General features: G+C 73.6%; 48 protein-coding genes (2 of these 48 only partly in view). 32 read left to right on the top strand and 16 right to left on the bottom strand.

Going from position 1 to position 57,671, the window contains the following annotated elements; genetic code table 11:
- Window positions 1-1,524: the 3' portion of an ABC-F family ATP-binding cassette domain-containing protein gene (locus BLT72_RS17290; protein WP_091414397.1), read on the top strand. It extends 177 nt beyond the left edge of the window; only the last 1,524 of its 1,701 coding nucleotides appear in the window; its start codon lies beyond the left edge, outside the window; its stop codon occupies window positions 1,522-1,524.
- Window positions 1,525-1,651: 127 nt separating this feature from the next.
- Here BLT72_RS17290 and BLT72_RS17285 read toward each other — a convergent pair whose 3' ends face one another.
- Window positions 1,652-2,749 (bottom strand): CDP-glycerol glycerophosphotransferase family protein, encoded by a 1,098-nt coding sequence (locus tag BLT72_RS17285; protein WP_091414395.1) that lies wholly within the window; start codon window positions 2,747-2,749, stop codon window positions 1,652-1,654.
- A 152-nt stretch (window positions 2,750-2,901) separates the two neighbouring features.
- Window positions 2,902-4,182: a citrate synthase gene (locus BLT72_RS17280; RefSeq protein WP_091414394.1), complete on the bottom strand. Its 1,281-nt coding sequence runs from the start codon at window positions 4,180-4,182 to the stop codon at window positions 2,902-2,904.
- A 242-nt stretch (window positions 4,183-4,424) separates the two neighbouring features.
- Between BLT72_RS17280 and rplM the strand changes: the two genes are divergently transcribed.
- From rplM to glmM, 3 genes are read left to right on the top strand one after another with little or no spacing between them, the layout of a single operon-like run.
- The gene (gene rplM, locus BLT72_RS17275) at window positions 4,425-4,868 is read left to right on the top strand and encodes a 50S ribosomal protein L13 (protein WP_091414393.1); all 444 of its coding nucleotides are present in this window, start codon (window positions 4,425-4,427) and stop codon (window positions 4,866-4,868) included.
- Window positions 4,869-4,900: 32 nt separating this feature from the next.
- On the top strand, window positions 4,901-5,419 hold the full coding sequence (gene rpsI / locus BLT72_RS17270; RefSeq protein ID WP_091414392.1) for a 30S ribosomal protein S9: 519 nt from the start codon (window positions 4,901-4,903) through the stop codon (window positions 5,417-5,419).
- 15 nt (window positions 5,420-5,434) lie between these two features.
- On the top strand, window positions 5,435-6,787 hold the full coding sequence (glmM, locus tag BLT72_RS17265) for a phosphoglucosamine mutase (RefSeq protein WP_091414391.1): 1,353 nt from the start codon (window positions 5,435-5,437) through the stop codon (window positions 6,785-6,787).
- 308 nt (window positions 6,788-7,095) lie between these two features.
- Here the strand turns inward: glmM and coaA are convergent, their stop codons facing one another.
- Complete coding sequence (gene coaA, locus BLT72_RS17260) at window positions 7,096-8,046, bottom strand: type I pantothenate kinase (RefSeq protein WP_091414390.1); 951 nt, start codon at window positions 8,044-8,046, stop codon at window positions 7,096-7,098.
- An 87-nt stretch (window positions 8,047-8,133) separates the two neighbouring features.
- On the opposite strand from coaA, the gene glmS reads away from it, so the two are divergent.
- From glmS to BLT72_RS17175, 17 genes are all read left to right on the top strand, one after another.
- Window positions 8,134-9,978 carry a glutamine--fructose-6-phosphate transaminase (isomerizing) gene (gene glmS / locus BLT72_RS17255; protein WP_091414389.1) on the top strand — a complete coding sequence of 615 codons (1,845 nt, stop codon included), beginning with the start codon at window positions 8,134-8,136 and terminating at the stop codon, window positions 9,976-9,978.
- Between the two features lie 46 nt (window positions 9,979-10,024).
- Entirely contained in the window at window positions 10,025-10,375 is a 351-nt protein-coding gene (locus BLT72_RS17250) for a holo-ACP synthase (protein WP_091414388.1), read from the top strand.
- 94 nt (window positions 10,376-10,469) lie between these two features.
- The gene (locus tag BLT72_RS17245) at window positions 10,470-11,924 is read left to right on the top strand and encodes a bifunctional ADP-dependent NAD(P)H-hydrate dehydratase/NAD(P)H-hydrate epimerase (RefSeq protein WP_231930119.1); all 1,455 of its coding nucleotides are present in this window, start codon (window positions 10,470-10,472) and stop codon (window positions 11,922-11,924) included.
- Window positions 11,921-13,072, top strand: a complete 1,152-nt coding sequence (gene alr / locus BLT72_RS17240; RefSeq protein WP_197677076.1) for an alanine racemase — start codon at window positions 11,921-11,923, stop codon at window positions 13,070-13,072. Before BLT72_RS17245 ends, alr begins: the two co-directional genes overlap by 4 nt.
- Window positions 13,072-14,193 carry an alpha/beta fold hydrolase gene (locus tag BLT72_RS17235; protein ID WP_091414387.1) on the top strand — a complete coding sequence of 374 codons (1,122 nt, stop codon included), beginning with the start codon at window positions 13,072-13,074 and terminating at the stop codon, window positions 14,191-14,193. The genes alr and BLT72_RS17235 overlap by 1 nt, the downstream gene beginning before the upstream one ends.
- Window positions 14,194-14,417: 224 nt before the next feature.
- Entirely contained in the window at window positions 14,418-16,973 is a 2,556-nt protein-coding gene (locus BLT72_RS22805; protein ID WP_197677075.1) for a DEAD/DEAH box helicase, read from the top strand.
- 90 nt (window positions 16,974-17,063) lie between these two features.
- Complete coding sequence (tsaE, locus tag BLT72_RS17225) at window positions 17,064-18,011, top strand: tRNA (adenosine(37)-N6)-threonylcarbamoyltransferase complex ATPase subunit type 1 TsaE (protein ID WP_231930117.1); 948 nt, start codon at window positions 17,064-17,066, stop codon at window positions 18,009-18,011.
- The gene (gene tsaB, locus BLT72_RS17220) at window positions 18,004-18,672 is read left to right on the top strand and encodes a tRNA (adenosine(37)-N6)-threonylcarbamoyltransferase complex dimerization subunit type 1 TsaB (protein ID WP_091414386.1); all 669 of its coding nucleotides are present in this window, start codon (window positions 18,004-18,006) and stop codon (window positions 18,670-18,672) included. The genes tsaE and tsaB overlap by 8 nt, the downstream gene beginning before the upstream one ends.
- Window positions 18,669-19,256 carry a GNAT family N-acetyltransferase gene (locus BLT72_RS17215; RefSeq protein ID WP_091414385.1) on the top strand — a complete coding sequence of 196 codons (588 nt, stop codon included), beginning with the start codon at window positions 18,669-18,671 and terminating at the stop codon, window positions 19,254-19,256. Before tsaB ends, BLT72_RS17215 begins: the two co-directional genes overlap by 4 nt.
- Window positions 19,253-20,293 (top strand): tRNA (adenosine(37)-N6)-threonylcarbamoyltransferase complex transferase subunit TsaD, encoded by a 1,041-nt coding sequence (gene tsaD / locus BLT72_RS17210; protein WP_091414384.1) that lies wholly within the window; start codon window positions 19,253-19,255, stop codon window positions 20,291-20,293. Before BLT72_RS17215 ends, tsaD begins: the two co-directional genes overlap by 4 nt.
- 61 nt (window positions 20,294-20,354) lie before the next feature.
- Window positions 20,355-21,533, top strand: a complete 1,179-nt coding sequence (locus tag BLT72_RS17205) for a class I SAM-dependent methyltransferase (protein WP_091414383.1) — start codon at window positions 20,355-20,357, stop codon at window positions 21,531-21,533.
- Window positions 21,534-21,772: 239 nt separating this feature from the next.
- Entirely contained in the window at window positions 21,773-23,284 is a 1,512-nt protein-coding gene (locus BLT72_RS17200; RefSeq protein WP_091414382.1) for a metallophosphoesterase, read from the top strand.
- Between the two features lie 213 nt (window positions 23,285-23,497).
- The gene (groES, locus tag BLT72_RS17195) at window positions 23,498-23,794 is read left to right on the top strand and encodes a co-chaperone GroES (protein WP_091414381.1); all 297 of its coding nucleotides are present in this window, start codon (window positions 23,498-23,500) and stop codon (window positions 23,792-23,794) included.
- Window positions 23,795-23,820: 26 nt separating this feature from the next.
- Window positions 23,821-25,437 (top strand): chaperonin GroEL, encoded by a 1,617-nt coding sequence (gene groL, locus BLT72_RS17190; RefSeq protein WP_091414380.1) that lies wholly within the window; start codon window positions 23,821-23,823, stop codon window positions 25,435-25,437.
- A gap of 230 nt (window positions 25,438-25,667) precedes the next feature.
- The gene (locus BLT72_RS17185; protein WP_197677074.1) at window positions 25,668-26,303 is read left to right on the top strand and encodes a sigma-70 family RNA polymerase sigma factor; all 636 of its coding nucleotides are present in this window, start codon (window positions 25,668-25,670) and stop codon (window positions 26,301-26,303) included.
- 143 nt (window positions 26,304-26,446) lie between these two features.
- On the top strand, window positions 26,447-27,934 hold the full coding sequence (guaB, locus tag BLT72_RS17180; protein ID WP_091414379.1) for an IMP dehydrogenase: 1,488 nt from the start codon (window positions 26,447-26,449) through the stop codon (window positions 27,932-27,934).
- A 61-nt stretch (window positions 27,935-27,995) separates the two neighbouring features.
- Window positions 27,996-29,099 (top strand): GuaB3 family IMP dehydrogenase-related protein, encoded by a 1,104-nt coding sequence (locus BLT72_RS17175; RefSeq protein WP_091414378.1) that lies wholly within the window; start codon window positions 27,996-27,998, stop codon window positions 29,097-29,099.
- A gap of 165 nt (window positions 29,100-29,264) precedes the next feature.
- On the opposite strand, the gene BLT72_RS17170 is transcribed toward BLT72_RS17175, so the two are convergent.
- From BLT72_RS17170 to BLT72_RS17155, 4 genes are all read right to left on the bottom strand, one after another.
- Window positions 29,265-31,784 carry an immune inhibitor A domain-containing protein gene (locus BLT72_RS17170; protein WP_231930115.1) on the bottom strand — a complete coding sequence of 840 codons (2,520 nt, stop codon included), beginning with the start codon at window positions 31,782-31,784 and terminating at the stop codon, window positions 29,265-29,267.
- 313 nt (window positions 31,785-32,097) lie between these two features.
- Complete coding sequence (locus tag BLT72_RS17165; RefSeq protein WP_091414374.1) at window positions 32,098-34,197, bottom strand: glycosyl hydrolase; 2,100 nt, start codon at window positions 34,195-34,197, stop codon at window positions 32,098-32,100.
- On the bottom strand, window positions 34,197-34,934 hold the full coding sequence (locus BLT72_RS17160) for an HlyD family secretion protein (protein WP_091414372.1): 738 nt from the start codon (window positions 34,932-34,934) through the stop codon (window positions 34,197-34,199). The genes BLT72_RS17165 and BLT72_RS17160 overlap by 1 nt, the downstream gene beginning before the upstream one ends.
- A complete protein-coding gene (locus tag BLT72_RS17155) occupies window positions 34,931-36,712 on the bottom strand; it encodes a glycosyltransferase family 2 protein (RefSeq protein ID WP_091414370.1) in 1,782 nt (593 codons plus the stop codon). The genes BLT72_RS17160 and BLT72_RS17155 overlap by 4 nt, the downstream gene beginning before the upstream one ends.
- A 707-nt stretch (window positions 36,713-37,419) precedes the next feature.
- Here BLT72_RS17155 and BLT72_RS17150 point away from each other — a divergent pair.
- Together BLT72_RS17150 and BLT72_RS17145 are read left to right on the top strand one after the other, a co-directional pair.
- Window positions 37,420-37,716, top strand: a complete 297-nt coding sequence (locus tag BLT72_RS17150) for a chorismate mutase (protein ID WP_091414368.1) — start codon at window positions 37,420-37,422, stop codon at window positions 37,714-37,716.
- Window positions 37,717-37,843: 127 nt separating this feature from the next.
- Complete coding sequence (locus tag BLT72_RS17145) at window positions 37,844-39,625, top strand: alpha/beta hydrolase (RefSeq protein ID WP_091414366.1); 1,782 nt, start codon at window positions 37,844-37,846, stop codon at window positions 39,623-39,625.
- A gap of 16 nt (window positions 39,626-39,641) precedes the next feature.
- Here the strand turns inward: BLT72_RS17145 and BLT72_RS17140 are convergent, their stop codons facing one another.
- Window positions 39,642-40,523, bottom strand: coding sequence for a Rieske (2Fe-2S) protein (locus tag BLT72_RS17140; protein WP_091414364.1), 882 nt, complete (start codon window positions 40,521-40,523; stop codon window positions 39,642-39,644).
- A 33-nt stretch (window positions 40,524-40,556) separates the two neighbouring features.
- Window positions 40,557-41,744, bottom strand: coding sequence for a zinc-dependent alcohol dehydrogenase (locus BLT72_RS17135; RefSeq protein WP_091414362.1), 1,188 nt, complete (start codon window positions 41,742-41,744; stop codon window positions 40,557-40,559).
- Between the two features lie 160 nt (window positions 41,745-41,904).
- On the opposite strand from BLT72_RS17135, the gene guaA reads away from it, so the two are divergent.
- Window positions 41,905-43,515, top strand: a complete 1,611-nt coding sequence (guaA, locus tag BLT72_RS17130) for a glutamine-hydrolyzing GMP synthase (RefSeq protein WP_091414360.1) — start codon at window positions 41,905-41,907, stop codon at window positions 43,513-43,515.
- Window positions 43,516-43,546: 31 nt separating this feature from the next.
- Complete coding sequence (locus tag BLT72_RS17125) at window positions 43,547-44,314, top strand: YaaA family protein (protein WP_091414358.1); 768 nt, start codon at window positions 43,547-43,549, stop codon at window positions 44,312-44,314.
- A gap of 28 nt (window positions 44,315-44,342) precedes the next feature.
- Here BLT72_RS17125 and BLT72_RS23170 read toward each other — a convergent pair whose 3' ends face one another.
- From BLT72_RS23170 to BLT72_RS17110, 3 genes are read right to left on the bottom strand one after another with little or no spacing between them, the layout of a single operon-like run.
- A complete protein-coding gene (locus BLT72_RS23170; protein WP_231930113.1) occupies window positions 44,343-44,780 on the bottom strand; it encodes a PspC domain-containing protein in 438 nt (145 codons plus the stop codon).
- 51 nt (window positions 44,781-44,831) lie between these two features.
- Window positions 44,832-45,026 carry a hypothetical protein gene (locus BLT72_RS17115; RefSeq protein WP_091414357.1) on the bottom strand — a complete coding sequence of 65 codons (195 nt, stop codon included), beginning with the start codon at window positions 45,024-45,026 and terminating at the stop codon, window positions 44,832-44,834.
- Complete coding sequence (locus tag BLT72_RS17110) at window positions 45,023-46,360, bottom strand: PspC domain-containing protein (protein WP_172826100.1); 1,338 nt, start codon at window positions 46,358-46,360, stop codon at window positions 45,023-45,025. Before BLT72_RS17110 ends, BLT72_RS17115 begins: the two co-directional genes overlap by 4 nt.
- Before the next feature lie 160 nt (window positions 46,361-46,520).
- Between BLT72_RS17110 and BLT72_RS17105 the strand changes: the two genes are divergently transcribed.
- Both BLT72_RS17105 and BLT72_RS17100 read left to right on the top strand, forming a co-directional pair.
- On the top strand, window positions 46,521-47,882 hold the full coding sequence (locus tag BLT72_RS17105; protein WP_091414354.1) for a PspC domain-containing protein: 1,362 nt from the start codon (window positions 46,521-46,523) through the stop codon (window positions 47,880-47,882).
- Window positions 47,883-47,950: 68 nt separating this feature from the next.
- Entirely contained in the window at window positions 47,951-48,610 is a 660-nt protein-coding gene (locus tag BLT72_RS17100) for a response regulator (RefSeq protein WP_280949228.1), read from the top strand.
- A gap of 65 nt (window positions 48,611-48,675) precedes the next feature.
- Here BLT72_RS17100 and BLT72_RS17095 read toward each other — a convergent pair whose 3' ends face one another.
- Complete coding sequence (locus BLT72_RS17095) at window positions 48,676-48,948, bottom strand: GlsB/YeaQ/YmgE family stress response membrane protein (protein ID WP_091414352.1); 273 nt, start codon at window positions 48,946-48,948, stop codon at window positions 48,676-48,678.
- 96 nt (window positions 48,949-49,044) lie between these two features.
- Here BLT72_RS17095 and BLT72_RS17090 point away from each other — a divergent pair, with 96 nt between their 5' ends.
- The 3 genes from BLT72_RS17090 (at window position 49,045) to BLT72_RS17080 (ending at window position 50,971) form a co-directional block, all read left to right on the top strand.
- Complete coding sequence (locus tag BLT72_RS17090; protein WP_091414350.1) at window positions 49,045-49,389, top strand: hypothetical protein; 345 nt, start codon at window positions 49,045-49,047, stop codon at window positions 49,387-49,389.
- 81 nt (window positions 49,390-49,470) lie between these two features.
- On the top strand, window positions 49,471-49,917 hold the full coding sequence (locus BLT72_RS17085; protein ID WP_091414348.1) for an RrF2 family transcriptional regulator: 447 nt from the start codon (window positions 49,471-49,473) through the stop codon (window positions 49,915-49,917).
- A 157-nt stretch (window positions 49,918-50,074) separates the two neighbouring features.
- Complete coding sequence (locus BLT72_RS17080; protein WP_091414346.1) at window positions 50,075-50,971, top strand: sulfite exporter TauE/SafE family protein; 897 nt, start codon at window positions 50,075-50,077, stop codon at window positions 50,969-50,971.
- Between the two features lie 24 nt (window positions 50,972-50,995).
- On the opposite strand, the gene BLT72_RS17075 is transcribed toward BLT72_RS17080, so the two are convergent.
- On the bottom strand, window positions 50,996-52,225 hold the full coding sequence (locus BLT72_RS17075; RefSeq protein ID WP_091414344.1) for a phospholipase D-like domain-containing protein: 1,230 nt from the start codon (window positions 52,223-52,225) through the stop codon (window positions 50,996-50,998).
- Window positions 52,226-52,330: 105 nt separating this feature from the next.
- On the opposite strand from BLT72_RS17075, the gene BLT72_RS17070 reads away from it, so the two are divergent.
- Window positions 52,331-54,868: a UvrD-helicase domain-containing protein gene (locus tag BLT72_RS17070; protein WP_091417713.1), complete on the top strand. Its 2,538-nt coding sequence runs from the start codon at window positions 52,331-52,333 to the stop codon at window positions 54,866-54,868.
- A 256-nt stretch (window positions 54,869-55,124) separates the two neighbouring features.
- Here the strand turns inward: BLT72_RS17070 and BLT72_RS17065 are convergent, their stop codons facing one another.
- Window positions 55,125-56,126, bottom strand: a complete 1,002-nt coding sequence (locus BLT72_RS17065; protein WP_157720548.1) for a M23 family metallopeptidase — start codon at window positions 56,124-56,126, stop codon at window positions 55,125-55,127.
- A 205-nt stretch (window positions 56,127-56,331) separates the two neighbouring features.
- Window positions 56,332-57,378, bottom strand: coding sequence for a M23 family metallopeptidase (locus BLT72_RS17060; protein ID WP_091414340.1), 1,047 nt, complete (start codon window positions 57,376-57,378; stop codon window positions 56,332-56,334).
- Between the two features lie 264 nt (window positions 57,379-57,642).
- Here BLT72_RS17060 and BLT72_RS17055 point away from each other — a divergent pair, with 264 nt between their 5' ends.
- Window positions 57,643-57,671 carry the beginning of a cobalamin B12-binding domain-containing protein gene (locus BLT72_RS17055; protein ID WP_091414338.1) on the top strand. The gene runs 403 nt beyond the window's last position, so 29 of the gene's 432 nt are visible here — the first part of the coding sequence; its start codon is at window positions 57,643-57,645; the stop codon falls past the right edge of the window.

Below are 57,671 nucleotides of genomic sequence, written 5' to 3'. Positions count from 1 at the left end.
ACGGTGTCGCGCAGCGGTGGCCTCGGCGTCATGCGCCAGTTCATCGGCTCGATCCGCGACGAGAGCACCGTCCGCGACCTCCTCATCTCCCTCTCGCCACCGCGGCTGCGCGCGGCGGCCGCCGCCGTCGACACCCTCGAGCTGGCGCTGATGGAGGACGACAGCGAGCCGACCCAGATGGCCTACGCCCAGGCGCTGGCGGACTACGCCGACGCCGGCGGCTACGACGCCGAGGTCACCTTCGACGCCTGCTGCACCGCGGCGCTGGGCACGTCCTACGACCGGGTCCGCTGGCGCGAGGTCAGCACCCTGTCGGGCGGGGAGCAGAAGCGGCTCGCCCTGGAGGCGCTGCTGCGGGGCCCGGACGAGGTGCTCCTGCTCGACGAGCCGGACAACTACCTCGACGTGCCGGGCAAGCGCTGGCTCGAGGCCCAGCTGGCCAGCACCCAGAAGTCGGTGCTGCTGGTGAGCCACGACCGCGAGCTGCTGGCCCAGGCGGCGACGACGATCGCCGTCCTCGAGCTGGGCGCCGCCGGCAACAGCGTCTGGGTGCACGGCTCGGGCTTCGCCGGCCTGGCCGCGGCCCGGACGGCCCGGTTCGCCCGCTTCGAGGAGCTCCGGCGGCGCTGGGACGAGGAGCACCAGAAGATCATCGACCTGGTGCAGATGTACAAGGTCAAGGCCAAGTTCAACGACGGCCTCGCGTCCCGCTACAAGGCGGCCCAGACGCGGCTCGCCAAGTTCGAGGAGGCCGGCCCGCCCGAGGCCGTGCCGCTGGAGCAGAAGCTGTCGATGCGGCTCAGCGGGGGCCGGACCGGCAAGCGGGCCGTCGTCGTGGAGGACCTCGAGCTGACCGGGCTGATGAAGCCGTTCAGCGCCGAGATCTGGTTCGGCGACCGGGTGGGGGTGCTGGGCTCCAACGGCTCCGGCAAGTCGCACTTCCTGCGGCTGCTGGCCCGCGGCGGCTCGGACCCCGACGTGGAGCACCAGCCGGTCGGCGGTCTGGACATCGCGCCGGTCGCCCACACCGGCACCGCCCGGCTGGGCGCCCGCGTCCGGCCCGGCTGGTTCGCCCAGACCCACCACCACCCCGAGCTCCTCGGCAAGACCCTGCTGGAGATCCTGCACCGCGGCGACGACGCCCCCCACGGGATGGGCCGGCAGGGGATGGGCCGCGAGCTCGCCTCGCGCAAGCTCGACCGCTACGAGCTGGCCGGGGCGGCCGAGCAGCGGTTCGACTCCCTGTCGGGCGGGCAGCAGGCCCGCTTCCAGGTGCTGCTGCTGGAGCTGTCCGGGGCGACGCTGCTGCTGCTCGACGAGCCGACCGACAACCTCGACCTCGAGTCGGCCGAGGCGCTGGAGCAGGGCATGGCGGCGTTCGAGGGCACGGTCGTCGCCGTCACCCACGACCGCTGGTTCGCCCGCGGGTTCGACCGCTTCCTCGTCTTCGGTGCCGACGGCAGCGTCTACGAGTCCGACCAGCCCGTCTGGGACGAGAAGAGGGTCGAGCGGGTGCGCTCCTGACCCGGGTGAGCTCGCGCGGGGGCGCGCTCCCTTGATCTGGGTGAGCTCGCGCGGGGGCGCTCATGACCCTGACTGAGGAGCCCCGGGGAGCCGACGGAGAACGTGTCGACTCCCCGGGGCTCCTCAGTCAGGGCCGCGCCTCCCTCGACGCTCGCTCACGGGGGTGGGGCCAGAGGGCCTCGACGACGCGTTCGGTGGCGCGGCCGTCCTCCAGGGCGCAGAAGCGCTCGCGGAAGGCGGCGTAGCGCTCGGACCAGGCCGCCCGGACGTCCGGCAGCCCGGCCAGCACGTCGGCGAGCACGTCCTGGTCCTGCACCACCGGACCCGGCAGCTCCGTCTCGAGGTCGAGGGTGAAGCCGCGCAGCCGGTCGCGGAAGTGCTCGAGGTCGTAGGCGTAGACGACCACGGGGCGACCGGTGACGACGAAGTCGAAGATCGAGGACGAGTAGTCGGTGACGAGCACGTCCGCGGCCAGGTGCAGCTCGCCGATGTCGGGGTGGTCGCTCAGGTCCCGCACCCGCGGGTGGCCGACGGCGGGGGACCGGTGGCCGAGGTAGTAGTGGCGGCGCAGCAGCACCACGACGTCGGGGCCGAGCCGGTCGGCGAGCGCCGCCGCGTCGAGGCCGTCCGGCACGTCGGCGTCGTCGACGTCGTCGTCGCGGTAGGTCGGGGCCCAGAGCACCACGGTGACGCCGTCGGCCAGGCCGAGCCGGGCCCGGGCCCGGGCCCGGCGGTCCGCCGCCCCCGGACCGGTCAGCAGGTCGTTGCGCGGGTAGCCGGTCTCCAGGACCGCGCCGCGGTACCCGAAGGCGGAGCGCAGCAGGTCGGTGGCGGCCGGGCTGGGCGAGATCAGGTGGTCCCACCGCTCGATCTCGTCGTCGAGCGCGTCCATCAGCGCCGCGTCGGGCTGCTGCAGGGCCGAGCGGTGGATGCGCTTGAGCGGCGTGCCGTGCCAGGTCTGCAGGTAGACCTGCTCGGGCCGCTTCGTCCAGCGGTCCAGGTCGGTGTGGCAGTTGGCCACCAGCACGTCGGCCTGCTCCAGGGCCGCCACCGCCCGCCGGCTGCGGATCGGCACCGTCGCCACGTCGTCGGGGAAGCCGCCGGCGTGCCGCGGGTCGGCCAGCCAGACGTGCTCCAGCCCCGGACGCAGCCGGCGCAGCCCCTCGAAGACGGCGCGCGGGTTGTCGGCGTAGCGGCCGTTGAAGCTGTTGTAGACCACCTTCACCGGAGCGAGAGTCCTTCCCTGGATTGCCCAGCACGGTGAGCGAGCGTCGAGGTGGGGGCGGGCCTGACTGACGCAGCCCCGGGAAGGCGACACGTCCGTCGTCGTCTTCCCAGGGCTCCGTCAGCCGGGGTCCTGAGCGCCCCCGCGCGAGCTCACCTCTCGGAGATGGGGGTGAACTCCCGGGTGCGGTGGCCGGTGTAGATCTGCTTCGGCCGGGCGATCTTCTGCTCCTTGTCCTGCACCAGCTCCGACCACTGGGCCAGCCAGCCCGGCGTGCGGCCGATCGCGAAGAGGACGGTGAACATCTCGGGCGGGAACTGCAGGGCCTCGTAGATCAGCCCGGAGTAGAAGTCGACGTTGGGGTAGAGCTTCCGCTTGACGAAGTACTCGTCCTCCAGCGCGATCTTCTCGAGCTCGAGGGCGATCTCCAGCAGCGGGTTGACGCCGGTGACGGCGAAGACGTCGTCGGCGGCCTTCTTGATGATCTTGGCGCGCGGGTCGTAGTTCTTGTAGACCCGGTGGCCGAAGCCCATCAGCTTCTCCTTGCCCGCCTTCACCCCCTCGATGAAGCCCGGGATGTTGTCGGTCGTCCCGATGCGGCGGAGCATCGCGAGCACCGCCTCGTTGGCGCCACCGTGCAGGGGCCCGAAGAGGGCGCCGATCCCGGCCCCGACGGCGGAGTAGGGGTCCACCTCCGACGAGCCGACCGAGCGGACGGCGTTGGTGGAGCAGTTCTGCTCGTGGTCGGCGTGCAGGATCAGCAGGATGTCCAGCGCCTTCACCAGCCGCGGGTCGGCCTGGTAGCTGGGCTCGCTCATCTTGAACAGCATCGCGAGGAAGTTCTCGGTGTAGGAGAGCCGGTTGTCGGGGTAGACGTAGGGCTTGCCCAGCTGGTGCCGGTAGGCGAAGGCGCCCAGCGTCGGCATCTTGGCGATGAGGCGGGCGATCTGCAGCTTCCGGTTGTCGGCGTCGTGGATCTCCCGGGCGTCCGGGTAGAAGGTCGAGAGGGCGCTCACCGAGGCCATCAGCATGCCCATCGGGTGCGCGTCGTACCGGAAGCCCTCGATCAGCTGCTTCACGTTCTCGTGCAGGAAGGTGTGGTAGGTGATGTCGTGCGTCCACTGCTCCAGCTCGGCCGCGGTCGGCAGCTCGCCGTTCAGCAGCAGGTAGGCGACCTCCAGGAAGGTGGAGTGCTCCGCCAGCTGCTCGATGGGGTAGCCCCGGTACTCCAGGATGCCGGCGTCGCCGTCGATGTAGGTGACGGCGCTGCGGCAGGAGGCGGTGTTGACGAAGCCGGGGTCGTAGGTCGCCAGACCGGGCTCGCCCTCGACGGCGATCTGCTTGAGATCGGCGGCCCGGATGGTCCCGTCCGTGATCGCCACCTCGAATTCGCGGCCGGTCCGGTTGTCGCGAATGGTGAGCGAATCAGTCATGGCGACAACCTAGCCGGGGCTCCGCCGCCTCAGCGAGCCGGGGGACTATGATCCAGGACACCTGCGGGGCCGGTCCGGCCGCCCCGCCGAGCCGCCTGTTTTGACCCGTCCAGGACGCGGCGGTAGTCTGGTTCGCTGTTGCCCGCGCACGTGCTGTCTGACCGTGCCGAGGGGTAGCGCGCAAGTCGTCCGAACTCTCGAACCTTGATCCACCTCACGAACAACGGAAGCTGGTCACGACCGTGTCTACGTACAGTCCCAAGCCGGGCGAGATCACCAGGTCTTGGCATGTCATCGACGCCGAGGACATCGTCCTGGGCCGGCTCGCGGTCACGGCCGCGACGCTGCTGCGTGGCAAGCACAAGGCGACGTTCGCTCCGCACGTCGACGGCGGGGACTTCGTCGTCGTGGTCAACGCTTCGAAGATCGCCCTCGGCGGCGCCAAGAAGACCGACAAGTTCTACCACCGGCACTCCGGTCGCCCGGGCGGTCTGACGTCGATCGCGGCCGGCGACCTGCTCGCCAAGGACGCCCGCCAGGTCGTGGAGCTCGCGGTGTGGGGCATGCTGCCGAAGAACCGGCTCAGCCGCCAGCTCATCAAGAAGCTGAAGGTCTACTCCGGCCCGGAGCACCCGCACTCGGCGCAGCAGCCGCAGCCGTACCAGATCACCCAGATCGCCCAGTAGTAGTAGCGACAGAAGAGCCAAGGGAATCACCAGTGTCTGACACCGTCACCGAGACCACGCCCGACGAGGTCGCGCCCTTCGTCGAGGAGGACCGCGAGATCGCCTACCGTTCGGAGGCCGCCGCGCAGACGTCCTTCGGCCCCTCGGGCCGTCCGGCCGTCGTGGCGCCCGCCGGCGCCACCGGCCGCCGCAAGGAGGCCATCGCGCGCGTCCGCATCGTGCCGGGCAGCGGCCAGTGGGTCATCAACGGCCGCACCCTCGAGGACTACTTCCCGAACAAGGTGCACCAGCAGATCGTCGCCGAGCCCTTCTCGACCGCGGCGGTCCCCGGCTCCTACGACGTGGTCGCCCGCATCCACGGCGGCGGCGTCACCGGCCAGGCCGGCGCTCTCCGGCTCGGCATCGCGCGCTGCCTCAACTCCGTGGACGAGGAGGCCAGCCGTCCGTCGCTCAAGAAGGCCGGGATGCTGACCCGCGACTCCCGCATCAAGGAGCGCAAGAAGGCCGGTCTGAAGAAGGCCCGCAAGGCTCCGCAGTACAGCAAGCGCTGACCCGGCGGTCCCTGGATGGGTCGCCTGTTCGGTACCGACGGTGTCCGGGGCCGGGCCAACGACGCGTTGACCGCGGAGCTGGCCCTGCAGCTCTCGGTCGCCGCTGCCCACGTGCTCGCCGAGACCGGCGAGTTCGCCGGGCACAAGCCCCGGGCCGTCGTCGGCCGTGACCCGCGCGCCTCCGGGGAGTTCCTGGAGGCCGCGGTGGTCGCGGGCCTGGCCAGCGCCGGCGTGGACGTCGTCCGCGTCGGCGTCGTGCCGACCCCGGGGGTGGCCTACCTGACCGGGGTGCTCGGCGTCGACTTCGGCGTCATGCTGTCGGCCAGCCACAACCCGATGCCCGACAACGGCATCAAGTTCTTCGCCCGCGGTGGCTCCAAGCTGGACGACAGGCTCGAGGACGCCATCGAGCAGCGTCTCGGCGAGGCCTGGCCCCGGCCCACCGGCGGCGGGGTCGGCCGGGTCACCGAGGACCTCGGGCTCGTCGAGACCTACGTCGCCCACGTGGTGAACAGCGTGGGCGGGCCGGTCAGCCTGGAGGGCATCAAGGTCGTCGTCGATTGCGCCAACGGTGCCGCCTCCGTGGCCGGGCCGGCGGCGTTCGAGGCGCAGGGCGCCGACGTCGTCCGCATCCACGCGACGCCCGACGGCCTCAACATCAACGAGAACTGCGGCTCCACCCACATGGACTCCCTGCGGGAGACCGTGGTGGCCACCGGCGCCGACCTCGGCATCGCCCTCGACGGTGACGCCGACCGCTGCCTGGCCGTCGACGCGGCGGGCCGGATGGTCGACGGGGACCAGATCCTCGCCATCCTCGCCCTGGCGCTGCGGGAGGACGGCCGGCTCAAGCACGACACCGTCGTCGCGACGGTGATGAGCAACCTCGGCTTCGTGCAGGCCATGCGCGCGCACGGCATCACCGTCGACCAGACCCGGGTCGGCGACCGCTACGTGCTGGAGTCGATGCGCAACGGCGGCTTCTTCCTGGGCGGCGAGCAGTCCGGCCACGTGGTGATGATGGAGCACGCGACCACCGGTGACGGCGTCCTGACCGGCCTGCACCTGATGAGCCGGATGGCCACCTCGGGGCAGAGCCTGGCCGAGCTGGCCTCGGTGATGACCCGGCTGCCCCAGGTGCTGGTGAACGTGCCGGGCGTGGACAAGGCCCGGGCAGACACCGACCCGACGCTGACGGCCGCCGTGGCGCAGGCCTCCGCCGAGCTCGGCGACTCCGGCCGCGTCCTGCTGCGGCCCTCGGGCACCGAGTCGCTGGTCCGGGTGATGGTCGAGGCGGAGAGCTACGACCAGGCCGACGCCGTGGCCCACCGGCTGGCCGACGTGGTCAGGTCCTCGCTCGCGCTCTGACGCCGCACCCCGACCGTCGGGGCCCGTGGCCCTGCGCGGGTGCGCCCGCTCCCCCCTCACGGGCGCACCCACGCGCGCCGGCCCTCCCCGCGGGCCGTCGACGGCCGGTCCGGGACGCCCCCAGAACGCGCGCAGGACGTCCCCCTGCGCCCCGGGCCCGGCCGTCGAGGTGCGCGGGCCCGCCCCGCGTCGTCGACCAGGTGCGCCGTTCCTCGGCCGCGGGTGAGCGGACCCGGTGACCAGGAGCGGCCGCGGCCGCCCCTGATACGCGGTCAGCGCCGGTGCGGGTGGCGCAGGCCGCGGCGGCCTCAGACCTTGCGGATCCGCACCCACTGCACGTGGTGGTCGGGGTCCTTGCGCAGGATGGCCGTCGCCCGGCCCCGCGTCGGGCGGATGTTCTGCACCAGGTTGGGCCCGTTGATGGTGTCCCAGACGTGCTCGGCCTGCCGCACGGCCTGCTCCACGCTCATCTCGCCGTACCGGGTGAAGTACGAGCGCGGGTCGCGGAAGGCCGTCTCGCGCAGGGACAGGAACCGCTGCACGTACCAGGAGCGGACGTCGTCGGGGTCGGCGTCGACGTAGACCGAGAAGTCGAAGAAGTCGCTGACCGCCAGCCCGGTGGTCCCGTCACCCCGGACCCGCGCGGGCTGCAGCACGTTCAGGCCCTCGATGATGACGATGTCGGGGCGGCGCACGACCACCTGCTCTCCGGGCACGATGTCGTAGACGAGGTGGCTGTAGACCGGGGCGGTGACCTCCTCCCGCCCCGACTTCACCTCCATCACGAAGCGGAGCAGGGCGCGGCGGTCGTAGGACTCCGGGAAGCCCTTGCGGTGCATCAGCCCGCGCCGCTCCAGCTCGGCGTTCGGCAGCAGGAACCCGTCGGTGGTGACCAGGCTGACCCGCGGGTGCTCCGGCCACGCTGCCAGCAGCTCCCGCAGCAGCCGGGCCGTCGTCGACTTGCCGACCGCCACCGAGCCGGCGATGCCGATGACGAACGGCGTCCGGTCCACCGACAACCCGAGGAACTCGTTGGAGGAGCGGTGCAGCTCGCCGGTGTGCAGCACGTAGCGGGTCAGCAGCCGGCTCAGCGGCAGGTAGACCTCGCGCACGTCGAGCAGGCTGGTGGGGTCACCGAGACCGCGGACCCGCTCGAGGGCCTCGGCGTCCAGCCCCATCGCCGTCGACTCGGCCAGCGCCGCCCAGTCGTCCCGGCTGCGCTCGACGTAGGGTCCCCACACCTGGGCGTCCACGGGCATGGGAGGGAATCTAGTGGCACGGCGCGCGGCCGCCCCGCCCGTGTCAAGACCGGCAGCGGCGGCGGCCCGGCCGGTAGGGTGCGGGCCATGTGTGGAATCGTCGGTTACGTGGGCCCGCAGCCCGCCGTGGAGGTCGTGGTGCACGGCCTCCGGCGCCTGGAGTACCGCGGTTACGACTCCGCGGGGGTGGCCGTCGTGGCCGAGGGGCGGCTGCGGATGGCCAAGAAGGCGGGCAAGCTCGCCAACCTGGAGAAGGAGCTGGCGGAGCACCCGATGCCCGCGGACGGGGTCGGGGTGGGGCACACCCGCTGGGCCACCCACGGTGCCCCCAACGACGTCAACGCCCACCCGCACCTGGACGGCGCCGAGCGCGTCGCGGTGGTGCACAACGGCATCATCGAGAACTACGTGTCGCTGCGGGCCGAGCTGGAGGCCGACGGCGTGGTGATGCGCTCCGAGACCGACACCGAGGTGGTGGGGCACCTGCTCGGCCGTGCCGTGGCCGCCGGGGCCCCGCTCGACGACGCCATGCGGGCCGTCTGCGCCCGGCTGGAGGGCACCTTCACCCTCGTGGCCGTGGACAGCCAGGACGAGACGGCCGTCGTGGCCGCCCGCCGCAACTCCCCGCTGGTGGTCGGGGTGGGGGAGGGCGAGAACTTCGTGGCCTCCGACGTCGCGGCGTTCATCGAGCACACCCGCGAGGCCGTCGAGCTGGGCCAGGACCAGGTCGTCCGGATCACCGCCGACACCGTCGAGGTGACCGGCTTCGACGGGCAGCCCGCCCCGGTGCGGCCCTTCCACGTCGACTGGGACCTGTCGGCCGCCGAGAAGGGCGGTTACGACTGGTTCATGCGCAAGGAGATCTACGAGCAGCCGCGCGCGGTGGCCGACACGCTGCTCGGCCGCTACGACGAGAACTCCCGGCTGGTGCTGGACGAGATACGGATCAGCGAGAACGAGCTGCGCAGCATCGACAAGATCGTGATCATCGCCTGCGGCACCGCCTTCTACGCCGGCATGGTGGCCAAGTACGCGATCGAGCACTGGACGCGGATCCCCTGCGAGGTGGAGCTGGCCAGCGAGTTCCGCTACCGCGACCCGATCGTCGGCCCGACGACGCTGGTGGTGGCGATCAGCCAGTCCGGGGAGACCGCCGACACGTTGATGGCCATCCGGCACGCCCAGGAGCAGAAGGCCCGGGTGCTCGCCGTCTGCAACACCAACGGCTCGACCATCCCGCGGGAGGCCGACGCCGTCATCTACACCCACGCCGGCCCGGAGATCGGCGTCGCCTCCACCAAGGGCTTCCTCACCCAGCTGGTGGCCTGCTACCTGCTCGGGCTCTACCTGGCCCAGGTGCGCGGCACGAAGTTCGGCGACGAGATCGCCGCCACCATGGCCGAGCTGCAGGCCATGCCGGCAGCCATCACCGAGGTGCTCGAGGCCATCGAGCCGGTGCTGGACCTGGCCGGGGAGTTCGCCGACGCGCCGTCGGTGCTGTTCCTCGGCCGCCACGTGGGGTACCCGGTGGCGCTCGAGGGGGCCCTCAAGCTCAAGGAGCTGGCCTACATCCACGCCGAGGGCTTCGCGGCGGGCGAGCTGAAGCACGGGCCGATCGCCCTCCTCGAGGAGGCGCTGCCGGTCTTCGCCGTGGTGCCGCCCAAGGGCCGCGACCAGCTGCATGCCAAGGTGCTGTCCAACCTGCAGGAGGTGCGGGCGCGGGGTGCCCGGACCATCGTGCTCGCCGAGCACGACGACACCGACGTCGTCCCCTACGCCGACGTGCTGATCCGGCTGCCCCGGGTGTCCACCCTGCTCCAGCCGCTGGTGGCGACCGTGCCGCTGCAGGTCTTCGCCTGCGAGCTGGCCACCCGCAAGGGCCACGACGTCGACCAGCCGCGCAACCTCGCCAAGTCGGTCACCGTCGAGTGAGCCCCGGGCGTCCGGGTGACCGGGGTGCGGGGCCGGCGGGCGCGGCATGATCGTGGGCGTGGGCATCGACGTGTGCGACGTGAGCCGCTTCGCGGCCGCCGTGGAACGACGTCCCGGGATGGTGCGGCGGCTGTTCACCCAGGCCGAGGCCGAGCGGCCCGTCGCCTCGCAGGCCGCCCGCTTCGCCGCGAAGGAGGCGCTGGCCAAGGCCCTCGGCGCGCCGTCGGGGATGTCCTGGCTGGACGCCGAGGTGGTCACCGACCCCAGCGGGCGCCCCTCCTTCCTGGTCACCGGGACGGTCGCGGCCCGCGCCGCCGAGCTGGGCATCGCCAGCATCCACGTCTCGCTCTCCCACGACGCGGGGATCGCCTCGGCGGTCGTCGTCTGCGAGGGCTGACCGTGATCGCCGGGGGGAGCGCGATGATCAGGAGCTCGACCATGATCAGGAGTGCGTCCATGATCAGGAGTGCGTCCATGATCGGCAGGCCGACGTGATCACGGCCGCGACCGCGGACACCGTGCGGGAGCTCGAGCGCCGGACCATGCTCGACGTCGGCGACGAGGTCCTGATGCAGCGGGCGGCCGCCGGGCTGGCTGCCGCCGTGGCGGCCGAGCTCCGGCGCTGCGCCGGGCGGCTCCACGGCACGGCCGTCACGGTCCTGGTGGGGCCGGGTGACAACGGGGGTGACGCCCTGTTCGCCGGGGCCCGGCTCGCGGCCCGCGGGGTGGCCGTGCGCGCCGTCGCCTGCCTGGGCAGGCCGCACGCCGCCGGCCTCGCCGCGCTCCTCGCGGCGGGGGGCCGTCTCGAGGACCTGCCCGACGACGGCCGGCTGCGCGGACCCGTGACCCTCGTCGTCGACGGCGTGCTCGGCATCGGGGGCCGGCCAGGGCTCCCCGAGGCCGTCGCCCGGCTGGCCGCCGCGGTGGACGACGCCGGGTGGCCGGTCGTCGCCGTCGACCTGCCCTCCGGGATCGACGCGGACACCGGCGCCGCGCCCGGCGCAGCCTTCCGCGCCGACCGCACGGTCACCTTCGGGGTGCACAAGCCCGGCCACCTGCTGGAGCCGGCGCGAGGTCGCTGCGGCGCCGTCGACCTGGTCGACATCGGCCTCCAGGTGACGTCCGACGAGGACGGCGGTTGGCTGCACGGGCTGGAGGAGGACGACCTGGCCCGCGCGTGGCCGTACCCGGGCCCGGCCAGCGACAAGTACGCGCGCGGGGTCGTCGGCCTCGACGCCGGCTCCGACGAGTACCCGGGGGCCGGGGTGCTGGCCACCTACGGCGCGGTGCACGCCGGTGCCGGCATGGTGCGCTTCCTCGGCGCCGACCGGCCCGCCGACCTGGTCCGCGGCCTGCTGCCCAACGTCGTCTTCTCCCCGGGCCGGGTGCAGGCCCACCTGCTCGGCTCCGGCTGGGGTGACCGGCCCGACGGCGCGGACGCGGTGGCGGCAGCTCTCGACACCGGCCTGCCGGCCGTCGTCGACGCCGACGGGCTGCGCTTCCTGCCCGACCACCTGCCCGCCGGCTGGCTGCTGACCCCGCACGCCGGCGAGCTCGCCCGCCTCCTCGACCGCGACCGCGGCTGGGTCACCGCCGACCCGCTCCGCGCCGTCCGGGAGGCGGCGGCCCGGACCGGCGCGACGGTGCTGCTGAAGGGCGCCAGCCAGCTGGTGGCGACGCCGGAGCACGGCTGGGTGGGCGTGGCCGTCCCGGGCCCGGCGTGGACCGCCCAGGCCGGCTCCGGCGACGTCCTCGGTGGCATCTGCGCCACCCTGCTGGCCGCGGGCCTGCCGGCCTGGCAGGCCGCTCTCCTCGGGGCCTCGGTCCAGGCCGTCACGGCCCGCCACCACCCCGGACCGCTGCCGCCGCACGCGCTCGCCGAGCGCTTGCCCGAGACGCTCGGCCGGCTCGAGGCCCGCTCCCGGGCGCTCGGGGCGACGCGGTGACCGCCCGCATCGACCCGCTGACCGCCAGCGCGGACGTGGACCTGGCCGCGGTCCGGGCCAACGTCGGGGCGATCGCCGCCCTGGTGGCCCCGGCCGCGGTGATGGTCGTGGTCAAGGCCGACGGCTACGGGCACGGGATGGTGCCGTGCGCGCGGGCGGCCCGGGCGGCCGGAGCGGCCTGGCTCGGGGTCGCCACGCCGGCGGAGGCCCTCGAGCTCCGGGAGTCGGGGGACACCGGCCCCGTGCTCGCCTGGCTGTACGGCGTGGACGAGGACCTGACCCCGCTGGTCGCCGCCGGCGTCGACGTCTCCGTCGCGACCGCCGAGCAGGTCAGCCGGCTGGTGGGCGCCGCCGCCACGGCCGAGCAGCCGGCCCGGGTGCACCTCAAGATCGACACGGGACTGTCCCGCAACGGCGCACCGGCGTCGGAGTGGGACGCGCTCTGCGCGGCGGCCGCGGAGGCCGAGGCGGCCGGGGCCCTGGAGGTGGTGGCCATCTGGTCGCACCTGGCCGCCGCCGACGAGCCCGGGCACCCCTCCGTCGACCTGCAGGTCGTGGCCTTCGACGACGCCTACGCCCGGGCCCGGGTCGCCGGGCTCGAGCCGGGCCTGCGGCACCTGGCCAACTCGGCCGCCGCCCTCGTGGTGCCCCGGGCCCGTTACGACCTGGTCCGGGTCGGCATCGCCAGCTACGGCGTCGACCCTGCTCCCGGCCTCGCCGCCCGGGCCGGCGTCACGCTGCGCCCGGCGATGACGCTGCGCGCCCAGCTGGCCCTGGTCAAGGACCTGGCGGCGGGCTCCGGGGTCTCCTACGGCTGGACCTGGGTCGCGGACCGCCCGGTGACCGTCGGCCTGGTGCCCCTGGGCTACGCCGACGGCGTCCCCCGGCACGCGAGCGACGTCGCCGAGGTGCAGGCGGGTGGTGGCCGTGCACCGGTGCGGGGGCGCGTGTGCATGGACCAGCTGGTGGTCGAGCTGCCCGGGCCGGCCGCGGTCGGCGACGAGGTCGTGCTGTTCGGGCCCGGGACCGGGGGCGAGCCCACCGCCGCCACGTGGGCCGCCTGGTGCGGGACCATCGGCTACGAGATCGTCACCCGGGTGGGGGAGCGGGTACCGCGCCGCTACTCCGGCCTCGAGCCCGGGCCCTGATGGCTCGGCCCGCCCTCCTCCCGCGGACCCGGGCCGGCGGAGCCGTGTCCCCGCCGCGGGAGGCGGGGGTCCTGGTCGCGGGCGTCGCCGCCCTGGCGGCCGGCGGGATCGCGGCGGGCCTGCAGCTCGAGCGCCGGCTCGTCACCCGCACCCTCGAGGAGCGGCAGGAGGGGGAGCGCGGTGAGCACGAGGCCGTGCCCTTCTTCTCGCTGCGGGCGCCGGGGCCCGTCGTGGTCACCCCCGACGGGGTCCGGCTCCACACGGAGGTGGACGAGCTGCCGGCCGGCCCGGGGCCGGCGGACCTCACGGTCGTCCTGGTGCACGGCTACGCCCTGAGCCTGGACTGCTGGCACTTCCAGCGGCTGCACCTGCGCGGCCGGTACCGGCTCGTGCTCTACGACCAGCGCTCGCACGGCCGGTCCGGCCGCTCCGATGTCGCGCACTGCCGGGTGCCGCAGCTGGCCGAGGACCTCGCGCAGGTGCTCGAGGAGGTGGCCGGCCCGGGACCGCTGGTGCTGGTCGGGCACTCGATGGGCGGCATGACGATCATGCACCTGGCCCAGGATCGGCCGGAGCTCTTCGGCGACCGGGTCCGCGGCGTCGCGCTGTTCTCGACGGCCGCCGGGGAGCTGGCCGACTACTCCCCGATCCGCGGGCTGCCCGGCCGGGTCTTCTCCCGCGCGGCGCCGCCCCTGCTGGCCGCGCTGAACCGGTTTCCCCAGCTGGTGGAGCGCGACCGCCGCGCGGGCTCCGACCTCAGCCACGTCGTCACCCGGCGGATGTCCTTCGGCTCCGACGTCCCCTCCCGCTACGTCGCGTTCATGTCCGACATGCTGGCCCAGACCTCCGTGGGGGTCGTCGCCGACTTCTACCCCGGGTTCGCGGAGCTCGACGAGTACGAGGCCTTCGCGGTGCTGAGCACCGTGGAGACGGCGGTCGTCGGCGGTGAGGACGACGTGATCACGCCGGTCACCCACACCGACGCGATCGTCGCCCTGCTGCCGGACGCCGACACCCGCCGGCTCGCCCGCTGCGGGCACATGGGAATTCTCGAGCACCACACCGTGTTCAACCAGGTGCTCGACGACCTCGTCGAGCGGGTCCACCGGCGCTACGGCTGAGGATCCGGCCTGGGAGGGCCGGAGAGCGTGGCGGGAGTCTGGTGGTCAGGGGCCTGCTGCCGAGATGGTAGTCTTGCCCTTCTGGCTGCTCCCAGCGGCCACGCCCATCGCGCGCTCCATGACGGAGCAGCGCACCGAGGCTCGTCTTCCCACCACATCTTGCGATGGTTCGGGCGTTGACGTGCCTGTACCAAGGTCCGCACCGCCGGACAGAAGTGAGATGCATGCCTGCCAAGAGCAACTCCGCGCCCAAGTCCCGGAAGGCGGACGGCACGGAGAAGAAGCGCTGGAGCTCGTCCGAGCGCAAGGAGCGCGGCCACGACCCGCGTCGCCGCGGTGGCCAGACCAGCGCCAGCGGGCGCCGGGACGACCGCGACGAGCGTCGCCCCTCCGCGGGTGACCGCAGCGGGCGTCCGGCCTCCACCACCGACCGGCCCGAGCGTCCGGCGTTCAACCGGGACCGGGTCGAGCGTCCGGCGTTCAACCGGGACCGGGTCGAGCGTCCGGCGTTCAACCGGGACCGGGTCGAGCGTCCGGCGTACGACCGCGACGACCGGCGCCCGTCGTCCGGGGACCGCAGGGACCGTCCGGCGTACAGCCGAGACGACCGGCGCCCGTCGTCCGGGGACCGGACTGAGCGTCCCGCGTACAACCGTGACGACCGGCGCCCGTCGTACGGGGATCGGACGGAACGTCCCGCGTACAACCGTGACGACCGGCGGCCCTCGTACGGGGACCGGGGTGAGCGTCCGGCGTACAGCCGTGACGACCGGCGGCCCTCGTCCGGGGACCGGGGTGAGCGTCCGGCGTACAACCGTGACGACCGGCGCCCGTCCTACGGGGACCGCGGCGAGCGTCCGGCGTACAACCGTGACGACCGGCGCCCGTCCTACGGGGACCGCGGCGAGCGTCCGGCGTACAGCCGTGACGACCGGCGCCCCTCGTCCGGGGACCGCGGCGAGCGTCCGGCGTACAACCGTGACGACCGGCGCCCGTCCTACGGGGACCGCGGCGAGCGTCCGGCGTACAACCGTGACGACCGGCGCCCGTCCTACGGGGACCGCGGCGAGCGTCCCGCGTACAACCGTGACGACCGGCGGCCCTCGTACGGGGACCGGACTGAGCGTCCGGCGTACAACCGTGACGACCGGCGGCCCTCGTCCGGGGACCGCGGCGAGCGTCCGGCCTACAACCGGGACCGGACCGAGCGCCCGGCCTCCGACCGGGACGACCGCCGTCCCTCGTACGGCGAGCGCAGCGAGCGCCCCGCCGACGACCGCACCGAGCGTCCGGCCCGCCGTGACGACCGGCCCCGCACCGCCGCGCACCGCGAGGACCGCGCACCCGTCGTGACCGCCCACGAGGCGCCCGACACCACCCCTCAGCCCGACATCCGTCCGCTCGACCAGAGCGACACCCCGCAGGAGCACCAGCACGTGACTGTCACCGAGCCCACCACCACCCAGCCGACCACCGGCGGCGACTTCGCCAGCCTCGGCCTCCCGCCCTCGCTGGTCAGCGCGCTGACCGCCGGCGGCATCACCGCCCCCTTCCCGATCCAGACCGCGACCATCCCGGACGCGCTGAAGGGTCGTGACGTCCTCGGCCGCGGCCAGACCGGCTCGGGCAAGACGCTCGCCTTCGGCCTGTCGATGCTCGCCCGGCTCGCTGGCGGCACCAGCAAGCACCCGCGCGGCCTCGTCCTCGTGCCGACCCGCGAGCTGGCCATGCAGGTCACCGACGTGCTGAACCCGCTGGCGCGGACCCTCGGGCTGTCGACCGTGCTGATCGCCGGCGGCATGTCGTACACCCCGCAGCTGCGGGCCTTCCAGCGCGGCGTCGACGTCGTCGTCGCCACCCCGGGCCGGCTCATCGACCTGATGGACCAGAACGCCGTCGACCTGACGCGCATCGAGACGATCGTGCTCGACGAGGCCGACCACATGGCCGACCTCGGCTTCATGCCGGCCGTCACCCAGATCCTCGACACCATCCCGGCCGGTGGCCAGCGGATGCTGTTCTCCGCCACGCTCGACGGGGCGATCGACCGGCTGGTCAAGCGCTACCTGAGCAACCCGGTCACCCACGAGGTCGACTCCGGCCAGGCCAGCGTCACCACCATGGCCCACCATCTCGTCTACGTGGCCCCGCACGACAAGGCCACCCTGACCGCCGAGATCGCCGGCCGCCCGGGCCGCACCGTCGTCTTCGTCCGCACCCAGCGGGGCGCGGACCGCGTCGCCGAGCAGCTGCGCGACGCCGGCGTCATGGCCGGGGCCCTGCACGGCGGCCTGACCCAGGGTGCCCGCACCCGGATCCTCTCCGTCTTCAAGGAGGGCGACCTGCCCGTCCTGGTCGCCACCGACGTCGCCGCCCGCGGCATCCACGTCGACGAGGTCGGTCTGGTCCTCCAGGTCGACCCGCCCGCCGGCCCGAAGGAGTACCTGCACCGCGCCGGCCGCACCGCGCGCGCCGGGGGCACCGGCGTCGTCGTCACGCTGGCGCTGCCGCACCAGCGTCGCGAGATGACGCGGCTCACCTCGCAGGCCGGCGTCAAGCCCGAGTCGCTCACCGGAGCTCCCGGGGACGCGGCCGTGGCCGACGTCACCGGCGCCGTCCGGCCGACCGGCGTGGCCGTCAGCTCCGCCGACTACGAGCGGCTGATCGCCCCGCCGCGCAGCAACCGCCGCCCGTCGGGCGACCGCGGTTCACGTGGCCCGCGCTCGCGCTCCGGTGGCCCCGAGGGCCGTCGCCCGCAGCGTCGCAGCTTCGACCGCTGACCCGGCGCCCACCCGGGCGCTCTGCTGCACCCGTGCCCCGGCTCGGACGTGAGAGATCACGTCGGGGCCGGGGCACTAGCATGTCCGCCGGTGAGCACCTCGGTATCTGATCTCGTGGTCTCGGTGGCGGAGCAGGACGATGCCACCGGGATGGTCGAGGTCATCCACGCCGCCTTCGGTGCCCGGCCGCCCCTCGACCCGCCGTCGACGGCGAGCGCGGAGACGGCCGACTCGCTCACCGCCACGCTGGCCCGTGGCACCGGCGTCTACGCCGAGGTCGGTGGACGCCCGGCCGGCGTGCTGCTGGTCGTCCCGACCGCTCCCGGCGTCGCCAGCTTCCAGCGGGTCTCGGTGCACCCCGACTTCCAGCGGCACGGCATCGCCTCCGCCCTGGTGCACGTCGCCGAGGAGCTGGCCGCGCGGGCGGGTCACCGCCGCGTCGAGCTGTTCGCCCGCTCCGAGTTCGGGCAGCTGATCACCTTCTGGGAGCACCGCGGCTACCGCGTCGACCGGCCCGCGCCCCACGGCGTCGTGCTGGCCAAGGACCTGCCCGTGGTCGTGGTGGTGCCCAGCGGGGCGGCCATGCAGGACCTGGGCGAGCGGCTGGCGTCCCTGCTGCGGCCCGGGGACCTGCTGATCGCCACCGGTGGTCTCGGCGCCGGCAAGACCACCCTGACCCAGGGCCTCGGCCGCGGTCTCGACACCAGCGGCCCCGTCATCTCCCCCACCTTCGTGCTGTCCCGGATCCACCCGCCGCGGGGCAGCGGCCCCGCCCTGGTGCACGTCGACGCGTACCGGCTGCAGAGCGCGGAGGAGCTCGACGACCTCGACCTCGACGCCACCCTCGCCGACGCCGTCACCGTCGTCGAGTGGGGCGCCGGGCTCGCCGAGGGGCTGGCGCCGGACCTTCTGGAGATCGAGATCGCCGTCCGGCCCGCCCCCGACGCCGACGACGACGTCCGGCTGGTCGCGCTGCACGGGGTGGGGCCCCGCTGGGCCGACGTCGACCTGCACGCGCTGCGGGGTCCCCGTGGCTGAGCCGCTGGTCCTGGCGCTCGACACCTCCACCACCGTCGCCGTCGGGCTCGCCCGGGGGGCGGAGGTCCTCGCGGTGGCCGGCGTCGCGGACCGCCGGGCCCACGTCGAGCAGCTCACCCCCCTGGTCCAGCGCTGCCTCGCCGACGCCGGCGTACGGGCGGGCGAGCTCGACCAGCTGGTCGTCGGCCTCGGACCCGGGCCGTTCACCGGGCTCCGGGTGGGCATCGTCACCGCCCAGGTGCTCGCCTCGGCGCTCCGCCGCCCGTGGCGCGGGGTGTGCAGCCTGGACGTCCTCGCCCGCCAGCACGTCCTCGAGCACCGCGACCGCGAGCAGGTGGGCCGGGCCTTCGTGGTCGCCACCGACGCCCGGCGTCGCGAGGTCTACTGGGCGCGCTACGACGCCGAGGGCGTGCGCGTGGACGGACCGCGGGTCAGCGCACCGGGCGAGGTCCCGAAGCTGCCCGTCGTCGGACCCGCCGCCGACGTCTACCCCGACGTCCTCGACGCCGTGATCGGACCCAGGACCCTCGACGCGGGCGTGCTGGCCGCGCACGGGCCCGACCTGCCCGACGCCGGCCGGGAGCCGCTCTACCTCCGCCGGCCCGACGCGGCGGAGCCCACCCGACGCAAGTCCGTGCTGGCGCCCCAGGGACCCCGGTGACCGGCGGCGCCGCCGCGGTCAGCATCACCCCGGCCCGCCGCGACGACCTGCCGGCCGTGCTGGCGCTGGAGCGCGTCGGCTTCCCCGAGCCGGAGCAGTGGAGCGAGCGCAGCTGGGCCGGTGAGCTGCTGGGGGAGGGCCGGACCGTGCTGCTGGCCCGCGCCGGGCAGGTCGTCGGGGTCGTCGCCTTCCGCACCACCGGCGAGCACGCCGACCTGCACCGGCTGGTCGTCGCCCCCGGCCACCGGCGCGAGGGGCTCGGCACCGCGCTCGTCCTGGCCGGGCTGGACGCCGTCCGCCACCTGGGCGCCCGCGCGGTCCTGCTCGAGGTGGACTACGACAACGAGCCGGCCATCGCGCTCTACCAGCACCTCGGGTTCGAGCAGCTGACTGCCCGCCGCGACTACTACGGCCCGGGCCAGGACGCGCTGATCCTCAAGCTCTACGACCTCGACACCTGGCCGGCGCGGTACGCCGCCCAGCTCGGGGAGGAGGCCGCGGAGCGGGCGCAGCAGGGCTCCCGGCCGGCTCCCGTCGTCCCGCCGCCACCAGCCGTCCCCGCCGACACCGAGGAGCAGCCGTGAGCGGACCCCTGATCCTGGGCCTGGAGTCCTCCTGCGACGAGACCGGCGTCGGACTCGTCCGCGGCCACCAGCTGCTGGCCAACGAGGTGGCCTCCAGCGTCGAGGAGCACGTCCGTTTCGGCGGGGTGGTGCCGGAGGTGGCCAGCCGGGCGCACCTGGAGGCCATGGTGCCGACCCTGGAGCGCGCCTGCGCGACGGCCGACGTCGACCTGGCCGAGATCGACGGCATCGCCGTGACCGCCGGCCCGGGCCTGATGGGAGCCCTCGTCGTCGGCCTGGCCAGTGCCAAGGCGCTGGCGCTCGCCCTGGACAAGCCGCTCTACGGCGTCAACCACCTGGCCGGCCACGTGGCGGTCGACCTGCTGGACCACGGCTCGCTGCCGCAGCCCTGCATCGCGCTGCTGGTCTCCGGAGGGCACACCTCGCTGCTCTGGGTGGAGGACATGGCCAGCTCCATCACCGAGCTCGGCTCCACCGTCGACGACGCCGCCGGGGAGGCCTACGACAAGGTCGCCCGGGTGCTCGGGCTGCCCTACCCGGGCGGGCCGGTCATCGACCGCGCCGCCACGGGCGACCCGCGGGCCATCGCCTTCCCCCGCGGGCTGACCGCGAGCAAGGACCAGGAGCGGCACCGCTTCAACTTCTCGTTCTCCGGCGTCAAGACCGCGGTCGCCCGCTGGGTGGAGACCCGGCAGCGTCACGGGGAGGACGTACCGCTCGCCGACGTCGCCGCCAGCTTCCAGGAGGCCGTCTGCGACGTGCTCAGCGCCAAGGCCGTCGACGCCTGCCTCGCCACGGACACCCCCGCCCTGCTCATCGGCGGCGGGGTCGCCGCCAACAGCCGGCTGCGGGCGCTCCTCGAGGAGCGCACCGCCGCGCACGGCATCGAGCTGCGCACGCCGCGGCCGGCGCTGTGCACCGACAACGGGGCGATGATCGCCGTGCTCGGCTCGGAGATCGTCACGGCCGGCGGCCGGCCCTCCGGGCTCGACATCGGCGCCGACTCCTCGCTCCCGGTCCAGACCATCCTGCTCTGAGGTCCGCGTCCCCACCGCCTCGGCCGACCGGCCGCGCGCCCGTCCGGGAGATGATGCGCGGGTGACCGCACCCGCGCTGCCCCCCGGGCTGACCGCCGAGGCGCTGGCCGACGCGGTGGCCGAGCCGGACCCCGACGGGCTGGCCGCCGCCACCCGGCTGCGGGCGGCGCACGGGTCCGCCGTCGGGGCCGCCGCCCTGCACCAGGCCTCGCTGCGCCGGCGGGCGCGGCAGAAGTTCGGCGATCGGGCGGCGACCCTGTTCTTCACCCGGGACGGCCTCGAGCAGGCGACGCGGCCGGCCGTCGCCGCCCACCACGCGGCCCGGCTGGTCGCCGCAGGCGCGGCCCGCGTGGTGGACCTGGGCTGCGGGATCGGGACCGACGCCCTCGCCTTCGCGGACGCGGGGCTGGAGGTCGTCGCCGTCGAGCGCGACCCCGGGACGGCCGCGGTCGCCGCGGCCAACCTGGGGGAGCGGGGGCAGGTGCTGTGCGCCGACGCCGAGGCGGTGGCGGCCGAGCTCCTGACGCCCGGCACCGCCGCCTTCTGCGACCCCGCCCGGCGCAGCGGCAGCGGTCGGCTCTGGCGGGTCACCGACTTCACCCCCTCGTGGGACCTCGTCACCACACTGCTCGCCGGCGACCGGGTGGCCGGGGTCAAGCTCGGACCCGCCCTGCCGCACACCCTGGTGCCGACGACGGCCGAGGCCGAGTGGGTGACCCACGACGGCGACACCGTCGAGGTCGGGCTCTGGGCCGGGCCCGGCGCCCGGCCGGACCTCGACGTGGCCACGCTGCTCCCGGGCGCCCGGCTCGAGGTGCCGCGCCCCGGGCCCGGCCGGCCGGCCGAGCCGCTGCCGGTCGGCCCGGTCGGGCGCTACCTGTTCGAGCCGGACGGGGCGGTGATCCGGGCGCGGGGGGTGGGCCCGCTGGGCCGCCGACTCGGCGCCCACCTGCTGAACCCCGAGATCGCCTACCTCAGCGGCGACACCGCCGAGGAGACCCCGTTCGCCACCGCCTTCGAGGTGCTCGACGTGCTGGGCGCCGGGGAGAAGACGCTGCGCCGCTGGGTCCGCGAGCACGAGGTCGGCACCCTCGAGATCAAGAAGCGCGGCGTCGACGTCGACCCGGCGGTGCTGCGGCGACGGCTCGCGCCGCGCGGCCCGGGACGGGCGACGCTGGTGCTCTCCCGGACGCCGTCCGGGGCCGTCGCCCTGGTCGTGCGCCGGCTCGGCCACGGCTGACGCCGGGCGGCCGGGGAGCGTCCCGGGCCGGGCCGGGCGTCCGGAGGTGCCCCTCCGGCACGTGAGGTTGACCACACCCCGAGCTGGACGGGCCGCCCCGCCAGGCGCGCGGTCAGGGGCGACGACAGGGGGAGCCGCCCTCCAGCCGGCTGGGCCGTTATCACAGGTGCATCGATTCGTGACTTTCTCGTTATGCTTCGGGCGAATCGTACGGGGGGGCAACCTCGACTAGGAGCCCGATGAACACGCAGCACGCACCATCGACCAGACCTGCCAGGGTCCGTCCGGCCGTCGCCGTCGGCGTCGCCGGGCTGCTGGCCCTGACCACCGCCGCACTCGTCCCGGCCACCGCCACCGCTGCCACGCCGGCCCCGAGCTGCTCTGCGTTCAACGACCCGGTGTACACCGTGGTCAAGCCGAGCAACGGCGCCAGCCTCACCACCCCGTGGACCGGCGAGGCCGACAAGGCCGCGGCCGCGGGCTACACCGAGGACCAGGGTGTCGCGTTCCGGGCGTCGACCGTTCCCGGACCCGGGCTGGTGCCGGTGCACCGGATGTACCGGTCCGACCCGCAGGACTACATCTTCACCCGGTCCACCACCGAGCTGGTCTCGGCGGCCCAGCGGTTCGACTACGACGACCAGGGCGTCACCTTCTACGTGTCCAAGGTCGGCTCGGACTGCCTCAAGCCCGTCGAGCGCTTCCGCAAGGGCACCCTCCACCGGCTCGCCGCCAGCGCGGCGCGGCAGGCCGCGCTCGAGGCGGACGGCTGGGAGTACGAGAACGTCGCCTTCTACGCCGCGTCCGCCAGCGGCGCGGAGGAGCCGGCGACGCCGACCACCCCGACGCCGCCGCCCACCACGACGCCGGGAACGGCCGGAGCGTTCAGCTTCGCGATCATCCCGGACACCCAGAACGAGGTCCTGGCCAGCGGGGACCGCCGGCTGACGAACCGGAACCAGTGGCTGGCGCGCCAGAAGGACCTCGCCTTCGTGGCCCAGACCGGCGACCTGGTCAACTGGGACACCCCGGACCACCGGCAGATGGCGATGGCGAAGAACAGCATGGACGTCCTCGAGGACGCCGACATCCCCTACACGGTCTCGGTCGGGAACCACGACACGATGGCCACGGGCGTCGGCGGCTCGGCCCGCGACCCGCAGAACACCCGCGCCCTGCAGCGCGACACGTCGACGTTCAACAGCTACTTCAAGGCGAGCGACTTCGGCGCCGTGGCGGGGACGTACGAGTCGGGCAAGGTCGACAACGTCTACTCCACCTACTCCGCCGGCGGGCTGCAGTGGATGGTGCTGAGCCTGGAGTTCTGCCCGCGCCCCGGCGTGGTCGCCTGGGCCAAGAAGGTCGTGGCCTCGCACCCGGACCACAACGTGCTGATCAGCACCCACAGCTACCAGAACGGCGGCGGCGGGCTCGACGGCAGCAACCAGGGCTACGGCGACACGAGCGGCCAGCAGCTGTTCGACCAGCTCGTCAGCCAGTACCCGAACATCAAGATGGTCTTCTCCGGCCACGTCGGGCTGGCCCAGCGGGCCCGCGTCGACACCGGCAAGAACGGGAACAAGATCTACTCGTTCCTGACCACGATGCACGACGGCGTGACCAACCCGGTCCGGATGTTCGACGTCGACCCGGCCGACGGCACCGTGTCGACCCGCATCTACGCCCCGCTCACGGGCACCACCTGGGGTGCCTACACCCAGACCCTGACGGGCGTGCAGTTCGTCCGCTGACCCCGCGCCGCTGCTGCGGCGCCGTGACGACCGACGGGTCGGCCCCCCGGGGGCCGGCCCGTTCGTCGTCCCCGCTGCTGGCACTCCACCAGGCCGAGTGCTAACCTCGCCATTGGCACTCTCCCCTGGAGTGTGCCAACGGACGGGACGGCACCGCGACGACGTCTCGACCACTCCTCCCGAACATCCCACACTCGTGAAAGGGGTTTGGACGTGGCCACCACGATCAAGCCGCTCGAGGACCGCATCCTCGTTCAGCCGCTCGAAGCAGAGCAGACCACCGCCTCCGGCCTGGTCATCCCCGACACCGCCAAGGAGAAGCCGCAGGAGGGCAAGGTCATCGCGACCGGACCCGGCCGCGTCGACGACAACGGCAACCGCGTGCCCCTCGACGTCGCCGAGGGTGACGTCGTCATCTTCAGCAAGTACGGCGGCACCGAGGTGAAGTACGACGGCAAGGAGCTGCTGCTCCTGAACGCGCGCGACATCCTCGCCGTCGTCTCCAAGTAGCTCGAAGAGCAGCAGAGGAACAGACCATGGCAAAGATCCTCCAGTTCAACGAGGAGGCCCGCCGCTCTCTCGAGCGCGGCGTCGACACCCTCGCGAACACCGTCAAGGTCACGCTCGGCCCGAAGGGCCGCTACGTGGTGCTCGACAAGAAGTGGGGCGCTCCCACCATCACGAACGACGGCGTGACCGTCGCCCGTGAGGTCGAGCTCGACGACCCCTACGAGAACCTCGGCGCGCAGCTCGCCAAGGAGGTCGCCACCAAGACCAACGACGTCGCCGGTGACGGCACGACGACGGCCACGGTGCTCGCCCAGGCGCTCGTGCACGAGGGCCTCAAGGCCGTCGCGTCCGGCGCCAACCCGATCGGCCTCAAGCGCGGCATCGACGCGGCGGTCGCCGCTGTCGTCGAGCGCCTGCGGGAGAACGCCCGCGAGGTGCAGACCACCTCGGACATGGCGAGCGTCGCCACCATCTCCGCCCGCGACGAGGTCATCGGCGAGCTTATCGCCGACGCCTTCGACAAGGTCGGCAAGGACGGCGTCATCACCGTCGACGAGTCCAACACGATGGGCACCGAACTCGAGTTTACCGAGGGCATGCAGTTCGACAAGGGCTACCTCTCGCCGTACTTCGTGACCGACGCCGAGCGGATGGAGGCCGTCCTGGACGACCCCTACATCCTCATCAACTCGGGCAAGATCTCCTCGATGACCGAGCTGCTGCCGCTGCTCGAGAAGGTCATCGGCGCCTCCGGCACGCTCTTCATCGTGGCCGAGGACGTCGACGGCGAGGCCCTGTCCACCCTCGTGGTGAACAAGATCCGCGGCACCTTCACCTCCGTGGCCGTCAAGGCCCCGGCGTTCGGTGACCGTCGCAAGGCCATGCTCGAGGACATCGCCACCCTCACGGGTGCGCAGGTCGTCGCTCCCGAGGTCGGGCTGAAGCTCGACCAGGTCGGCCTCGAGGTGCTGGGCCGCGCCCGGCGCATCGTGGTCACCAAGGACAACACGACGATCGTCGACGGGTCCGGCAGCTCCGACGAGGTCAAGGCCCGCGTCGCCCAGCTGCAGGCCGAGATCGAGCGGACCGACTCCGACTGGGACCGCGAGAAGCTGCAGGAGCGGGTCGCCAAGCTCGCCGGCGGCGTCTGCGTGATCAAGGTCGGCGCGGCCACCGAGGTCGAGCTCAAGGAGAAGAAGCACCGGATCGAGGACGCCGTCTCCGCGACGCGCGCCGCGATCGAGGAGGGCATCGTCGCCGGTGGCGGCTCTGCGCTCATCCACGCCGTCGAGGCGCTCAAGGGCGACCTCGGCCTCACGGGTGACGAGCGGACCGGCGTCGCCATCGTCCGCAAGTCGGCCGTCGAGCCGCTGCGCTGGATCGCCGAGAACGGTGGCGAGCCGGGCTACGTCGTCACCGCCAAGGTCGCCGAGCTGCAGCCCGGCAGCGGGTACAACGCCGCCACGGGTGAGTACGTCGACCTGATCGCGGCCGGGGTCATCGACCCCGTCAAGGTCACGCGTTCGGCCCTGGCCAACGCGGCGTCCATCGCCTCGCTGCTGCTCACCACGGAGACCCTCGTGGTGGAGAAGCCCGAGGAGGAGGAGCCGGCCGCCGCCGGTGGCCACGGTCACAGCCACTGAGGCTGCTCCACCCGCACGACCCGTACGACCCGCGAGGGCCCTTCCCGGCAGGGGAGGGCCCTCGTGGCGTGCCGGGACCCCCCGGCAGCCAGGGGGCACGGTGATCGTTGCCCCTTCGTTACCCCGGCCCGCCCAGCGGCGCGCCCGATCCGGTTGTGGCGCCCGCAGGCGTCTGGAACAGTGGCGCGCAGCAGGTGGCCTTCTCTCGGGGACGACAGGGGGTACGTAGGGTGACCGATCACGACCAGTTCGACCCGGCGATCGTGGCCCGGGCCCAGACCGGGGACGAGGTGGCGCTGCACGCGCTCCTCGCGGCGGTGCGGCCGGTGGTGCTGCGCTACTGCCGGTCGCGGCTCCGCAGCTACGCCGGCGGTGCCGAGGCGGCCGACGACGTCGCCCAGGAGACCTGCGTCGCCGTGCTCGACGTGCTGCCCCGCTACCAGCAGCAGGGTGCGCCGTTCGCCGCCTTCGTCTACGGCATCGCCGCGCACAAGGTCGCCGACGCCCAGCGCGGCTTCCGCCGGGCGGCCGTGCTGGTCGAGGAGATGCCCGACCAGACCGAGCCCTCACCGACGCCGGAGGAGCAGGCCGTCTCGGCGGCCGTCGTCCGGGCCACCAACGACCTGCTGGCCCGGCTGCCGCCACGGACCCAGCAGGTGCTGCTGCTCCGCGCCGGCGGCCTCAGCGCCGACGCCGTCGGGGAGCGGCTGGGCATGACCGCCAACGCCGTGCGCGTCGCCCAGCACCGCGGGGTGGCCAAGCTGCGGCACCTCATCGAGGGCTCCGACGAGCACCGCGAGCTGCTCGCCGGCTTCCTCCGGCCGGCGGTGGCACCGGTCGAGCTGGGGCTGGCCGCCGGGTTCTGAGCCCGCCGCCGGGGCCCGTCGGGAGGCCGGGGCCGCCCCTGGGCACGGCGGGCTGGGGGGGCCTGCTCGGCTAGCATGGGCACTCCGTTCCGCGTGAAAGGCCCAGGCCCGTGTCCTCGTCTCCCGGTCTCAGTGCCGCTGGTGTGCCCGAACCCTTCGCGACCCTCGGTCTGACGTTCGACGACGTCCTGCTGCAGCCCTCCGAGAGCGACGTCATCCCGTCCCAGGTGCGCACCGAGTCGCGCGTGTCCAAGCGGATCAGCGTCAAGGTCCCCCTGGTCTCCTCCCCGATGGACACCGTGACCGAGGCCCGGATGGCCGTCGCCATCGCGCGCCAGGGCGGGCTGGGCATCATCCACCGCAACCTCTCCATCGAGGACCAGGCCCACCAGGTCGACGTGGTCAAGCGCTCCGAGGCCGGCATGGTCGACGAGCCGATCACCATCAGCCCCGACGCCACCATCGGCGAGGCCGACGCGATGTGCGGCCGCTTCCGGATCTCCGGCGTCCCGGTCGTCGACCGCGACCAGACCCTGCTGGGCATCGTCACCAACCGCGACATGCGCTTCGAGAACGACCCGGCCCGGCTCGTCGGGGACGTCATGACGAAGATGCCGCTGGTCACGGGTCCGGTCGGCATCAGCGGCGAGGACGCGATGGCGCTGCTCGCCGCCCACAAGATCGAGAAGCTGCCGCTCGTCGACGAGCGCGGCCGGCTCAAGGGCCTCATCACCCTCAAGGACTTCGTCAAGTCCGACCAGTACCCCGACGCGTCGAAGGACGACCAGGGCCGCCTCCGGGTCGGTGCGGCCGTCGGCTTCTTCGGCGACGCCTGGAAGCGGGCGATGGCGCTGATCGAGGAGGGCGTCGACCTGCTCGTGGTCGACACCGCGCACGGCCACTCCCAGGGCGTGATCGACATGGTCCGCCGGCTGAAGGCCGAGAAGGCCGCGGCCGACGTGGACGTCGTCGGCGGCAACGTCGCCACCTACGCGGGGGCGAAGGCGCTGGTCGAGGCCGGCGTCGACGGCGTCAAGGTGGGCGTCGGGCCGGGCTCGATCTGCACCACCCGCGTGGTCGCCGGGGTGGGCGTGCCGCAGGTGACGGCGATCCACAACGCCTCCCGCGCGTGCCGCCCCGCCGGCGTGCCGCTGATCGGGGACGGCGGCCTGCAGTACTCCGGCGACATCGCCAAGGCCCTCGTCGCCGGCGCCGACACCGTGATGCTCGGGTCGCTGCTCGCGGGCTGCGACGAGAGCCCGGGGGAGCTGATGTTCCTCAACGGCAAGCAGTTCAAGAGCTACCGCGGGATGGGCTCGATGGGGGCCATGGCGTCCCGCGGCCGCAGCGCCTCCTACTCCAAGGACCGCTACTTCCAGGGCGACGTGACCACCGACTCCCAGCTGATCGCCGAGGGGATCGAGGGCCAGGTGCCCTACCGCGGTCCGCTCGCCGCCGTCGCCTACCAGCTGGTGGGCGGGCTGCGGCAGTCGATGTTCTACACCGGGGCGGCCACGATCCCCGAGCTCCAGGAGCGCGGGTCGTTCGTCCGGATCACCTCGGCCGGGCTGCGCGAGTCGCACCCGCACGACATCCAGATGACCGTCGAGGCGCCCAACTACGCCGGCTAGACCCGACCCCACCCAACCCTCCGCACGGCCACCGCAGACCCAGCACGGGGAAGGCTCCCACATGTTCGAGATCGGCCTGAGCAAGCGCGCGCAGCAGGCGTTCGCGTTCGACGACATCACGATCGTCCCGTCGCGGCGCACCCGCGGCGAGGAGGAGGTGTCGATGACCTGGCGGATCGACGCCCAGACCTTCGCCTTCCCGCTGATCGCCGCGCCGATGGACTCGGTGATGTCGCCGGCGACGGCGATCGCGGTCGGCCGGCTGGGCGGCCTCGGCGTGCTGAACCTCGAGGGCCTGTGGACCCGCTACGAGGACCCCGAGCCGTGCCTGGAGGAGATCGCCTCGATCGCCGACCCGATGCAGGCCACCCGGCGGATGCAGGAGCTGTACGCGGAGCCGATCAAGGACGAGCTGATCGGCGCCCGGGTGGCCGAGATCCGGGCCGCCGGGGTGCCGGCGGCGGGCGCGTTGTCGCCGCAGAACACCCAGGCCTACGCCCGCGCGGTCGTGGACTCCGGGGTCGACTTCTTCGTCATCCGCGGTACCACGGTGTCCGCCGAGCACGTCTCCTCGGCCAGCGAGCCGCTGAACCTCAAGCAGTTCATCTACGAGCTCGACGTGCCCGTCATCGTCGGCGGCTGCGCCACCTACCAGGCGGCCCTGCACCTGATGCGCACCGGCGCCGCGGGGGTCCTCGTCGGGTTCGGCGGGGGAGCGGCGTCCACCACGCGCTCCGTGCTCGGGGTGGCGGTGCCCATGGCCTCGGCGGTGTCCGACGTGGCCGCCGCGCGGCGGGACTACCTCGACGAGTCCGGCGGCCGGTACGTGCACGTCATCGCCGACGGCTCCGTCAACCGCTCGGGTGACATCGCCAAGGCGATCGCCTGCGGGGCGGACGCGGTCATGGTCGGCTCACCGCTGGCCAAGGCCGTCGAGGCGCCGGGTCGGGGCTACCACTGGGGCCCCGAGGCCTGGCACGCCACCCTGCCGCGCGGAGAGCGGGCCCACTTCGACACGGTCGGGACGCTCGAGCAGATCCTGCTCGGCCCCTCGACGGTGCCGGACGGGACGATGAACCTCGCCGGTGCGCTGCGCAAGGCGATGGCCACCACGGGCTACACCGACGTCAAGGAGTTCCAGCGGGTGGAGATCGTCGTCGGCTGACCCCGACCCCGACCCCGCGCCCCGACCCCGCTCCGCGAGCCGACCCGGCTCCCCGAGCCCACTCCGCTCCCTGAGCCCGTCGAAGGGCCACCGACGCCAGGAGGGCGCCACCGCGGTGCGGTGGCGCCCTCCGTTTTCAGGCGGTCAACGGTCGACCGTCAGGGGTCAGTGGCCACGCGCGCTGGCCAACGTGGCGGCGGCGGAGACCTTCTTGCTCGTGCCCAGCTTGACCGTCATCGAGGTGCCCTTCTGCTTGGTCACCTTGAGCGTCACGCCGGTGCCGGGGGTCTTGACCCCGACCCGCGGCAGGGTGGCGTCCCAGTAGCTGCGCGTGTCGTCGAACAGCGGCTGGGCCTTGGCGCCCCGGATGTAGTTGGCCTGGCCGTCCACGTGCAAGGTGAACGAGTCGGCCCGCTCCAGCGAGAACGGGGCGTCGTAGGTCTGGATCCGACCCCGCCACGGCTGCCCGGTGAGGTTGTAGATCGGCGTCGGGTGCGCGTCGATCGGCAGGACCAGCCCGTTGCCGGGGTGCGCGCTGGTGTTGTTGTCGCTGTACGAGGTGTCCCAGTAGTTGACCAGCAGGCCGGTCTGGTAGGGGAAGAACTCGGCCCGGTCCGGCGCCGAGGCGCCGAAGCCGAAGTTGTAGGGACCGTGCTCCAGGTACTGGTCGTAGGACTGGTAGGTCCGGTTGGACGCCAGGTAGTACTGCGGGTAGAGCGTGGTGCTGGTCGCGCCGACGGCGGTGAAGCCGGCCGCCGTCCAGCCGCCGGTGCCGGTCTCCGCACCGTCGGTGAACACCGCGGTGCCGCCGCTGGTGAGGGTGACGTCGTCGACGAAGAGGCCGTCGGCGGCGGGGTTGCCCGGGTTGCCCTGCTGGGCCGTGTCGGTGGTGTAGCGCAGCCGCAGCTGGACCGTCTGGCCGGCGTACGCCGACAGGTCGAAGCTGGCCGGGACGTAGCCCGTCGTCGCCCCCGCGATGCCGTTGCCGGCGGCGGGGTCGGTGATGCTGCTCGGCAGGGCCGTCCAGCCGGAGCCGCTGTTGACCTCGACGAAGGCGTAGTCGTAGTCGGCCTCGATGTCGTAGGCCGCCTTCAGGCTGAGCGTCGACGTGCCGGCCGCCAGGGTGGCCGAACGGGTCAGCGTGCTGGTGATGTCGTCACCGGTACCGCTCCACCACTGCTGGGTCCCGGTGGCGGGGGTGGGCAGGGCGGTGACGACCTCCTTCTTCGGGAGGACGACGGCCAGCGCCTGGGCCTTCTTGCTGTTGTACTCGTGCGGCCCGAGCTGGAAGGTCTTCTTCTGACCGGCCACGGCGGTCTCGTAGTCGAGCCAGCCGAGCTGCAGCTTGTCCCAGACCCCGAGATCGGCAGCGCGGGTGCCGATGCCGACGTCGTTCTTGGCCTTGACCCGGCTCTGCGCCATCAGCGTCCACCAGCTGACGGGGTTGTCCCCGCTGGTCGCCGTGTCGTAGTGGTCGGGCAGGCCCAGGTCGTGGCCGTACTCGTGCGCGAAGACCGACAGGCTGCCGTTCTCCGGCTGGATGGTGTAGTCGGCCACCCAGATGCCGGTGTCACCGATCTCGGTGCCGCCGATCGGGAAGTTGGCCGGGCCGTTGCCCTCCTCGCCGCCCTGGTAGGCACGCCAGCGGTGCGACCAGATGCCGTCCTCGCCCTGGATCGGGTCGCCGTCGGCCTGGTCGCCGCCGGAGTGCACGATCTGGAAGTGGTCGATGTAGCCGTCCGGCTCGTTGAAGTTGCCGTCGCCGTCGAAGTCGTAGCGGTCCTGCTGGTCGAAAGCGGTGACGTCGGCCTTGATCTGGGCGGCCGTGCGGCCCTTCGCCTTCTGGTCGACGACCCACTGGTCGAGCGCGTCGCGCAGCAGGTCCCAGGTGTTCGGGCAGACGTTCGAGGCGCAGACCGCGGGGTCGTCGCCGTTGGCGTCCTTCGGGTTGTCGTCGGAGCGCCCGTAGCGCGCCTCGTTGTACTTGACCTTCACCCAGTCGGTGACCTCGCCCTCGACCGAGTACCGGCCCGAGGACTGCTTCTCGTAGAAGGTCTTGAGGGACTCGGTCTTGGCGCCCTCGCCGAAGTAGAGCTCACGGTAGTGCGCGGCGCTGTAGTCGGCTTGCCAGATGGTCGAGTTGTCCTTCGCCCGGTCGGGCTCGGGGATCGCGTTGTGCAGCGGGCCGTCCCAGGTGGTCGGGCCCGCAGTGGTGGGGTCGGTGTCGCGGTCGGGGAACGCGGGGTCGCGCTGGTCACCGAACTCCGCCAGCACCACGAAGATCTTGTCGGTGCTCTCGCGCGACAGCTGGACGTAGGAGTCCACCTTCCGCGCCTGCACCTTCTGGCCGGCGGCGAGCTTGCGGCGGTCGGCCGGGCTGTAGGACGCCGTCTTGGTGCCGACCCGGACGACGTCCGAGCCGTTGATGTTCTCGACCTCGCGCTGACCCGTCAGCACCAGGTCGAGCGCCTTCTCCTGGAGCTCGCGGCGCTGCGCCTCGAGCGGGTTGGAGAGCTCGTCGGTGGTCTTCTCCGCCTTGCCGCTCTGGGTCAGCGGCCCGTCCTTGCCCACGCCGGTGACGGGGGTTCCTCCCGAGCTGGGTCCTGCGACGGCCAGACCTCCGCTGCCGGCAGCGAGCGCCGCCGTCAGCGTCAGGCCCAGCAGCCCGATCGTTGTTCTCCGCAAGACAAACCTCCTGTGGGTGGCTCGTGGCCACCCTCGAACCGTCGGATGTCCAGCCACCCTAGGCATCGGTCTCACAGGAAAGATAGGGGCACCGGGACGTTTGTTTACGCCAATTGATTTCTCGATGTGAAGATTCAACTACATAGCACGACGAAACGACGTCACCTCGACGATGAGGTGACGTCGTACCCGATCCTGGTCCGTCTCCACCGAAGAGGGGACCAGGTCCTGCGCGCAGCCGGGGATGCCGGGCACTCCGGGCGGGCCGTCAGGGCGGCCCCGACCGGGGCCGGCGGCCCGGCTGCGCGAGCTCTCAGTCGGCCTGGACGCTCATCAGCCAGGCCAGCAGGTAGGCGCGGCTGTTGCCGTCGTCGATCCACCGGGCGTCGAGCCCGCGGGCCAGCTCCAGGGCCGCCGCGCGCTGCTCCTCACCGGCGAGCCCGGAGTACATGAGCAGGTAGTCCCCGAACTTCTGGTCGAACGTCCCGCTCGTGGCCTCGGCCACGTTGGCCTCGATCTGCGCCGGGTCGCCGGCCAGGTAGGTCGACGCCGGGCTCATCGGGATGACGAGGATGCCCAGCATGGCGGCGGGCTCGGCCGAGAACCAGGTGCCGTAGTCGCGCTTGCCGCCCCAGTTGAGGGACACCACCTGGTGGTCGAAGCCGTCGTACACGGGCTGGCCGCGGTCGACGTTCGTCCAGTAGGCCAGCCCGGAGTGGGCCTCGCTGGACAGCAGCCAGTCCGCCTCCGTCGCCAGGCCGGCGTTGCCGCTGGCCCGCGCCCAGAGCGCCAGGCCGGTCCAGGCGGTGACGGCCTCCGAGCTGGACTCCTGGTTGTTCCCGTCGGCGAACGGCGACGTGCCCGAGGCCCAGGAGTGGCTGGCGTAGGCGTCGAAGACCCGCTGGTCCGGGAACGCCCCGTTGCCGGCCGAGGAGGCGAGGTCGGCGGCGAGCAGGTCCATGACCGGCGCGTACCGGGTGGCCAGCTCCGAGTCGTCCTGGGCCAGCACCCCCGCCGCGTAGAGGAAGTAGCCGTAGTGGAAGTGGTGGTCGTTGAACTCGTCCGACCCGAAGGACGGGGTCAGGCCGACCAGCCCGTGGGCCTGCTCGTCGTAGACGAAGCAGAAGGAGGTCCGGGTCGCGCAGCCCTGCGGGTCGGTCCACTGCGCGAGCGTGTCGGTCAGCCGCGTCTTGATCCGTGCCGCGGCGTCCTCCTCGCCCAGCTGGCGGGCCAGCCGGTACAGCATGGCCGCGCGGTACAGGGCCTTGCCGCCGAAGTAGGTGTCGGCGGGGAAGGCCGGGGTGGCCTCGACGTCGGCCTCGACCTGCGTCGCGAGCTCCGTCCGCTCGTCGGCGTCAAGCGCGCCGAGGTCGAGCTCGCCGGTGGCGGGGGAGCGGGGCACGGTCCAGGCGAGCGTCGTGCCCGAGCAGACCTTCAGCGTGCCGTAGATGCTGGGGTAGGTGCCGAGGTCGCAGGCGAGGGCCGGGTCGAGGGTCGCCTGCTGGTGCGGCATCGCCGCGAACGCGGTGCGGCCGCCGGTGGTGTAGGTCAGTGACGTCGACACCTCGTCGCCGTCCACCGCGTAGCCCAGGCTGCCGCCCGTCACGGGGTCGGCCGCCAGGGCCGCGAGCGCGGCGGCCGAGCCGTCGGCGGGGACCACGAAGAACGTGGCGGTGCCGTCCTGCTCGAGCGCGACGGTGCCGTTCTCGACGGAGCCGTCGTGCACGACGAGGCCGTAGCCGACGCCCCCCGCCGTCGCGGTGAAGTGGTCACCCTCAGCGGTGAACGGCAGGGCGCTGGTCAGCGTGCCGGCCTCCGCCGCGGTGTAGGTCACGAAGGGTGACCCCTCGGCGATGGTGGTGTGACCGAGGACCTTCCCGCCGGTGTCGGTGCTCGCCAGCGTCACGGTCAGGGCGTCGTAGCCGCTCACGACGGTGCTCGCCGCGCCGAGGTCGACGTCCACGTCCGGCTTGAAGCCGCCCGCGATGTTCTTGGCGGTGGTGGTGACCGTCGGCTGGCCGAAGGCGAAGCCCTTCCCGGTCAGCCCGAAGGACAGCGGCAGCGGGAAGACCGGCTGCGGCTGCTCCCCGAACACCAGGCCCGAGAACCACCGGTTGGTGGGCGGCACCAGGCCCCCGGCCAGCCGCTTCGTCGCGAGCGGCTTGACGGTCCGGTGCGTCACCGCGTCCACCAGGGGCGCCACCTCGGTGCGCGGGAACACCGGCGTCGACGACGCGTCCGTGCTGGGCGTCGGCGGGTCGGTCCCGTCCGGGGTGCCGGGGGTGCAGGCCGACCCCCCGACCGCCACCGCGAGGGCGACGGTCAGGGCGAGGGCGGCGTGGCGCAGGCCCGCGGCGGGCCCGCCGGGGGCAGCGGTGTCAGGGGCAGCGGCGCGGTGGGGCGGGCGCCGCACTACTGCAGCCCGATCTGGCGGAGGAAGCCGAAGACGGCGTCGCTGGTGCCGGCCAGCGGGCCGTCGTCGCGCAGCCGGACGGTGGCGATCACCGGGGTGCCGCTGCGGGTGAGCGTGCTCAGCGCGGCGTTCTCCAGCTCGGGGCTGTCGACGCGGATCTTCGCGGCGGCGTTGCCCTGGTCGGTGGCGACCTTGATGGTGCTGACCGAGCCGGCGATCTTCTGGTTGTTCGGCAGCAGGATCGACACCGGCGCGCCGGTCTGGACCCGCTCGTAGTCCCGCGGCGTCAGCAGGAACTGCGCCTCGACGTACTGGGACCCGGTCACGGTGATCCGGGCGAACGACTGGCCACCGGTGAGGGTGGTGCCGAGCTTGGCGCCCAGCTGGTCGACCTGGCCGGCCACGGTCGCCTTGTAGGTGACGGTGCCCTTCTTCGTGTTGACGTCGTAGGCCTCGGTGTCCTTGACCTTGACCTTGTTGGCCACGTCCTGCTGCATGGCCGGGCTCTGCATGGTGAACAGCTTGTCGCCCACGGCGACGGAGTCGTTCTCCTCGACGTACTGCTTCGTCACGGTGCCGCCGTAGCCCGCGCCCACGTCGTAGGCGTCGGTGTTGATGGTGGCGGTCTGGCTCTGCGCCTGGGTCTGGCGCTGGTTGAAGACGATGGTCAGGACGGCCACGAGCGCGATGACGCCCAGCAGCCCGCCGAGGAGACGGAAGCGGTTGGTCCAGGTCATGCGACGACCTCTTTCTGGGTGTGAGCGTCGGACAGCTCGCGGCGGGGGGTGGGCGAGGTGGCGAGGGCGGGGGCGCCGTGCAGCGCCGGCTCGGGCTGGCGCACCTCGGTCGGGGGTGCCTCGACGAGGTCCCAGCCGGGCGCGGGCCCGGTCGCGGCCACGGGGGCCGGGTGGTTGTTGCGCCAGGACTCGCGGAACGCCACGACCATGAACACGGCGAGGATCGCGGTGTTGGTCACGTTCCAGGCGGTGGCCAGCGTCAGCTGGCTGTTGTCGGTGTCGCGCCAGATGGCGACCACCGAGGTCAGCGCCAGGAAGACGAAGGTCAGCACCTGCGGGATGATGAAGTTGAACGGCGACTCCGGCTTGGTCTTGCTGCCGGTGACGTGCCACTTCTGCTCCTTGCCCACGAAGGCGTTGAACAGGGCCTGCAGGTAGATCGGGAACGACACGGCGGCCAGCATCAGCACCTCCCAGCGGAACGAGCCGAGGGTGTAGAAGGCGAGCAGGATCTGCATCAGGTAGAAGCCGGCGTAGTAGAGCAGCCAGGTCGTGATGGTGATGTCGAGGTTCACCGGGCGCAGGTCGAAGAAGATCTCCAGCGGCGGCACGAGCAGCAGCAGCCCGGGGGCGATGCCGGTCAGGTAGTGGGTCGCCGTCACGAGGTACATCAGCCGCTGGTCCATGCTCAGCTTGCGCCGCGGGCTCAACGGGTTGTGGGTCAGCATGATCTCGAACCCGCCGGTGGCCCAGCGGAGCTGCTGCTTGGTGTAGGCCTCGATCGTCTCGGGGGCGTCGCCCACGGCGAGCTCGGTCGGGATGTAGATCGTGCGCCAGCCCCGCTCGTGCAGCATCAGCGAGGTCCAGACGTCCTCGGACTTGGAGTCGGTGTAGATCCCGCCGATGTCGTCGACGGCCGCGCGGCGGTAGATGACGTTGGTGCCCACGCAGAAGGCCGCGTTGAAGTGGTTGCGCCCGGTCTGGACGAACTTGTAGAAGACGGTCTGCATGTAGCCGGCGCCCCGGGAGATGAGGCTGCCCAGGTTCCCGTAGACCTGCGGGGTCTGCACGAAGGCGACGTTGTCGTCGACGAAGAAGGGCACCGTCTCGACGAGGAAGTTGGGCTTCGGCACGAAGTCGGCGTCGAAGACGCAGAAGAACTCACCCTTGGCGATGGCGAGCGCGTGGTTGATGTTGCCGGCCTTCGCGCCGCCGCCGCTCAGCCGCCGGACGTAGTGGCAGCCGAGCTCGCCGGCCAAGTCCTTCACCTCGTCGGAGCGACCGTCGTCCAGGATCCAGGTGCGGTGCCGGCCCTTCAGGGCGACGGCGGCCTCGGCGGTCCGCCGGATGATCGCGGGGTCCTCGCCGTAGACGGGGATGAACACGTCGACGGTGATCTCGCGACCGTCCATCACGATCGGCCACAGGTGGGGAGAGTTCCGCAGCCCACCGGCCTTGATCGCCCGGCCGTCGAACAGGCCGCTCTTCGCCTCGTAGAAGGGGAAGTCGCGGGGGCCCTTGGTGCCGGTCAGGATCGTCCACCCCGAGAGCAGGGCGTGCACGACGAGGATCAGCTCGGCGGCGAGGACCAGCAGGTAGGGCAGCAGGTCGCCGCGGTTGCCCGGGGCGAGCAGGAAGGCGGCGTAGCGGATGATCCCGAGCGTCGCGAGCAGGGTGATCAGGATCAGGACGGGCGGGTACGGGTTCGCCGTCTCCGCTCGTCGCGTCACGGGCACGTGCTGGTCGACGCGCCGGTAGTCGTGGGCCGGTCTGGCCATGGGCACTCCACAATCTCGGTGTTTGCGGTGGGCCGTCGCGTTGAGACCACGAGCTGTCGGATGGCACGGTCGAGCGCAGCAGGCTCGGGTTGGACCTGCGCGGGTCGAGAGGGCTCAGCAGTGGCGCTCCGGTGGCGACGGGGTGCGGCAGCACTGCCACCGGGGACGCTCAGCACGCACGTGCTGCGAACCGCCCCCGATTCGGCCCGGCGTCATCGTGGACGCTGGGAAGAGCCCGCCTGGTGACGGGCCGTGACCATGATCGACTTCTTCTCCCGATGATCATCAGGAGAGTCGACCTCGATCGCGATGACTCCACGATAGGTCGGATCCGGGGCTGCCGGACGGGCTCGGGCCCGGGCCTCGACCACCTGAGGAGCACCTGAGGAGCCCGGCGCCGACAACGGTGTCATCCCGGCCGCCACTGGTATCCCCGCGGTGCTCGACGTGCTCAACCGGTTCGGTCGCGCGGGGCGGGGGGCTCACGGTCCCCGGTGCGGGCCCCGCGTCGGGCCACTGGTATGAGGCCAGTGGCGCCCTGGTCTGGTGTCGTGCGCCACGTCGACGGCCATCGCAGCGGCCACGACGGGTGGCCAACCTCACAGGCCGCCCGCAGCCCGGCCGGCCCGGGCGACGGCCGGCGGGCCGCCGTCCGGCGCCGGGCCGGCCGGCCGGGACCCGCCGTCGGCACCCCTAGGGTGAGCCCCATGAGCGACGAGGTGACCGCGGAGCTGGGCCGGCTGCGCGACAGCATCGACAACATGGACGCCGCCCTCGTGCACCTGCTGGCGGAACGGTTCAAGATCACCCAGCAGGTGGGGGTGCTCAAGGCCGAGCACGGGCTGCCGCCGGCCGACCCGGCGCGGGAGGCGCAGCAGATCGCGCGGCTGCGCACCCTCGCCGCGCAGGCCAAGCTCGACCCGGAGTTCGCGGAGAAGTTCCTCACCTTCGTGGTGGCCGAGGTGGTCCGCCACCACGAGGCGATCGCCACGGCGCAGCACTAGCCGGAGCCGGCGCCTCCGCGCGGCCCGGGCTTGCCCTGGTCGTCCGAGCCGTGGCACCGTCGTCGGGCGGGGGGACTCGCGGGGGCCCAGCGCGGGCTTCGGGGGCAGGTCGAGGAAGTTGTGGCGGATGATCGCTCGAGCACGTCGTCAGCTGGCCGGTCGGGTGGCCGTCCTGGTCGGTCTCGCGCTCGTGGTCGGGGGCGGTGTGCCGGCCCTGCCGGCGGCCGAGGCGGCGCCGACGGCCGCCACCCGCGAGCTCGGCCCGGCCCGGGTGCCGGCTCGCTACCTGCAGCAGCAGGTCCGCTGGGAGCCCTGCGACTTCGACTTCCTCGTCCGCAGCGTCGTGCCGTCGGCGCCGGAGACGCGCTGCGCCGACGTCGTCGTACCGATGGACTGGCGCCACCCCGACGACCACCCCGACGTCACCGTGGCCGTCGCCCTGAGCCTGGCCACCGGCCGGTCGCGCGGCCTGCTGGCCCTCAACCCGGGCGGGCCGGGTCTGGCCGCGCTGGACGCCACCGCCTTCTTCGCCACCGAGCGACCACGGATGTTCCGCGACTTCGACCTGCTGGGCTTCGACCCGCGCGGCTACGGCCGCAGCACCCCGGCCACCTGCCGGGACACCCCGGCGCAGCGAGCCGCCCTGCCCACGGTGGCCGACCCCCGGGTGCGCGACCGCGCCACCCACCGGTGGGAGGTGGCCTGGGCCCGCCACGAGGCGCGCAGCTGCACCGGCGAGCTCACCCGCTTCCTGGGCACCCAGCAGACCGTCGACGACCTCGAGTTCGTGCGCGCCTACCTGCAGGCGCAGCGGCCGGCCGGTGACCAGCGGTACGAACGGCTCAACTACGTCGGCTTCTCCTACGGCACCTGGCTGGGCGCCTGGTACGCCGACACCTACCCAGGCCGGACCGGCCGCTTCCTGCTGGACTCCAACATGGACTGGACGGCGACGATGGCCGCCAACCAGGCGGCGGACTCGGCCTCCTTCCAGCGGCGCCGGGACCAGATGTTCTTCCCCTGGGTGGCGCGGCACCCGAAGAGCTACCGGCTCGGCCGGACCCCGGCGGCGGTGCGCCGGAGCTACGAGCGGATCCGGGCGGGGGTCCAGACCAGCTTCGACGACGGCCGCTCCCCGGCGGGCGCGGCCGACCTCGACCGCGAGCTCCTCGACCTGCTCTACCTCGACGCCGACTTCCCCGAGGCGGCCCAGCTCCTGCTCGACTACGCAGCGCTGGCCGAGCCCGCGGGTGCGGACGCCGTCCGCCGCGCGGCTGCCCGGCCGCGTCCGCTGGCGGTCCGGGCCGGCCGGACCGCCCGCCCGCAGGCCGACGACGACGTGGCCTGGGAGCCGTTGATGGCGGTGCGCTGCAACGACAGCGTCTGGTCCCGTGACGTCGCGGCGATCCAGCGCCGCACGGACGCCGACGCCCGGCGCCACACCTTCGTCGGCTACTGGAACTCCCTGACGATGTGCAGCTACTGGCCCCAGCCGGCGTCGACCCGGACGATCGACCTGACCGGCGCCCCGACCGTGCTGATGGTCCAGTCCGAGGGGGACCCGGCCACCGGCTACGAGGGTGCGCTGCGCGCGCACCGCGCAACGGCGGGCCGGAGCCGGCTGGTCTCGGTGCAGGACGAGGGCCAGCACGGGGTCTACCTGTCCGGGGTCTCGCCCTGCGTGGAGAGGATCGGCGACGCCTTCCTCTTCTCCGGCGTCCTGCCCGCCCGCGACACGGTGTGCGCGACCACACCCCTGCCGCGCGAGCGGGTCGTGCACCCGCTGGCCGGACCCGTCACCGGCCGGCCCACCGGCCGCGCGGCGCAGACGCGGAGCGGCGGGGCGGGACCCGCCGGGCCCGCGGTGCAGCGGATCCGCCGGGCCGCCGCCGCCGCCGAGCTCGGCTGAGCCGGCGGCCGGGCCCTCAGCGGCCGACGGGCTCCGTGCGCAGCGACCGCGGGTCGACCCGCCGCGCCTGCAGCCGGCCGTCCACCTCGCGCACCTCGAAGGCGGGAGCCGGGCGTGTCGGCGGCCCCAGCACCACCGAGCCGTCCTCCAGGTCGAACGTCCCCTGGTGCCACGGGCAGACCACGCAGCCGTCCTCGAGCGTCCCCTCGTGCAGCGGCCCGCCCCGGTGGGTGCAGCGGTCGGCGTAGGCGACGACGCGGTCGGCCAGCCGGGTCATCACCAGCGGGACGCCGTCGAGGTCGCCCTGGGCCAGCTCGCCCGCCCGCACCTCCGAGGCCCCCGCCACGTCGGTCCACTGGTCCTCCGCGTGCGAGAACGCGGTCGTGTCCACCCCCACGCCCAGCGCGTAGGCCAGGTGGCCGCCCATCCAGCCACCGAGGCCGACGGCGCTCATCCCGACCGTCGACAGCAGCAGGCCCAGCCCGTGGCGGCCCTGCCGCCGGGCCAGCCAGCTCGCGACGTAGGCGGTGAGGCCGACGGTGTTGGCCGCGGCGTGCACCAGCCCCACCCGCCGCTCGGCCCCGGAGGTGTAGGACCAGTCGCTCAGGCCGGTGAAGGCCGTCGGGACCGCGGTCACGATGCCGGTCGCGACGAGGACGTTCGCGGCCTTCTCGTCCCCCAGGGCGTCGAAGACGAAGGCGCAGGTCCAGGCCCCGATCGGCACGGTGACCAACAGCGGGTGCAGCGGGTGCCCCAGCGCCGTCCCGCTGGCCGCGTGCCGGACCGCGGGCTTGGTGTAGAGGGGCATGACGAGCGCCGCCAGCTTCTCGCCGGGCCCGTCCAGCAGCTGGGCCCGCTCGATCCGCGTGGTCACGGCGTCGGTCAGCTTGTTCAACATGGCAGCTCCTGGGACGTCGACGGGTCGGACGGCTCAGGGCTTGAGGATGACCTTGACCGCACCGTCCTGCTTCTTCTGGAAGATCTCATAGGCGTGCGGCGCCTCCTCGAGCGGGACCCGGTGGGTGGCGAAGCTGTCCACGCCGAGCGGGTCGTCGTCGCCCAGCAGCGGCAGGATCTCGGGCACCCACTTCTTGACGTTGGCCTGGCCCATCCGGAGCTGGATCTGCTTGTCGAACATCGTCATCATCGGCATCGGGTCGGCCATCCCGCCGTAGACGCCGCTGAGGGAGACGGTGCCGCCCCGGCGGACGAGGTCGATCGCCGAGTGGACCGCGGCCAGCCGGTCGACGCCGGCGGTCTTGAGCAGCGGCGCGGTGACGGCGTCCGGCAGGTGCGCGGCCATCCGCTGCACCATCGAGGCGCCGGGCGAGCCGTGCGCCTCCATCCCGACCGCGTCGACGACGGAGTCGGGCCCGCGGCCGCCGGTCAGCTCCTGGACGACGGCGGTGAGGTCGTCGCCGACCTCGTCGAAGTCGAGGACGTGGACGCCGCGTGCCCTGGCCCGGGCCAGCCGCTCGGGCACCCGGTCGACCCCGATGACGGTGCGGGTCGGGTCCTGCTGCAGGGCGATCCGGCAGGCCATGTCGCCGATGGGACCCAGGCCGAGCACGACGAGCGAACCACCGAGCGGCACGTCGGCGTAGGCGACGGCCTGCCAGGCGGTGGGCAGCACGTCGGAGAGGTAGACGAAGCGGTCGTCGGGCGGGCCCTCGGGCACCTTGACGTGGGTGAAGTCGGCGTGCGGCACCCGCAGGTACTCCGCCTGGCCGCCGGGCACCTGGCCGTAGAGCTTGGAGTAGCCGAACAGCGCGGCCCCGGAGCCCTGCTCGCGCACCTGGGTCGTCTCGCACTGGGTGTAGAGGGTCTGGTCGCACATGTAGCAGTGCCCGCAGGCGATCTGGAAGGGGATGACGACGCGGTCGCCGGCCTTCAGGTTGGTGATGCCGGTGCCGACCTCCTCCACGATTCCCATCGGCTCGTGGCCGAGGATGTCGCCGGGGTCCATGAAGGCGCCGAGCACCTCGTAGAGGTGCAGGTCGGAGCCGCAGATGTTCGTGCTCGTGACCTTGATGATGGCGTCGGTGGGCTGTTCGATGACGGGGTCGGGGACGGTGTCCACGCTGACCTTGCGCCGGTCCTGCCAGGTGACTGCTCGCATGGTCCCGACGCTAGCCCCCGCTCCCGGACGCCCGACCGCGGCCCCGTCCGGGCCCCGTCCCGGGGCCCGGCGGTCCGGCGCCGCACCACTAGACTGCCCGTGCCCGGGCTGACCGGGCCCCCGCGCCGCCGGGGAGCGTCGCCCGGAAGGTGCAGTCCCGATGAGCCAGCCCCAGACCGTCGGCGCCGAGGTGGCCCCGGTCCGCGTCGGCAGCGAGGCGGTCGACCACGACCTCGTCCTCGTCGTCGACTTCGGTGCCCAGTACGCCCAGCTGATCGCCCGCCGGGTCCGGGAGGCCAACGTCTACTCCGAGGTCGTGCCGCACACGGCCACGGCGGCCGAGATCGCGGCCCGCAAGCCGAAGGCGGTCATCCTGTCCGGCGGCCCCCAGTCGGTCTACGCCCCCGGCGCCCCGCAGGTGGACCCCGCGCTGTTCGAGACCGGCGTCGCCACCTTCGGGATCTGCTACGGCTTCCAGGCCATGGCCCGCGCGCTGGGCGGTGACGTGGCCCGGACCGGCGTCAGCGAGTTCGGCCGCACCTCCGCCACCATCGACACCCCGGGCACCCTGCTCGCCGACCTGCCGTCGCCGCTGCGGGTCTGGATGAGCCACGGCGACTCCGTCGCCGCGGCCCCGGCCGGCTTCACCGCGCTGGCCAGCAGCGAGGGTGCCCCCATCGCGGCCTTCGAGGACGCGGGCCGCGGCTTCGCGGGCGTGCAGTGGCACCCCGAGGTCCTGCACACCCAGGCCGGTCAGAAGGTGCTCGAGCAGTTCCTCTTCGACATCGCCGGCTGCACGCCCGACTGGACCGCGGCCAACATCGTCGACGACGCCGTCGCCGCCGTGCGCGAGCAGGTCGGCGACAAGCAGGTCATCTGCGGCCTGTCCGGCGGGGTCGACTCCGCCGTCGCCGCCGCCCTGGTGCAGAAGGCGGTCGGCGACCAGCTGACCTGCGTCTTCGTCGACCACGGCCTGCTCCGCTCCGGCGAGGCCGAGCAGGTGAAGCGGGACTTCGTGGCCGCCACCGGCGTCGACCTCGTGGTGGTGGACGCCGCCGACCAGTTCGTCGGGGCCCTGGCGGGGGTGACCGATCCCGAGACCAAGCGCAAGATCATCGGACGCGAGTTCATCCGCACCTTCGAGGCGGCGGCCCGCGACATCACCCGCAGCGCCGCCGACGTCGAGTTCCTCGTCCAGGGGACGCTCTACCCGGACGTGGTCGAGTCCGGCGGCGGCGAGGGCGCGGCGAACATCAAGAGCCACCACAACGTGGGCGGGCTGCCCGACGACCTCCAGTTCGCGCTGGTGGAGCCGCTCCGCACCCTGTTCAAGGACGAGGTCCGCGCCGTCGGCGCCCAGCTGGGGCTGCCCGCCGAGATCGTCTGGCGGCACCCCTTCCCCGGCCCGGGGCTGGGCATCCGGATCATCGGCGAGGTCACCCGCGAGCGGCTGACCATCCTCCAGCAGGCCGACGCCATCGCCCGCGCCGAGCTGACCGCCGCCGGCCTCGACCGCGACGTCTGGCAGTTCCCCGTCGTGCTGCTGGCCGACGTGCGCTCGGTCGGCGTGCAGGGGGACGGCCGCACCTACGGCCACCCCGTCGTGCTGCGGCCGGTGAGCAGCGAGGACGCCATGACGGCGGACTGGAGCCGGCTGCCGTACGAGGTGCTGGAGAAGATCAGCACCCGGATCACCAACGAGGTCCGCGAGGTCAACCGGGTCGTGCTGGACATCACCAGCAAGCCGCCGGGCACCATCGAGTGGGAGTGAGGCGCACGCACGTGGTCTCCCGACCGGCCTCGTGCTGATCCTGCTGCCGCCGTCGGAGGGCAAGGCCGCGCCGCGACGCCGCGGCCGACCCGTCGACCTGGCGACCCTGGGGCTGCCGGAGCTGACGCCCACCCGGGCCGCGGTCCGCGACGCCCTGGTCGCCGCGAGCGCTGCGCGGGGTGCGCTCGACGTGCTCGGGGTGGGGGAGAGCCTCCGGGCCGAGGTGGAGCAGAACACCCGGCTCGGCTCGACGCCGGCGTCCGGGGCGCTGGAGACCTACACCGGCGTCCTCTACGACGCGCTGGACTTCGCGACGCTGTCCGCGGCCGCCAAGCGCCGGGCGGGTCGGGGTCTGCGGGTGCAGAGCGCCCTGTGGGGGCCGGTCGGGCCGGCGGACCGGATCACGCCCTACCGGCTGTCGATGGCGGTGACGCTGCCCGGGCTGGGCCCGCTCGCGCGGCTGTGGCGCGCGGTGCTGCCCGGGCCGATGGCCGCACTGGCCGGCGACGGCGTCGTCGTCGACTGCCGCTCGAGCACCTACGCCGCCGCCTGGACGCCGGCGGGCGAGGCGGCCCGGCAGCTGCTCGCCGTCCGGGTGTTCACCGAGGTCGCCGGCCGGCGGACCGTGGTCTCGCACCTGGCCAAGCACACCCGCGGGCAGGTCGCCCGGGTCCTGCTGGAGCACCCGGGTCGGCTGCGGACGGCTGCGGACGTGACCGCAGCGGTGGCCGCGAACGGCCACCGCTGCGAGCTGGTCGACCACGGGCGGCGCGGCTGCAGCCTCGACGTGCTGCGCTGAGCCGGCCGCCCGCGGTCCGGGACGGGCCCTAGCGGGCGTCCGGCCGGCCGGCCTCGGTCGGGCTGTCGCCGCCCTCGGCGGAGGTCCCGCCGGGAGCCGGCGGCCACCCGGTCGGCTCGGCCGAGCTGGCCTGCGCCTGCTCCCAGGGAGCACCCTCACGACCCCAGACGGGGTCCTGCGGGGCCGGTCCGGGCGCCGGCGCCGGGGGCTGCGGCGGCTGCCAGACGGGCGGCGGGCCGGCGTACGCCCCCGGGCCGACCCGCTCGTCCTCCGGCACGACCAGGACGGCGATGGCGTAGACGACGAGGGCCGCACCGCTGGTCACCAGCGTGAGGACGACGGTGAGGATGCGGACCAGCGACGCGTCCATGTTGAGGTAGCGGGCGAGCCCGCCGCAGACGCCGGCGACGACCCGGTCGTCACGGCTGCGGGTGAGCCGCTTCGGGCCTGGGGTGGGGTGGTTCATGGTGACCTTCCTGAGGTTGGACGGACGGGGTGAGGACGGTGAGCTGGTCATCTAGCGTCGGGTGAGCACCAGGCCCAGGGCGCCGACGGCGACCAGGACCAGGGGTGCCGCGGTGCGGAGCAGGCCCCAGTCGAGCGGGCCGACGAACGTGAGCCAGAGAGCCGCGGCGGCGACGACGACCATCAGCAGGCCGAGGACGAGCGAGACGACGTCGAGCCGGGGACGGGGGGTGCGCGGGGTGCTCACCGGATCACCGCGACCTGGCCGGCGTCGACGGTGAGGTCGAGGGTGAGGGTGGGCCGCCCCTCGACGGGGGCGGGGAGGTCCTCCGTGCCGCGGAGGTCGAAGCCGGAGTCGATCTCCTGGCCGAGGCCCTCGACGGCCCCGAGGTCGACGCCGTAGCGGACCTCGACGTTCACGTCGTCGGGCACCCGGACCTCCAGCTGGCCGGTGCCGAGCTGCGCGGTGTAGCTGGCGTCCTCGGTGAGCACCAGGCTGCTGAGGTCCACCTCGGCCTGGCCGGAGTCGAAGATCTCGGGGGTCCGGGGCAGGTCGGCGACCCGGCTGTACTCCCGCTGCGTGTGGCCGAACGGCTCGGCCGGCAGGATCTGCGCGGCCACCGAGGTCAGCACGACGACGGGGACCAGCAGCAGCCCGACGGCGAGCAGCCCCCGGGCCCGGCCGAACCAGGTCGCCGCGACGAGCGCGAGCCCGACCACCAGCAGGGCGGCGCCCGCGTAGGCCGCCGGGGTGACCGCCACCCCGGAGCGGTCGGCGAGGTTGAGGCCGCCGAGGACGAGGCCCAGGACCAGCAGGGTCAGCAGCCGGAGGCGTCGGGCGGCGAGGCTGAGGCGGCGGGGCACCGGCGCCGCCAGGGCGGTGGCCGCGACCGGCTCGCTGTAGAGGCCGACGGGGTCGGGCGTCGCGAGGAAGGCGGTCCGCTCGACGACCTCGGGGTCCGGGGCCGGGTCCTGCACGGTGCTGGTCGCGGCCGGAGGGGTCGGCCAGGTGGCGGTCGCCGTCGCGGCGGCGGCCCGGGTCTCCCGGACGTGCTCCTCGATCCGCCGGCGCCAGCCCTCGGCCGCCACCGTGAAGGGGGTGGCCGGGCCGGGATGGGTGACGAAGGTGGGGATGCCGCCGTGGTCGGGAGCGGGCCGGCCGCGGTCGACGGGGGCCGGCGGCGCCGGGGGCGTGGCGCCCTCGCGCTGCTTGTAGAAGCCGAAGTACCAGATGCAGGCGATGACGACGGCGGGTCCGACGCCGAAGGGGCTGGCGGAGCCGAAGACGGCGAACACGGCCAGGCAGGCGAGCGCGACCAGCGCGACCCAGACCTCCTTGGGCCAGCGGCGCGCCCGGTCGCCCAGCAGGTCGTCGAGGGTGGCGGTGGGGCGCCCCTGCACGGGGACGAGCAGCCAGGCGGCGACGTAGAGGACGACGCCGATGCCGCCGCTCAGCGCCAGCAGCGCCCAGGCGACCCGGACGAGCACGGGGTCGATGTCCCAGTGCTCGGCGACGCCGCCGCACACGCCGGCCAGCTTGGTGTCGGTGGCGCTGCGGCGCACGGTCCAGATCGAGCTCATGGCGCCATCCTGCCCATCCGGGGTGGCCGAGGACATCAGGGACGACCCCCAGTGGCCCCCTCGTCCGCCCTGGCGCCGACCTGGCCACGCCTCCCTGGGGGTGCGGCCGGGGAAGTCCCTGGTGGTCAGACCGCCCTGCGCGTGGAACCCTGGGAGCACCATGTCGACCGCCGAGGGAAGCCGCCTGCGCGCCCTGCCCCCGGAGCTGCCCGCACCCCCCACTCCGTCGGCCCCGGCCGCGCCGCCCCGCCCCGGCCCCGTGCCGCCCGCGGCAGCGCTGGAGCCCGTCCCGCCGGGTCGTCCCCGCGCCACCCGGGTGGCGGACGGGGCGATGATCGGCGGCGTCTCCACGGGCCTGGCCCAGCACCTCGGCTGGCCCGTCCTCGCGGTGCGGATCGCCTTCGTCGCCCTCACGCTCTTCCAGTTCCTCGGCGTCATCGCCTACGGCGCGCTGTGGCTGCTGCTGCCCGCGCAGCCGCCCGTCACCGCACCGGGCCTCGAGGCCGCCACCCGCACCGGGCTGCGCACCTCCACCCCCCGTCGCCGGGTGGAGTGGGGGACCCTCGTCGCCCTGGCCGCGCTGGGCACCGGCCTGCTGTGGCTGGTCCAGGTCAGCGGGCTCGGGGTCAGCCAACGGCTCTTCTGGCCCGTCGCGTTCGCCTGCGTGGGGGCCGCGCTGGTCTGGCGGCAGGCCGACTCCGCCCAGCAGAAGCGCTGGCAGGCCGAGGCGGGGGGTCGCGCCTGGCTGGCCCCCTTCGTCGCGCGCGGCGGCTGGCCCGCCCTGGTCCGGGTGATCGTCGGGCTGGGCCTGGTCGGGGCGGCGTTCGGCCTCGTCGTCGCCCAGCAGGGGCAGCTGGACCAGCTGCCCGAGGTGATGGCCATGACGGTGATGGCGCTGGCCGGCCTGGCCGTCGTCGTCGCCCCGTGGATCCACCGCTCGCGCACCGCGCTCAACACCGTCCGGGCCGAGAAGGTCCGGGCCGACGCCCGCGCCGACATGGCCGCGCACCTGCACGACTCGGTGCTGCAGACGCTGGCCCTGATCCAGCGCCAGTCCGAGGACCCCCGGGCCGTCCAGCAGCTGGCCCGCCGGCAGGAGCGCGAGCTGCGCACCTGGCTGTACGGCGAGGAGCTGACCGAGACCACCCTCAAGGCGGCGCTGACGACGGCGGCGGCCGAGGTCGAGGACGAGCGGGCGGTGCCCGTCGAGCTGGTCGTCGTGGGCGACGCCGAGCCCTCCGACGCCGTCCAGGCGCTGGTCCGCGCCGCCCGCGAGGCGATGGTCAACGCCGCCAAGCACTCCGGCGCCGACAAGATCGACGTCTACGCCGAGGTCGACGACGACCTGATCGAGGTGTTCGTCCGCGACCGCGGCGACGGCTTCGCCCTCGACGACGTACCGGAGGACCGGATGGGCGTCCGGGGCAGCATCATCGATCGCATGGCCCGCCACGGCGGCACCGCCACCGTCCGCTCCCGCCCGGGAGACGGCACCGAGGTACGACTGGAGATCCGACGATGACCCACCCGCAGCCCACCCCGCCCTCCGGCGCCCGTCCGCCGGCCCCGGCTCCGAGTGGGACGCCCGCCGTGCCCGACGCCGTCCCCGCCGGCCCCTCGCGGGTGGTGGTGGTCGACGACCACGCGATGTTCCGCACCGGCGTCAAGGCCGAGATCGGCCAGGCGGTCCGCGTCGTCGGGGAGGCGGCCGACGTCGACTCCGCCGTGGAGGTGATCACCCGGACCAAGCCGGACGTGGTCCTGCTGGACGTCCACCTGCCCGGCGGCGGCGGCGTCGAGGTGCTGCGGCGGGTGCACGCCGTCGCGCCGGAGCAGAAGTTCCTGGCGCTGTCGGTCTCCGACGCGGCCGAGGACGTCATCGGGGTCATCCGGGGCGGGGCCCGCGGCTACGTCACCAAGTCGATCAACGGCGCCGAGCTGGTCGACGCCATCCGCCGGGTGGCCGAGGGGGACGCGGTCTTCTCGCCGCGGTTGGCGGGGTTCGTCCTGGACGCCTTCTCCGGGGCCATCGACCTGGCCACCGTGGACGAGGACCTGGACCGGCTCTCCCAGCGGGAGCGGGAGGTGCTGCGGCTGATCGCCCGCGGCTACGCGTACAAGGAGGTGGCGCGCGAGCTGTTCATCTCCATCAAGACCGTGGAGACCCACGTCAGCAGCGTGCTGCGGAAGCTCCAGCTCTCCAACCGCCACCAGCTGACCCGCTGGGCCACCGACCGCCGCCTGGTCTGAGGCGGGGGACAGCACGGCCCGGCCGACCACGAGGTCGACCGGGCCGTTCTGGTGGAGCAGGGGCGTCAGACGCGGCTGCGCGACCCGCGGCTGAAGCGCAGGTAGAGCAGCAGCACGATGATCGCGCCGATGATCGAGCCGATGATGCCCGACGGCCGCAGGAAGTTGCCGCCGTTGTTGAAGATCAGCGACCCCAGGAAGCCGCCGACGAAGGACCCGATGATCCCCAGCAGGATGGTCATCGGGATCGAGATGTTCTGCCGCCCGGGGACGACCAGGCGGGCGACGGCGCCGGCGATGAGGCCGACGACGACGAGACTGATGATGAAGCCGATCATGGAGTGCCTCTCGGTGGGACGTGCAGATCACAGGCCGAGGCACGGTGCCGGGCCTGTCTGCAGGACCCCTCAGTAGAGCACCCGTAGGGTTGCCCCATGCAACTGGCCCAGCAGATCCTCGTGCTGGTGCACCTGGTGGGCTTCGCCGCCCTGCTCGGCGGGATCCTCGTCCAGACGCGGGCGCCCGAGCCCGAGGTCAACGCGACGATGCTGGCGGGCGGCTGGACCGAGCTGGGCAGTGGGGTCGTGCTCGTCGTGCTGGCGCTCGTCGCCGGGGACGACGTGGGGTGGGGCCCGGTGGGGGTCAAGACCGGCGTCACGCTGGTCCTCGTCCTGCTGCTGGCGCGCAACCGCCGCTTTCTCTCCGTGCCCCGGGGGCTGTGGTCGCTGATGGGGCTGCTGACCCTGCTCAACGCGGCCCTGTCGGTGCTGTGGCGCTAGGCTGCGCACGTCGGTCGGCCCCGCCCGGGCTCGGCGGACCCACCCGGAGGAGAGCCCAGTGACCACGACGGACCTGCCCGCGTGAGGTTGTCGGCCCGCGTGGACTACGCGCTCCGCGCCACCTCCGAGCTCGCCGCGGCCGACGCGCCGCGCACGGTGGACCAGCTCTCCGCCGCCCAGCGGATCCCCCCGAAGTACCTGGAGAGCATCCTCGGCGAGCTGCGCCGGGGCGGTCTGCTGCGCAGCCAGCGCGGCCCGGACGGCGGCTACCGGTTGGCCCGGCCGGCCGCGGAGATCAGCATCGCCGACGTCATCCGCGCCCTGGACGGCGAGCTGGCGAACGTCCGCGGCAGCCGGCCCGAGCACCTCGAGTACGTCGGCGCGGCGGCACCCCTGCAGGAGGTGTGGATCGCCCTCCGGGCGTCGGAGCGGGCCATCCTCGAGGGCGTCAGCCTGGCTCACGTCGCGGCCGGCAAGCTGCCCGAGCGCGTCGTCGACCTCGTCGCGAACCCCGCGGCCTGGATCTGAACCCCCGGTCCCCGGCGGTGGCGCGAGCCACGATCCGTCCACGTCTCGGACCGCCCGTCCAGCCCGTGGACGGCGGTGCCGGCGCCGCGCGGTGGCCTTGCTAGGTTCCTATCAATCCCTAGTAACTGGCTAGGGTGACAGACCCAGGTGGACCCGCATGCGCAAGCTCCTCGTCCTCGCCCTCGTCGGGTTCGGCGCGCAACTCGTCGACGGCAGCCTGGGCATGGGGTACGGCGTCACGTCGTCCACCCTGCTGGTGCTGGCGGGGCTGACCCCGGCCGCGGCCTCCGCCTCGGTGCACTTCAGCGAGCTGGGCACCAACCTCGCCTCGGGGGTCTCCCACTGGAGGCTGCGGAACGTCGACTGGCGGGTGGTCGCCCGGATCGCCGGCCCCGGGGCCGTCGGCGCGTTCCTCGGGGCCACCGTCCTCTCCAGCCTGTCCACCGAGGCTGCGGCCCCGGCGATGGCGGCGATCCTGGCCGCGCTGGGGCTCTACATCATCGTCCGCTTCGTGCTGGGAGTCCGGCCCACGCTGAAGAAGGCCCTGACCCTGAAGTTCCTGGCGCCGCTCGGCCTGTTCGCCGGCTTCGTCGACGCGACCGGCGGCGGCGGTTGGGGGCCCGTGGCCACCCCGGCCCTGCTGGTCGACGGCCGGATGGCGCCCCGGAAGGTGATCGGCTCCGTCGACACCTCCGAGTTCGCGGTCAGCGTGGCCGCCAGCCTGGGCTTCCTGGTCGGGCTCGGCACCGCGGGCATCAACTGGGGCTTCGCCCTCGTGCTGCTGGCCGGCGGCCTGGTCGCCGCCCCGCTGGCCGCCCACCTCGTCCGGGTCGCGCCGGCGCACCTGCTGGGCGTCGCCGTCGGCGGTCTCATCCTGCTCACCAACAGCCGCACCCTGCTCACCAGCGCCGAGGCGACCGGCGGCACCCGCGGCGTGGTCTACGGGGCGGTGGTCGCCCTCACCGTCGCCGGGCTCTGGGTGACCGTCCGGCGGCACCGGCGGGACGCGGCCCCGGAGGCCGACGAGCAGGTCCGCGAGCCGCTCCACGTCTGACCCGCTCGCTCGGCGTCGGCCGGGTCAGAGCAGCGGGCGGAAGGGCGTCAGGACGGTCTCGGAGAACTTGACCATCGCGTGCCGGCGGCGCCAGGCCGCCAGGGTCAGCTCGACGGTGTTGGAGGAGTCGAGGGCGAAGATCTCCTCCATCTGCTTCGCCACGTCGGCGTTGAAGACCTCCATGTTGATCTCGTAGTTGCCCGTCAGGCTCAGCCGGTCGAGGTTCGCCGTGCCGATCGTCGACCACTGCCCGTCGATGGTCGCCGTCTTCGCGTGCACCATCGCGCCCTGGTAGAGCAGCAGCCGGACCCCTCCCCGGAGCAGCTGGCTGTAGAACCCGCGGGACAGCCAGTCGGCCAGGATGTGGTTCGACTCGGCGGGCACGATGATCCGGACGTCGACCCCGCGACGGGCGGCCCGGAGCAGGGCGTCGAGCATGTCGCCGTCGGGGATCAGGTAGGCGTGGGTCAGGTAGATGTGGTGCGCGGCCCGGTCGAACGCGTCCAGGTAGACGCCGCGGATGGGGTAGACGACGTTGCGCGGGATGTTGCGGTGGATCCGGATGTCGGACTGCCAGGTCCGCCCGCCCACGTCGGGCAGCTCCGGGCGCCGCCGGCCGGCGGAGAGGTTCCAGAAGTCGATGAAGGCGTTCTCGGCGTCCCAGACGATGTCGCCGGTCAGCCGGGCGTGGGTGTCGCGCCAGTCCGTGGCGTAGAGGCTGCCGATGTTGTAGCCGCCCAGGAAGGCCACGGCGTCGTCGACGACCATGAGCTTGCGGTGGTCGCGGCCGGAGTTGCGGACGGTGGGCCACGAGCGCGCCACCGGGTGCCGGCCGACGTGGATGTTGGCGGGGAACCGGAAGAAGCTGCGCGGCACGACGAGGTTGGCGAACTCGTCGAAGACGACGTACACCTCGACCCCGCGGTCGGCGGCGTCGACGAGGGCGTCCTTGAAGGCCTGCCCGACCGCGTCGCCCTTCCAGATGAAGGTCTCGAAGAAGACCCGGCTGCGGGCCTGCCGGATCGCGTCCAGCATGTCGCGGTAGAGGTCCTCACCGTAGGTGTAGACCGTGACCTCGGAGCCGCCGGCGGTGACCGACCGCGGGGGGACGCGCGGGAAGACGGCGGGCTTGCGGGTGCGCTTGCGGCGGTGGTCGACGACGGCGAGGGCCGCCAGGGTGGCGCCCTGCACGGCCGCCACCGCGAGCACGGTCTGCCGCAGCACCCGGCCCGGTCGGATCCGCCTCCACCACATGCGTCTACGGTAGCCCGCCGGAGCGCTCCGGTCCTGCGGCAGGTGCGCTCGGCAGCGCGCGGCAGGAGGTCGTTGTCGGCGCCGGCGTCTAGGGTGGAGACGGACATGACCAGTGCGCCCCAGCCCTTCGTCCCCACCCCGTCCGCCGGACTGCCCGACGACCTGTTCCCGGAGGTGACCGTGGCCCGCCCGCGCGCCCGGAAGTCGTCCACGCCCAGTGCCGACCAGCTGCTGGAGGGCCTCAACCCGCCCCAGCGCGAGGCCGTCCTGCACGCCGGCGGGCCGGTGCTCGTCGTCGCCGGGGCCGGCTCGGGCAAGACCCGCGTGCTGACCCGGCGGATCGCCCACCTGGTCGGTGACCGGAAGGTGCACCCCGGGTCCATCCTGGCCATCACGTTCACCAACAAGGCCGCCGCCGAGATGCGGGGCCGGGTGATGGACCTGGTCGGCAACCGGGCGAAGCTCATGTGGGTCTCGACGTTCCACTCGGCCTGCGTGCGCATCCTGCGCTCCGAGATCGGCCGGTTCCACGTCTCGCGCAGCTTCTCGATCTACGACGACGCCGACTCCAAGCGGCTGATGCAGCTGGTGGCGAACGACCTCGAGCTGGACCCCAAGCGGTTCCCGGTCCGGGCGATCATGAGCTGGGTCTCGAACTGCAAGAACGAGCTGGTCGACCACGAGTCGGCCCGGGGCCGGGCGGCCGAGGGCAGCGTCGAGGCCTCCTACGCCGAGGCGTACGCGGAGTACCAGCGCCGGCTGATCGCGGCGAACGCGCTCGACTTCGACGACCTGATCATGACCACCGTGCACCTGCTGCAGGCCTTCCCCGACCTGCGCGAGCAGTACCGCCGTCGGTTCCGGCACGTGCTGGTGGACGAGTACCAGGACACCAACCACGCCCAGTACGTGCTGGTCCGCGAGCTGTGCTCGGCCGACGTCGAGCCCGGCCCGGAGACCGTCGCCGCCGAGCCGCCGGAGCTGATGGTCGTCGGCGACTCCGACCAGTCGATCTACGCCTTCCGCGGTGCCACCATCCGCAACATCAACGACTTCGAGCTCGACTTCCCCGGCGCGCGGACGATCATGCTGGAGCAGAACTACCGCTCCACCCAGACGATCCTCACCGCCGCCAACGCCGTCATCGGCCAGAACACCGGCCGCAAGCCGAAGAACCTCTGGTCCGACGCCGGCGACGGCCCGATGATCGTCGGCTACGTCGCCGACACCGAGCACGACGAGGCCCAGTTCGTGGCCAGCGAGATCGACCGGCTGAGCGACGCGGGGGAGGGCCGCTACGGCGACACCGCCGTCTTCTACCGGACCAACGCGCAGTCGCGGGCCTTCGAGGAGGTGTTCATCCGCGTCGGCCTGCCCTACAAGGTGGTCGGCGGCGTGCGGTTCTACGAGCGCCGCGAGGTCCGCGACGCCATCGCGTACCTGCGGGCGATCAGCAACCGCAGCGACGACGTCTCGGTCCGGCGGATCCTCAACGTGCCCAAGCGCGGCATCGGCGACCGGGCCGAGGCCGCCGTCGCCGACCTGGCCAACCGGGAGCGGATCAGCTTCGGCGAGGCGCTGCGCCGCGTCGACGACATCCCGGGCCTGGGGACCCGCTCCGCCAACCAGCTGCGCTCCTTCGTCGACCTGATGGACGCCCACGAGGCGATGGTCGCCGAGGGCGCCCCGGCCGACGCCATCCTGACCAGCGTCTTGGAGGGATCCGGCTACCTGGCCGAGCTGCAGAGCTCGTCCGACCCGCAGGACCAGACCCGGCTGGAGAACCTCGTCGAGCTGGTCACCGTCGCGCGGGAGTTCGTCAGCGGCGTCGCGGTGCTGGCCGCGGCGGACGACGACCTGGACGTCGACGCCTTCGACCCGGCGGTCGAGCTGGCCGCCCTGACGGCGCCGGCCGCGTCGACCGGCGTCCGGCTGGCGGAGGTGCCGGCCGACTTCGACCCGCTCGACCCCGAGCAGGACCTCGCAGCGGGTGCCGCGGAGGTGGACGACTCCCTCGGCGCCTTCCTCGAGCGCGTGGCCCTGGTGGCCGACTCCGACCAGATCCCGTCGCCGGACCGCGAGAGCGCCGGTGTGGTCACCCTGATGACGCTGCACACGGCCAAGGGGCTGGAGTTCGACAACGTCTTCCTCACCGGCTGCGAGGACGGCGTCTTCCCGCACATGCGGGCGCTCAACGACCCCGACGAGCTCGCGGAGGAGCGCCGGCTGGCCTACGTCGGGATCACCCGGGCGCGGCAGCGGCTGCACGTCTCCCGGGCCATCGTCCGGGCGGCCTGGGGCACCCCGCAGCACAACCCGGCCAGCCGGTTCCTCACCGAGCTGCCGGACCGGCTGGTCGACTGGCGGCGCACCGAGCGGGCCGTCACGTCGTGGCGGAACACGTCGGCGACGACCCGGTCGAACGACTCCTGGCGCGGCACGGTGGGCTACGGCGCCCCGAAGCCGAAGGTCCGGGTGATCCCCGTGCTGACGGCGGGCGACCGCGTCCTGCACTCCACCTTCGGGCTCGGCTCGGTGGTGGCGACGTCCGGCACGGGCGACGACACCAAGGCCGACGTCGACTTCGGCTCCGCCGGCCTCAAGCGGCTCTCGCTCAAGCACGCCCCGCTCGAGAAGCTCTAGCCGCCGCCTCGGACCGCCGCCTGACCGCCGCCGGCGGGCGCGTCGGGCTGCGCCCTCCCCTGGCCGGTCACTTCACACCCCGTCGGTGGTCTTCACACCTCGGGCAACGGCCGCAGCGACGGTCGTCGGGGTGTGAAGTGGGGGACAGGCCCCGGCCGCGGGGCGACCGGCCCCGGCCCCGGCCCCGGCCACGGGTGACGGGCCTGGACCCAGCGGGGCTGGGAGACCCGTGCGGCAGGGCCGCCGCGGCAGCTGGCTACGGGTTGATGCCGTGGGCGTTCAGCCAGCTCACCGGGTTGACGGCCTTGTAGACGTCGCCCGGGGTGATGCCGGCGGGGTAGATCTCGAAGTGGACGTGCGGGCCGAAGGTGCGGCCGGTCATGCCGACGGCGCCGACGGTCTGGCAGGCGGCGACGCTCTGGCCGACGCTGACCGACACGGTCGACATGTGGGCCTGCAGCGACGAGGTGCCGTCGGGGTAGCGGATGGCCACGTAGTTGCCGGCCCAGCCGCTGGCCGGCCCGGAGCCCGCGTTGGTGACGACGCCGGAGGCCGGGGCCTGCAGCGGGGTGCCGACGGGGGCGGAGAAGTCGAAGCCGGTGTGGTAGCGCGACCAGGAGCCGACCTGGCCGAAGCGGGCGGCGATGCTGTAGCCGCCGCGGACCGGCATGCAGCTCTTGCCCGAGGCGTTGACCGGCGCGGCCTCCGCGGGGGCGGCGGCCTCGGGCTCGGCGGCCTTCTGGGTGGTGGTGGTCTCCGGCGCGGCGGCCTGGGCCAGCTCGGCGGCCCGCTTCGCGTCCGCGCTCTTCTTGATCAACGCGGCCTGCTCCTGCGTCGACTCCGACGCCGACTCCAGCGTCTTCTCCCGCGCGTCGGCGGCCTTGGTGCTGGCGGCCTGCTCGATCTGCTCGTCGGTCTTGGCGAGCTCCTCGGCCCGCTGGTCGGCCAGGCTCTGCAGCTTCGCCTGGTCCAGCGCGGGGCGCCCGGCGGTGTCGCGGCTGGTGGCGGTGGCGTCCCGGTCGAAGGCCGCCGGCAGCTTCACGGCGGGATCGGTGGTCGCGGCGACCCGGGTGCTGGGCACGGCCACCTGGGCCGGCTCGGCGTTGCTGGTGAGGACGACGGACCCGGCGACACCGAGACCCAGCAGGGACACGGCGAGCGCCGCGGCGCCGTGCTGCAACCAACCGCGACGGTCGTCCTTGATGTCCTCAATCAGCGCTCGGCGCGCGGGGGCGTCCGGCGTTGTTGACTTGGGCACTCAGGATCTCCTACGGACGACGACACGGGCCGGTCAGGCCTCATGAACAGTGCGTGGTTCCGCTCCCTCGAGGCCCTGCTGGGGCAGAGCCCCAGCAGCAGACGGTCAAAACCATAACGGATGCGTAACAGCGAGCAAAAACGGGGCGGCCCCGGGCCCGCTCAGCGCCGACGGCGGTGTGACCGATCTCTCCGGCGCGGACGGCTCAGCGGGTGGCGACGCCGGCGGCGCGCAGCCACGGCACCGGGTCGACGGCGCGGTAGACGTCGCCGTACCGGACGCCGGCGGGGTAGAGCTCGAAGTGCAGGTGGGGGCCGAACGCCCGACCCGTCTGGCCCACGTACCCGAGGACCTGGCCGGCCTGCACGGTCTGCCCGGCCGAGACCGCCATCGACGACATGTGCGACGACATCGTGGTCATCCCGTCCCCGTGCAGGACGGCGACGTGGTTGCCGGCCCAGTCGCCGCTGTTGCCGGCGTAGAGCACCGTACCCGACTTCACGGCCTTGATGGGGACGCCGTAGCCGGCCCGGAAGTCCAGGCCGGTGTGGTAGCGCGACCAGAGCCCGTACTGGCCGAAGCTGGCGCCGACGACGGCGCCCGGGACGGGGGAGACGGCCCCGCCGCCGCCGGTGACGACGACGGGCGCGTCCGGCACCGTCGGGGCCGCGGGTGCGGTCGGCCCGGTCGGCGCGGTGGTGGGGGCGGTGGTCGGTGCGGCGGCCAGGGCCTTCGCGGCGGCCTCGGCCGCGGCACGGGCGGTCACGGCGGCGGCCCGGGCGGCCGCTGCCCGCTCCAGCGCCTGCCGGGCCAGCTCGGCGCCCTTGGCCTGGGTGGCCTTCTCGGCGGCCGTCAGCCCCTCCTGCCGGGCCTTCGTCCTCGCCTGGTTCGCCGCCCGGCTGATGGCTTCGGCGTCCTTGGCGAGCTCCTCGGCCCGCTGCGCGGCGTGCTCGGCGACGATCGCCTGGCGGAGCGGCTCGCCGCCGTCACCACCGAAGCTGAAGGCCTCGAGGACCGAGGGGTCAGGGGTGGGGGACGGCGTCGCGACCCGGACGGCCTGCTGCTGCGGGGACGCGACGCCGGGCGGGGCCGGTCGCGGTTCGGCGTTGCCGGTCGCGGTGATGGACCCCGCGAGCACCAGCCCGAGCGCCGAGACGGCGAGCGCGGCGGTGGCGGTGGACAGCCAGGAGCGGCGCTCGACGTCGACGACGTCGGCCCGGCGGGCCGGACGTCGAGGCGTGGGGACGAGCACGGCACTACTCCTGGGATCTGCGGGCTGCGACGCGGGGGCGGCGCGTCGGGGTCTCGGTCCCGACCGGGGCGCGAGGGCCCTGCCCCAGGATACGGAGCAACCCGGCGCGGGACCACCGGATCCGCAGGGTCTTAGGTCCCCACTTTCGGGGGGGTCGGGGAGAGGACGCGCGCCTGGCCCCCGCCGAGGAGGCCGTCCGGCCCCGGCGCCCCGCCCGCGACCGTCCGGCACCGCACGCCGGCGACGCGCAGTAGCCTCGGGCGCGTGGAGCCCTCCGAGCACACCGCGACCGG

The sequence above is a fragment of the Friedmanniella luteola genome (genome assembly GCF_900105065.1).
Lineage (GTDB): Bacteria > Actinomycetota > Actinomycetes > Propionibacteriales > Propionibacteriaceae > Microlunatus > Microlunatus luteolus.
The sequence above is the reverse complement of the archived record's forward strand: the minus strand, read 5'-3'. Positions and strand labels throughout refer to the sequence as shown.

Bases quoted from the DNA above. Each gene is read 5' to 3' on its own strand.
- BLT72_RS17280 (WP_091414394.1), bottom strand. From the start codon at position 4,182: ATGACTGATTCGCTCACCATTCGCGACAACCGGACCGGCCGCGAATTC.
- glmM (WP_091414391.1), top strand. From the start codon at position 5,435: ATGGGTCGCCTGTTCGGTACCGACGGTGTCCGGGGCCGGGCCAACGAC.
- coaA (WP_091414390.1), bottom strand. From the start codon at position 8,046: ATGCCCGTGGACGCCCAGGTGTGGGGACCCTACGTCGAGCGCAGCCGG.
- glmS (WP_091414389.1), top strand. From the start codon at position 8,134: ATGTGTGGAATCGTCGGTTACGTGGGCCCGCAGCCCGCCGTGGAGGTC.
- BLT72_RS17250 (WP_091414388.1), top strand. From the start codon at position 10,025: ATGATCGTGGGCGTGGGCATCGACGTGTGCGACGTGAGCCGCTTCGCG.
- BLT72_RS17235 (WP_091414387.1), top strand. From the start codon at position 13,072: ATGGCTCGGCCCGCCCTCCTCCCGCGGACCCGGGCCGGCGGAGCCGTG.
- BLT72_RS22805 (WP_197677075.1), top strand. From the start codon at position 14,418: ATGCCTGCCAAGAGCAACTCCGCGCCCAAGTCCCGGAAGGCGGACGGC.
- BLT72_RS17200 (WP_091414382.1), top strand. From the start codon at position 21,773: ATGAACACGCAGCACGCACCATCGACCAGACCTGCCAGGGTCCGTCCG.
- groL (WP_091414380.1), top strand. From the start codon at position 23,821: ATGGCAAAGATCCTCCAGTTCAACGAGGAGGCCCGCCGCTCTCTCGAG.
- BLT72_RS17175 (WP_091414378.1), top strand. From the start codon at position 27,996: ATGTTCGAGATCGGCCTGAGCAAGCGCGCGCAGCAGGCGTTCGCGTTC.
- BLT72_RS17160 (WP_091414372.1), bottom strand. From the start codon at position 34,934: ATGACCTGGACCAACCGCTTCCGTCTCCTCGGCGGGCTGCTGGGCGTC.
- BLT72_RS17155 (WP_091414370.1), bottom strand. From the start codon at position 36,712: ATGGCCAGACCGGCCCACGACTACCGGCGCGTCGACCAGCACGTGCCC.
- BLT72_RS17150 (WP_091414368.1), top strand. From the start codon at position 37,420: ATGAGCGACGAGGTGACCGCGGAGCTGGGCCGGCTGCGCGACAGCATC.
- BLT72_RS17145 (WP_091414366.1), top strand. From the start codon at position 37,844: ATGATCGCTCGAGCACGTCGTCAGCTGGCCGGTCGGGTGGCCGTCCTG.
- BLT72_RS17140 (WP_091414364.1), bottom strand. From the start codon at position 40,523: ATGTTGAACAAGCTGACCGACGCCGTGACCACGCGGATCGAGCGGGCC.
- BLT72_RS17135 (WP_091414362.1), bottom strand. From the start codon at position 41,744: ATGCGAGCAGTCACCTGGCAGGACCGGCGCAAGGTCAGCGTGGACACC.
- guaA (WP_091414360.1), top strand. From the start codon at position 41,905: ATGAGCCAGCCCCAGACCGTCGGCGCCGAGGTGGCCCCGGTCCGCGTC.
- BLT72_RS23170 (WP_231930113.1), bottom strand. From the start codon at position 44,780: ATGAACCACCCCACCCCAGGCCCGAAGCGGCTCACCCGCAGCCGTGAC.
- BLT72_RS17110 (WP_172826100.1), bottom strand. From the start codon at position 46,360: ATGAGCTCGATCTGGACCGTGCGCCGCAGCGCCACCGACACCAAGCTG.
- BLT72_RS17105 (WP_091414354.1), top strand. From the start codon at position 46,521: ATGTCGACCGCCGAGGGAAGCCGCCTGCGCGCCCTGCCCCCGGAGCTG.
- BLT72_RS17095 (WP_091414352.1), bottom strand. From the start codon at position 48,948: ATGATCGGCTTCATCATCAGTCTCGTCGTCGTCGGCCTCATCGCCGGC.
- BLT72_RS17090 (WP_091414350.1), top strand. From the start codon at position 49,045: ATGCAACTGGCCCAGCAGATCCTCGTGCTGGTGCACCTGGTGGGCTTC.
- BLT72_RS17080 (WP_091414346.1), top strand. From the start codon at position 50,075: ATGCGCAAGCTCCTCGTCCTCGCCCTCGTCGGGTTCGGCGCGCAACTC.
- BLT72_RS17075 (WP_091414344.1), bottom strand. From the start codon at position 52,225: ATGTGGTGGAGGCGGATCCGACCGGGCCGGGTGCTGCGGCAGACCGTG.
- BLT72_RS17070 (WP_091417713.1), top strand. From the start codon at position 52,331: ATGACCAGTGCGCCCCAGCCCTTCGTCCCCACCCCGTCCGCCGGACTG.